Source organism: Micromonospora sp. NPDC049114, assembly GCF_040648635.1.
Taxonomy (GTDB): Bacteria; Actinomycetota; Actinomycetes; order Mycobacteriales; family Micromonosporaceae; genus Micromonospora.
The window spans coordinates 167,836-223,504 of the sequence record NZ_JBEZEA010000009.1; the positions used below are offsets into that span (position 1 = coordinate 167,836).

Genomic DNA, 55,669 nt, shown 5'->3' on the forward strand with positions numbered 1-55,669 from the left:
ATGGCTGACCTCGGTCGCGCGCTCGGCGAAGCTGTCCAGCAGCCAGCCGAGGTCCTGGTGGTCGGTCACGTGCTCTCCCTGTCGGTCATGAGTTGCCGCTGTTGATCGGGGTGCGCCGGCGGGCCGCCACTCCGCGCGCGTACGCGGCCATCGCGCTGGCGACCTGGGCCGGGTCCCGGTATTCGGAGCGTTGTTGTTGGTGCTGCTGCGCCACGGTGACGCCACCGGGCACCAGGTGTCGTTGCGGCTGCCGTTTCGGCAGGCCGGAGGTGGTGGTCGCGGCCACGTCGGGGGTGTGCGCCTGCGCGGCGGTACGCCAGGCGTCGTCGGCGGGGCTGGACCACTGCCGGCCGTCGGAGGAGTCGACGACGTCGGCGTGGAACCAGTGGTTGACCTGGTCGAAGATGAGCAGCTCCTCGGTCGGCGCGTCGCCGGGGTCCACGCTGGGGGTCGGGCGGAACACGGGCGCCGCCGGCAGGGTCCGCGCCGCGGGGGCGTGCCCGGCGGTCGGCTCCGGCCGCGGGCGGTACGGCGGGGGCGCGGACGTGCGGGCGGCCCGCCGCGACAACCGGCCGGGAGCGAGCAGGTACTCCTCCGGCGGCAACGACCGGATCATCGCCGCGGGCAGCGTCGCCTCGGCGAGGGTGCCGCGGCGGGGGCCGCGACGTAGTTGGACGCTGGCTCCCAGCCGGGCGGCGAGTTGACCCACGACGACCAGCCCCATGGCCCGCACGGCGGCGACGTCGATGGCGGGCGGCCGGGCCAGCAGCTCGTTGAGCTGCTGCAACCGTTGTGGGGGCAGACCGACGCCCTCGTCGCTGATCTGGATGATGACCCGGTCGCCGAGGCTGCGGCCGCTCACCCAGGTCTCGCTGCCCGGCGGCGAGTACGCGGTCGCGTTGTCCATGAGTTCGGCGAGCAGGTGCACGACCTCGTCGACGGACTTGGCGGCCACGGCGACGTCACCGTCGACCATGCCGAGCCGGATGCGCGCGTAGTGCTCGATCTGCGACAGGGCCGCCTGGAGCACCTGTTGCAGCGGGACGTCGTGCTGGCGTACCCGGCCGACGCCGACGCCGCCGAGCACGAGCAGGCTGGCGTTGATGCGGCCCATCCGGGTCGCCAGGTTGTCCAGGGTGTAGAGCTGGTCCAGGCGGTCGGGGTCGGTCTCGTCCCGTTCGACCCGGTCGACCTGTGCCAGGACGGCGTCGACCAGTCGCTGTTCGCGCCGGCTCAGGTGGATGAAGATGTCGGCGGTGTTGGCGCGCATGACGGCCTGTTCGGCGGCGGTCCGCACGGCGGCCTGGTGCACGGCACTGAACGCCTGGCCCAGCTCGCCGATCTCGTCGTCGCTGGAGGGTTCGAGGGCCGCGGTGGACTGTTGCCGGGCCAGCTCGTCGGGGTCCACGCTCGCGCTGTCGGGGCGTTGCAACCGGGCCACCACGGCGGGGAGTTGTTCGAACGCGACGGCGTTGGCCGCGTCGCGCAGCCGGCGCAGCCGGCGGGTGATCTGCCGGGCGACGGCCCAGGTCACGAGCGCGGTCAGCAGCAGCGCCAGCAGTACGCCCACCGCCTCGGCCACGGCCCGGCGACGCTGGTCGGCGTGGGCGGCCCGGACGTCGTCGAGCACGGCGGCGTCGACGCGCCCCCGCAGGTCGGCGAGGCGGGCGGCGCGTTGCTGTGTCGTGGTCACCCAGTCGGCGGTCTGCAGGCGCAGTGGCGTTCCCGGCTGGGCGCGGGACACCTCGTCCTGCATCCGTTGCAGGGCCAGCGCCTCCTTGCCGGTGCCGGCCTGCTCCCACCAGATGCTCCACTCGGTCGGGGCGAGGGCCAGGAACGACAGGCTGGACTCGGTGTAGCTGGTGCGGGCGGCGGTGATGTCCTGCTGGGTGGCGGGGGTCAGCTCGCCGGCCGCGACGGCGCGGAGCACGGCGACCTGCTGTTGGCCGATCGCCTCGGCGGTCTTCGAGAGGGCGGCCGAGGCTCGGATCCCGTCGGCGAGCCGGGCGTTGACGACGCCGTGCGAGACGTTCTCCCGGAAGGTGATCAGGTCGGCGATCGCGATGCGGTAGCTGAAGGTCATCGCGGACACCGAGGCGTGCTCGGCCGTGCGGACCTGGGTGCGCAGCGGAGACAGGCCTTCCAACGCCGCGTCGATGCGGCGCAGGAGGGTCGCGTCGGCGTCGGTGGGCACCTTGTCGCGCTGTCGGCGGTACCGCTCGACGGCGGCGTCGGTGGCGCCCAGCTCAACGCCGAAGGTGTCCTGCTGCTCCGCGTCGGGGTGGGTGAGCAGGTCGGCGGCGGCGGCCCGTTCGCGTTGCAGCCGGTACGCCAGGTCGCCGGCCTCGGCGCCGAGGCGTGCCACGACCTCGAGGTCGCTGGCGCGGGTCGTCTGGCGTGCGCTCTCGGTGAGCGCGAGGCCGGCGAACCCGATCACGGCCACCAGTGGCGCCGCCACGATGAGGCGCATCCGACCGGCGATCTTCCAGGCGCGTCGACTCCTCGGGTAGGGTCGGGCCGCGTGGGACCTCGTGCTCGACGCCAAGATTGACTCCCACGACTCGTCGATGACGGTCAATACGCACCTTGCCGAATGCAAGTCCCATTCCGCCGGAACCCGCGCTCGGAGGCCAGACCTGGCGGTGGTACAAACTGGCCGTACCAGCATCTGTACCCAGAGTCAGCGGCCGGTGGCGCGCGGCGGTCGGTCGCGGGTGGCCGCGCTCAGCGCTTGTCGTCGAGGTGCTCGGGCGCGCGGTGCGGCCCGGAGTCGTCCGCGTCCGGTTGGCTGCTGAGCACCTGGCCGATCAGCTCCCGCAGCTCGTCGATGGCGTCCACCACGGCGCCCGGGTCGCGCGCGTCGCGCCGACTCCGCTGGCGCGGTACGGGCGGATCGAGGCGCGTCTGCTCGGGGGTCCGTGGACCCCGCCGGCCGTCGGCCGCCAACTGCTCGGCCGCGACCTGCGGCCACAGCGAGGCCAGCACGCCGCCGGTGTCGAGCACGTCGTCGCAGCGCACCGCGAACTCGTGGCTGCCGAAGCGGCGGCCCGACTCCACCGCGGCGACCGTCTCCCGGCTGAACCGCACCAGGTCCGCCAGGGCCCGTTGGGTCAGTCCCCGTCGGACCCGGCAGCTGCGCAGCTCCCAGCGGAACTGTTGGCTGGCCGCGGAGTGAGCGGCGCTCGGCGGGGGCGTGTGCTCCATGCGCTCACCTTCGTGGCACCCACGAATCAACAGCAGGTGTCAGATCGAGATTGGCCGATGGGCTGAACATTCATAGGGGGCAATTCTTAACCCTGGACACGATGGGTGTGAAGACGTGCGGCGAGATGAATCGCCGCGCAAAGCGCGCGAGCCCACACGCCCGACCCGCCGAGACGTGTCCCGCCGGTCGGACCCGGCCGCGTCGGTCGGGCCCGCAGGTCAGCGCCGCCGGCCTCCTCGTCGTCAGGCGGCGGGTGCCCCGGTGGCGGCGGCCGGAGCTGCCGTCGGGCCGTCGGTAGGCGCGAGAATATCGATTGTCGCGACGAGTGCGTGGTGCGCGCGAAATGACACATTGGGTTTGAATGAGCGGCGGTGTTCGGGTGCCAGTCGGAGGCCGGGAATGGCGGCGGCGAGTCGGGTGAGAGCCACACCGGCCTCCAGTCGCGCCAATGCGGCGCCGATGCAGAAATGCGGGCCGTGGCCGAACGACAGGTGGTCGGCGGCGTCGAGGCGGCGTGGGTCGAACCGGTCCGGGTGGGCGAAGACCGCGGGGTCCCGGTTCGCCGCTCCGATCATCAGCAGACAACGCGCGCCCGCCGGAATCGTGACCCCACCCAGAGTGACCTCGCGGCGCGTCACCCGCAACCAACCGTCGATGGCGGGTGCGAAGCGGAGGGTCTCGGTCACGAAGTCGGGCACGGATCGCGGCTCGGCGACGAGCGCCTGCCATCGCTGCCGGTCGGACAGGGCCTCGTCGAGTGCGTGGGCGAGCAGACCGGCGGTCGTCTCGTGCCCGGCGACCAGAAGGTTGAAGGCGAGGCTCGCCACCTCGGTCACCGTCAGCACCGTGTCGTCGTCGTCGCGGTAGGCCAGCGCCCGGCTGATGAAGTCGGCGCCCTCGGGTCCACTGTCGAGTCGCCGTCGTACCAGATCCTGGCAGTAGTGCCAGAACTCCAGCAGTCCCCGGGCCAGACGTACCTGCTCGTCCGGGTCCGGCTGCCCCCAGATCAGGGCGAGCTGACCGTCCGCCCACCGCCGGATCTGGTCGACGTCGGCGTCGGGCACCCCGAGGATGTCCAGGATGACCAGCAGCGGAAGCTCGGTGGTGAACTCACCGACGAGATCCGCCCGCCGGCCGGCCCGGGCCACGAGTCGGGCCACCAGGTCGTCGACGCGGCGACGGACGATCGCGCCGTACTCGGCCTCGGCCCGGTCCGCGGTGTTGGCGAAGGTGGCCCGCAGGGCGCGGCGGGTGCGGGGGTGCGTCGGCGGGTCGGCGGCGGCCGTCGTGGGTGGCGCGTCGATCCGCATGATGACGCTCATCGCCTCCGGGCAGACCTCGTAGATCGGGGCGAGGGTGAGGGCGTTGCCGAACGTCGCGGCGTCGGCGAGGGCTTGTCGGACGTCCGCGTGCCGGCTGATCAGCCACAGGCCCAGATCCTCGGCGTAGGGCACCCGGTCGGGGTCGTCGAGAATGCGTCGCCAGGCGCTTGCGGGATCGGTGAGATAGACCCCGGAAAACGGATTCAACTGCATCGAACGCCTCCTGACGCGCCGCACTAAAACCAACGACGCTCGCATTCCGCACATCGCCGATGGCGGGCCGACAATGGTGCGCATCTGCCGCGCGTCCTTCACGGTGCGCCGGCTCGATGCACAAGTCAAGATTGGCAGCTATCTATTTGATGGAGTGCTAACTGTTCCTCGCAGAACCGTTCCGGAGCTGGCCGGATGCACCTTGCACCCCGGTGTTTGCCCGCTCCATCCTCGGGCGCGAGCCCGATCGCGACTCAGCCGCCCACACTGGTCGGTGGGATTGCCGGAATGTGCAAATCCTCATTTCCGGCAACGATTCCCCACGGACGAAGGTGACGCCGCGGCGAAAGGCGAACCCGCGGGGCGTTCAGCCGTCGGCTCGCTGAGCCGCCGGCTTGGTCAGGTGTGCCAGCCAACCGCCCAGGCGCCCCAGCGCGCCGGTCGATTCGAGCAGGGAGATTCCACCACCCACCATTGCCACCCCCGCCGTGGCGGCGATCATCCCGACCGGATACTCCCGGGCGTGGAACGCCAGCAGGCCCAGCACGGTGACCGCCGTCCCGCTGAGCGCCAGCAACGCGCCGGCGAGGGCGTCGCGCCGCTCGGCGAACACGAAGACGAGCGTCACGCCCAGCCAGCACAGGCCGGCCACCGCGACCAGGCCGGCGGTCGCCAGGGATCCGTCCCGAGCCAGACGCACGCTGGCGGGAACGCTCAGCACGCCCAGCGCGCCGGCCCGGGACCACGTCACACGGGCCTCCCGCAGCAGCGTGAGGCCGGGGCTGCCCGCGCCGAAGAGGTGCCGGCGGTCGTACAGGACGAGCAGGCCCAACGCCACGGCGAAGCTCCCCAGGATCACCCCGACGAACCGGGCGCCGGCCCGTTCGACGCCGAAGGCGTCGGCGACCACGAACAGACCCGCGGTGCAGATGCTGATCCCCGCCAGCGAGGTCAGGGCGGTCGCCCGGTCCTGGGCGACCAGCGCGGCGCAGGCGATCGCCACGACCGCCACCAGGGTGAGCGGCCCGGCCCACGACGACGGCGTCGACACGGCCAGCGCGACACCGACGACCGCGACGTAGAGCAGGATCCGGGGCAGCGCCGCGGCCAGCGGGGCCCGCTCGTCGAGTCGATTGTGGCCGTACACCACGGCCACCACCAGGATCACGGCGCCGACGGCGACCGGCGGGAGCACGGTGGCCAGCTGGTTCAGGGCCACTGCCGAGCCCGCCGGGCCGAGCCACCCGACCAACCGCAGCCGCCACCGCGCGGTCCCGGCCCGCGGCGGCAGGGGCTGCGGTTCGCGTACGGACGACATGCCGCCAGCCTCGCACCCGGTCGCCAGTCGCGGCGAGAGCTCGCCGCCGGCCGAGGTGCGGCCGGCGGCGAGCGCGGGGGTACGGATCAGGAGTACGGCAGGCGCAGCACCGACTGGTTGCCGATGCCCACCGTGGTGGGGTTGTTGCCGATGGCGGACCAGACCTCCACCCGCACGGTGCCGTTGCTCAACGTGCCCAACGTGCCGGTGGCCGAGGCCAGGCCGGCGTTCTGGGTGTAGTGCTCGTAACCGGGGACCGGGTCGGTGGCGAAGTAGCGCCAGGTCTCCGTCCGGTCCCAGCTGCCGTTTCCGGTCAGGTCGTAGGAGACGCGCACCTGCACCCCGTTGCCGACGGCCGTGCCGGCGTCCAGGAACAGGTCGAACGCGGTCTGCGCCCCGGAGTAGGCGAGGTTGAGGCCGGTCGCCGTGAAGACCTGCGGGTTGGTCGGCGTTCCGTCGTGGTTTCCGTTGGCGGCCGCGACAGTGGTCGTGCCCGCGCTGGCGGCGGCGCCCAGCCCGCCACCGGCGAGCAGGTAGCGCGTGGGCGAGCCCGAGCTCGGCGGCGGCGTGGTCGGCGGGGCGGTGGTCGGCGGCGCGGTCGTCGGCGGCGCCGTGGTGGGCGGTGCGGTGGTCGGCGGGTTCGTGCTCGGCGGCACGCCACCGGAGGCGTTGCCGCCACTCCACGTGTACGCCCCGGTGGTGGCCGTCTTTCCGGCCGCGACGGTGAGCCGGGTGCCGGTGGAGAACGTGACGGTGATCGGGTTCGCCGTCGGGTTCGACGCCACGTAGGTGCGCGTGCCGTTGCGGGAGAACACCGCGCTCAGCGGATGGTTGGCGGTGACCGACGTGTCGACGGTGCCCAGTGCCGCGAGGTTGCGGATCCAGTGGAAGGTGTGCGCCCGGCTCTCGCCCTCCTCGGGGGTGTAGCCCGGGTTGGCGCGCAGGTTCGCCAGGGCCGCGTCGGGGTCGCCGAGGGCCTGGAACTGCCAGAGGATGTCCTGCCACACCGTCGGCGGCCCGCCGTTGTTGCGGACCAGTTCGGCGTAGTTGGTGCGCACGTACGCCGGGTTGTTGCCGAGGTAGAGGTGCCCGCCGGTGACCGGCAGCAGGTTGATGCCCTGGATCATCTCCGGGTCGGCGCTGAACCAGGTGGCGTACGCGCCGCCGTCGCCCCAGACCATGCCGACCGTCGAGTGCCCGAAGGCGGCGGGGAAGTTCTGGTCGCTGGCGTCGAACCAGTACTCCTGGATGGCGGCGGCCTGCGTCGTGTAGAGGAAGACGCCGGCGTCGCGTACGGCGGTGTCGCCGGTGACCTGACCCCACTGGATGAGGGCGTTGGCGAAGTTCATCCCCTCCGAGGACGACTCCTGGTTGTTGCCCGAGCCGAACGAGCCGTGCCCGGACGCCCAGTCGTGGCCGGCGTAGATGTCGAAGTCGCGCAGGTACGGGAAGCGGGTGTCGTCGCGGCGGTAGTTGTTGGCGTCGCGGATCAGCAGGTCCACCATGCCGCCGTAGCGGCTGGTCGCGGCCCAGGAGGGGTCGAACTTGGCCAGGGTCGCGGCGGCGGCGATGAAGTAGCCGTAGTGGAAGTGGTGGTCGTTGAGTTCCTGGTCGGAGCCGTACGACGCCGGGTAGCCGATCAGGGTGCCCCAGTTGGCGTCGTAGTAGAAGAGCCTCTGGGTCTTGCCGCTGGACGCGGTGAACCAGTCGGTGAGGGTGCTGCGGATGGCGTTCAGCGCGCTGTCGCGGGTGGCCGTGTCGTTGACCAGGTCGGCGACCTCGGCGAGCCGGGCGGCGCGGCCGAGGCCCTTGCCGGTCCAGTACGTGTCGTTGCCCCGCTGGTCCATCGGGTTGCTCCGGGCGGCGGCCAGTTGGCTGGTGAGCGTGGCCAGGTCCGTGCCGCTGCCGTCGCCGACGGCCGGCAGTTCGGGAAGGACACCCTGGAACGCCATGGCGGTCCGGAACTGGTTGACCCCGGTGAGGACCTTCATCCGACCGCGCGCCGACGGGTACGTCGGCGTGATCGGCGTCGAGCCGGCCAGCGACTTCCACTGGTGCGGGTAGAGGCTGACCACTGTCTGCGTGGCGGTCCCCTCCCGGGCGTTGGTGGTGAACGCGTACGTCGTGCTCAGGCCGTTGGTCGCCGGGTCGTAGGCGTAGGAGACCCGGGTGCCGGTGACGTGGGCGTGCGCGTACCGGCCGTAGGTGCTGGCCAGGTCGGCGCGTTCGGTGGCGTTGGCCGTGGGAGGCAGCAGGGCCACGGAGAAGTAGCCGCGACCCGCGAGGGTGGAGGAGATGCGGCCGCCGCTGACGGTCCAGGTCGCGCCGCTGGGGGCGTACGCCACGTAGTCGTGGCCGTTGACCCGGAAGCCGATGGTGGCGCCGCTGTTGGACCACACCTCGGCGCCGGACGTGCCGATCACCGCGTCGCCGCCGCTGGCCTGGAAGTACGCGAACGGCAGGCCGTGGCCGATGGTGGCGCGCAGGGTGCGGCTTCCGTCGCTCCAGTACGGGCTGACCGTCCAGTCGGTCCAGCCGTCCACCTTGACCTGGGGCGCGGCGAGCCCGGCGACGCCGACGCGGATGTCCTGCACGTACGGGTAGTGGTACTCGCCGACGCCGGTCGCCGTGCCGCTGATGGCGGGTGTGGAGTTGGCGGAGAAGCCGAGGCCGTCGGTGAACGTGTCGTAGGACGTCGGGTGGGCGTGCAGGGGCTCGCTGAAGGCGCAGTCGGTGCGCTTCCACAGCAGCGAGGACCACCAGTCGTTGGTGGGTACGGCACCGGCGGGCGCGTTGGCGGTGGCGAACTGGCGGGGGTTGCTGGACATCGCGCCGCAGCCGGTGGGGAGCGCGCCGACCGGGGTGGTGGTGTAGCTGCCGGCGCCCACGGGTGCGGCCTCGGCGGCGCGGGTGACGGGGATCGTGAGGCCACCGACGACCAGGGCCAGGGCGGTGGCGGCTGCCAGTGCCCAGCGGCGGTGGGGGACGGGAGGTTTCATGGTGCCTCCATCGCGCGTCCCGGTACGGACCGTGCCGGCCCGGGCGCGTAGCGTCTGAATTGTGGAAAACGTCGATCGAGAGAGCGCTCTCTCAGGCGGCACGGTAATCGACCCCCGAGATCCCCGTCAATGTGTCGGTCCGGTTGCGTGCTGATGTCGCAAACTGATCGCCCGCCGCGCCGGCCCGGCCGTCAGCTCTCCGCCACGCCGATCCCGTCCAGGTCGGCGTGCAGCGCGTCCGGCGCGCGCATGCGCCACGCGTCGGTCACGAGTTCACTCAGACGCTCGACGGTGACCGCCGCCAGGCGCAGCATCACCAGCGGCAGGCCGTCGTAACCGGACGTGGTGAAGAAGACCTCCGGTTCGCCGAGCAGGAGAGCCTGCTTCTCGGCCTCGTCCCCGACGAACAGCACCGCGATGTCGCGCCGGATCACCCGGGGCCTGCCCGGGCTGCGCTCGGGATAGGACCAGACGAAACCCTTGCCGGCCACCCGGAAGTCGAAGCCCTCGCTCTCGATCTCGACCGTGTGGGGCAGGGCCAGGGCCAGACGGCGTACGTCGTCGGCGTCAGCCACCGAGACCCCGCACCGCGCGTGCCATCCGCATGCGCCGAGATTACGCACCGGGACCGACAGGTGGCGGGCGGGCCGCCCACCGGCGGCGTCAGCCGGCGGACAGGTCGACGGCGGCGGCGCCGACGACCGCCCGGTCGCCCTCGCGCTGGACGTAGCCGATCACCGTGGACTGGCCGGGGTCCAGATCCGGCGGCGTGGTCAGCTCCACCTGCCCCTGCTCGGCGTCCAGGGGCACCGAGGTGAAGGCGCGCACCACATTGTCCTGCCGCAGCGTCCGGCCGGCGTTCTCGCCGCGGGCGATCGCGCTGTGCAGGCCGCGTTGCACGAGCGCCACGTTCACCACCGCGCGCTGCGACAGCCGCTGGATCCGGTAGCCCACCACCATCCGCCGCCCGCCGTCAGCGACCTCTGCAACGGACAACGTGAGGGGCGCGGCGGCCGGCGACATCAGGGCGGACGCGACGGCCCTCGCCGCCTGGGCACGGTCGGAGCCGACAAACTCCACGGTGCCGTTGACGATCATCTGTGGGGTGTAGAGACGCCCGGAGCCGAAGCCACGGGCGTACGCCTCCTGCCGCGCCGTGTAGGCCGCGTCCGCGAACTGGTCGGGCCAGCCCAGATCGTCCCAGTAGTCGACGTGGAAGCCGAGGGCGAAGACGGGCTCTCCCCGCGTCCGGGAGTCCTGGTCGATCTCGGTCAGCAGCTCCTCGGCGGGAGGGCAGCTGTTGCAGCCCTGGGAGCTGAACAGCTCCACGACGGCGACGCCGCCGCCCGCCTCCGAGGACTGCCGATCCGGCTGACGGGCGGGGTCCGACCCGTGCGGCGATGGGTTCGTCATGGCGCGTCTCCTCCCAGAGCTGCCGGCGCCTGGGCGATTTCCCGTTCCCGGATCGACAACGCCTGGTCAGCGGGGCCGCGAGGGCGGACGGGTGCGTCCAGGGGCCACACGTGCCTCCCTACCACGAATCGACCGTTGCGCCCGGCGATGCCACTTACGGGTAAAGCCCGCCTGAGTGATGTTCTCCTCCGATAGCGTGCCAATGAGAGGAAAACTCTCATTCGTCACAAGATGCGGCTAAGGAGTCAGTAATGAAGCGCAGCGTAGCGCTAGCGGCGGCCCTCCTGGTGGGTCTGACCAGCGTCGGAACGCTTCCCGGAGCTGCCTGGGCCGACGGCGGCGGCCCGACCGGCAACCACGACGACCGCGGGGGAGGTGACTACCACCACGACAGCGAGGGCGCGGTCTTCGTCCAGACCAACAAGGCCGAGGGCAACACCATCAAGGTGTACGACCGCGACGAGGACGGCCGCCTCAGCAAGGCGGGTGAGTACGAGACCGGCGGGCTGGGCGGCTTCACGATCGGCGCTCCGGTCGACGCGCTGGCGTCACAGGGGTCGTTGACGTACCACCGGGGGCTGCTGTTCGCCGTGAACGCCGGCAGCAACACCCTGACCGTCTTCCGCGTCGACGGCACCCGGCTGCACAAGGAGCAGGTGATCTGGTCCGGGGGGCTGCTCCCGGTCAGCGTCACGGTCCGCGGTGGCCTCGTCTACGTCCTCAACGCCGGTGGCGAGGGCTCGGTGCAGGGTTTCCAGCTGCACAAGGGCCGCCTGTCGCCGATCCACGACTCCAACCGGTCGCTCGGCCTGCACAACGGCAACCCGCCCGCGTTCATGACCGCTCCCGCCCAGGTCGAAATCGACCCGGACGGTGAGTTCGTGTTGGTGTCGACCAAGGCCGCCAACGTCATGTTCAGCTTCGAGATCGGTCGCGACGGCGAACTGTCCCGCCGGCCGGTCATCAGCGACGCCGGGTCCGTGCCGTTCGGCTTCACCTTCGACACGGAGGACTCGGTGCTGGTCACCGAATCCGGCAGCAACGAGGTCGGCCGGTTCGACCTCGACGAGGACGGCGCCCTCGACCAGGTCGGGCCGTCGGTGCCGAACGGCCAGCAGGCGCCCTGCTGGATCCAGCGGGTCGGCGACTACTTCTACGTCGCCAACGCCGGCAGCTCCACCATCAGCGCCTACCGGGTCGATGACGACGGCAAGCTCCAACTCGTCCACGCCGTCGCCGCCGACACCGGAGGTGGGTCGATCGACATGACCACCAGCGACGGCTTCCTGTACGTCCAGAACGCCGCCGCCGGCAACGTGCAGGGCTACGAGGTGAAGGACGACGGCTCGCTGCGCCTCGTCACCACGGTCGAGGGCCTGCCGACGTTCACCGACGGCATCGGCATGGAAGGCATCGCCGCCTCCTGACGGCCGCACACCGCTGGTCCCGGTCGCCCGCGACCGGGACCAGCGCACGTCCCCACCCGGCCCGGGCACACACCGCGCCGCGGTGGTTTCGGCGGAGCCCGCCACGGGGCAGAAAGAGAGTCGCTGACGACAACATCTTCGAAGGGACCACCCCCGTGGAAATCCAGGGCTTCTTCACCGCGATCATCATCGGCCTGGTCATCGGCGCCCTCGGTCGGCTCGTGGTGCCCGGCAAGCAGAACATCTCGATCGTGCTCACCCTGGCGATCGGCGTGCTCGCCGCGATCCTCGGCACGCTCGTTGCCGGCGGGCTCGGCGTGGACGAAACCGCCGGCATCGACTGGATCGAACTGCTCCTGCAGGTGGTGTTCGCCGCGATCGGCGTGGCCGTCACCGCCGCCGCGTACGGCCGTCGGCGCGTCTGACGTCCCCGCGCGGGCCCGCTCCCGATCAGGAGCGGGCCCGCGCGCATCGGGACCGTGACCGGGTGGGCCGGTCACGGGCGCTGTGCTTGGATGGTCCGGTGCAGTTCACCGTGACAGACGCGCCCACGCGGGAGCGGTTCGAGGCGCGCGACGAGACGGGCGCGGTCGCCGGGGTCGTCACCTACCAGCTGACCGGCGCCATCATCGCCTACACCCACACCGAGGTCGATCCGGCGTACGAGGGCCGGGGCGTCGGGTCGACCCTGGCCCGCGCGGTCATGGACGACGCGCGGGCCAGGGGACGCACCGTGGTGCCGATCTGCCCGTTTCTCGCCGAGTGGCTGGTCAAGCACCCGGAGTACGAGGACATCGTGGTGCGGTCCACCCGCAAGGTGAAGTAGCGGCCGGCCACCGCGCGGTGGACGTCGTCGAGCGGGGCGACGACGCCGACCCGGTGCAGGATGTCGACCAGCTCATTTTCCCTGGTTGTCGGTGCGGTGACGGTCGATCGTCTCGGCGATCCGCTTGATCCGGCGGAGTCGGGCATCCCAGGTGGCGCCGACGGCGGTCAGTTGGGCGACCGCACGCGCGAGCTGCGCCTCGTCGACCTGGTAGTGACGCTCCCGGCCGGCCGGCGCGGAGTGGATCAGGCCGACCCGGTCCAGGACGGCCAGGTGCTTCGAGACGGCCTGGCGGGTGACGGGCAGTCGCTCGCTCAGCGACGTGGCGGTGCCGGGCCCGCCGGCGAGCAGCAGGTCGATCATGTTGCGCCGGATCGGGTCGCCGATCGCCGACCACAGGGCGTCGTCGACGGCTGTGGTCATGACGTGGCGACCAGCCGGGCGACGTACGTGCCGAGCGCGGGGACGTAGTGGTTCCATCCGCTGACGTGGTCCTGGTACTGCTTCTCGAGCAGCGCGATCTCCCAGCCCATCTCGCGAAAACCGGTCTCGGTCATGCGGAGGCGGGTCCCGGTCGCGATCGGGACGAGGTCGAAGGTGACCAGCAACGACCGTCCCACCCGGTCGGGCTCGGCGAAGCACCAGCGAAACGAGAACCGCTTCGGCGGGTCGACGTCCACGACGGCGAGGTCGACGGTCGTCGTCTCCCCGGTCTGCGCGTCGCGCCACACCAACTCGCCGGTCGCGCCCGCCACCGGTTCGAACCGGGCGTCGTCCGGCCACCACTCCCGCACGTGCTCGGGTTGGCTGACCACCTCGAAGACCACCTCGGGCGAGGCGTCGATGTCGATGTCCCGTTCGATGACTCCGTACTCCATGCGTACCACCCTTTCGCAACCTTTGGTTGCGTCAGGTTACAACGCCCCGGTCGCCTCGCGCAACCGATGGTTGCGCATTCGGTCCGGGGTGCGGGGCACGACGTGCCGACATGGCGGTGACGGTACGGTCCAGGGTGGGCAACCGCCCCGCCTTCGCCATCGTCCCTCCACATCCCCGTCGGGAGACCTCAACGATGACAGCCGCCACCTTCCGTGCCCTGCACCACGACCGCCCCGCCGGCGACCCGCTCGTGCTGCCGAACGCCTGGGACGCGGGCAGCGCCCGGGTCTTCGCCGACGCCGGCTTCGAAGCGCTCGCCACGCCGAGCGCAGGGATCGCCGCCTCCCTCGGCTACGAGGACGGCTCCACCCCGGCCGCCGAGATGTTCGCCGCGGTGGCGAGGGTCGTGCGGGCCGTCTCCGTTCCGGTGTCCGCGGACGTGGAGGACGGCTACGGGCTCGCTCCCGCCGAGCTGGTCGAGCGGCTGCTGGAGGCGGGCGTCGTCGGCTGCAACCTGGAGGACTCCGAGGGGCACGCCACGCTCAAGGATCCGCAGCGGCACGCGGACTGGCTGGCCGAGGTGCGGGCGGCGGCGGGCGACGCGCTCGTCATCAACGCGCGCGTCGACACGTTCCTGTTCGGCTCGGGTGACCCGGCCGACGCCGTCGCCCGCGCGAAGCTGTACGTGGCGGCGGGCGCCGACTGCGTGTACCCGCTGCGGGCCCCGACCGAGGTCCTTCCGGTGCTGCGCGAGGGCATCACCGGCCCCATCAACATGGCCGCCGCGCCGAACCGGGAGTCCGTGACCGAGCTGGCCCGACACGGCGCCACCCGCATCACGTTCGGCCCGGGTATGCAGCGCTACGCGATGGCCGCGATCGGTGACCTGGCGGCCAACCTGCGCGCCTGAGGCACCGGCCGGCCGGCACGTCCTCCGAGGCGGGCGGCTCCGCCCGGGGGTCAGGCGTCGGCGCGGGCCGCCAGGGCGTCCACGAGGCGGCGGGCGGAGCCGGCCAGGTTCCACCGGCCGGCCAGCTCGAGCAGCCGCTCCGGGTCGGCGGGGGCGGTCGGCAGCGCGGTGGGCAGCTCCGGCAGAGCCACGTCCAGGGCGACCCGGACCACCGTCGGCGCGACGGCCAGGTAGTCGCGGGCGGCGGCCAGCTTGGTGCGCAGGCCCGGCGCGAAGGACGAGTCGGAGTCGTCCAGCGCGGCCAGGATGCCGTCGATGCTGCCGTACCGCTCGATGAGCCGAGCGGCGGTCTTCTCGCCGACGCCCGGCACCCCGGGCAGTCCGTCGCTGGGGTCGCCGCGCAGGGCGGCGAAGTCGGCGTACCGGTCGGCGGGCACCCCGTAGCGGGCGCGGACCGCCGCGTCGTCGCAGTCGTCGAGCTTGGCCACGCCGCGCCCGACGTAGAGCAGCCGCACGGCCCGGGAGTCGTCGATGAGCTGGAACAGGTCCCGGTCGCCGGAGACCACCTCGACCGGGCCCGGCTGGGTCACCGACAACGTGCCGAGCACGTCGTCGGCCTCGTAACCGGTCGCGCCGACGGCGGTGATGCCTACCGCGTCGAGGACCTCCAGGATCATCGGCACCTGCGGGGAGAGCGTGTCGGGGACGACCTCGCCGCCCTGCGGGGCCACCCGGTGCGCCTTGTACGACGGCAACAGCTCGACCCGCCACGCCGGCCGCCAGTCGTAGTCCAGAGCGCACACCATCCGGTCGGCGCCCCGGCCGCGGATGAGCGTGGCGAGCATGTCGAGGAAGCCGCGCACCGCGTTGACGGGCGTGCCGTCCTCGGCGCGCGCGGCGGACTCCGGGATGCCGAAGTAGGCCCGGAAGTAGAGGCTGGGTGCGTCGATCAGCAGGATCGGGGATCGGTGTGCCACGCCCGACAGCCTGGCACAGCCCTGCGACGATCACCGGTACGCCCGGCCGCCCGGCGGGGTCAGCGCCGCTCGTCGTGCCGGTAGACGGTGTCGCGTCGGGCGAGGTGCTGCACGACGTAGCTGGTCACCAGCAGCAGGATCGCTACCAGCACCTCGACCCAGGCGGCGACGCCGTCGGCCACGGTGAGCCCGATGACCAGCAGGACCAGGCCGACGAGCGCGAGGACCCCGGCCCACAGTTGCCGGCGACGGCGGGTCGCCGCCCGGTTCGCGTCGTTCGCTGTCACGTCGGCCCTTTCGGTCGCGGCCTCATGCGGACGTCCCGAACCCCAGGCTATGGCCCCCGCCCCCGTCCTACCCGGGAAACCACGGTGCGGGCGGGTCGTGCACCGGCGCAGACTGCCGGTGTGGCGTTTCTTCCCGGCCTGGTGCTGGCCCGCCGGTACCACGACGAGGTGGTCGCGCCGATCCTGCGCGGTCGTCTCCCCGCCCTGCGGTACGCGGCGGGGCTGCTCGACGGTGGCTCGGAGGTGCTCGGCCTGGACACGGCCCGGTCCACCGACCACGACTGGGGTCCGCGTGTGCAGGTGTTCGTCGGGCCGGCCGACGTCGCCGCGATCCCGCGGATCCGCGCCGTGCTGGACGCCGACCTGCCGACGGAGTTCCTCGGCTGGCCCACCCGTTTCGCCGGCGACGGCCGACTGGGCGTCGTCGACGCGGCCGGAACGCGGCACGGGGTCACGCTCGACGAGGTGGCCGGCTGGTGGCGGCGCCGGCTCGGCTTCGACCCGATCGCCGGGGTCGGCACGGCGGACTGGCTGGCGAGCCCGACCCAGCGGTTGGCGGAGGTGACCGGTGGCGAGGTGTTCCATGACGGCCTCGACGGCGCGCTGACCGCTCGACGGGCGGCGCTGCGGTGGTATCCGCCGGACGTGTGGCGGTACGTCCTGGCCGCCGTGTGGACGCGGATCGCGCAGGCTGAGCACCTGCCCGGCCGGTGCGCCGAGGTCGGCGACGAGTTGGGCAGCCGGGTTGTCACCGGAGGCATCGCCCGTGACGTGCTCCGGCTCGGTCTGCTGCTGCGCCGACGTTGGCCGCCGTACGACAAATGGCTCGGCACGGCCTTCGGCCGGCTGCCGGGCGCGGCCCCGGCGGTCGCGGCGCTGGTCGAGGCGACCGGCCCGGGCGACTGGACCCGGCGCCAGGCCGGTCTGGTCGAGGCGCTGGAGACCATGGCCCGGTGGACCGACGACACCGCTCTGGCGGCCCCGGTACGCGCCCGGGCCGGGCCGTTTCACGACCGGCCGTTCCTGGTGCTGCGGGCCGAGCGCGTCGCCGCCGCCCTACGTGCCGCGGTGACCGACCCGACGCTGCGCGAGCGGCCGCTGCTGGGCGCGGTCGACCAGTACGTGCACAGCGTCGATGTGCTCAGCCACGCGACCCGGGCTCGCCGGGTGGCCGACGGCCTGTGGTCGGGGTGACCGCAGCCGGAGATCGTGGACAGTTTCCGTCAACCGATGACGGAAACTGTCCACGATCTGCTCGGAGGTGCGATTCGGCGTCCGGGTCAGGCCGGGAGGGTCCAGCGCTGGTTGGCGCCGGCGAAGCAGTCCCAGATCTGCAACCGGGCGCCGTCGGCCGAGCTGTTGTCGGTGACGTCCAGGCACTTGTTGGACTGCGGGTTGCGCAGCGTGCCGTTGGACTGCGCCTGCCAGACCTGGGCGCCGCTGCCGTTGCAGTCGTACAGCTGCACCTTGGCGCCGTTGGCGGTGGAGGCGCTGGTGATGTCGGCGCACTTGCCGAGGGCGCGCAGCGTGCCGTCGCTGGCGACGGTCCAGGTCTGCGCGTTGGTGCCGTTGCAGGTCCAGAGCTGGATGGCGGTGCCGTTGGCGGTGCTGGCCGAGGCCACGTCCACGCACTTGCCGCCGAGGCCGGTGATCCGGCCGGTACGACCGGACGGCGGCGGGGTGGTGCCGCCCATGATGGTGTCGTACATGGCGCTGACCAGCGAGGTGGAGCCGGTGGTGTCCTGCGACAGCTCCCAGTTCATGACGCCGCCGGCGTTGGCGAGGGCCCACTGCGTCTTGCGCTTGACGGTCGGGACGCCGTTGTAGCACTGCTGCGCGCCGCCGGCGGTGGTGCAGTCCCGGTTGGCGTTGGCCGGGTCCAGGGCGACGAGCGCCGAGTACGTGTAGTAGCCGGGGCGGCTGTAGAACGGGATGCCGAGGACGGCCTTGCTGGCCGGCAGGCCGCGGGACTTCCACAGGTTGATGCTGTTGATCGACCAGTCGTAGTTGGAGTGCGGGCTGCCGCCGTCGTACGCCATGATGTTGAGCCAGTCGACCTGGCCGAACACGGCCGTCGGCACGCCGTCGAGGTAGTAACCCTCGGAGACGACGGCAGCGGTGAGCAGCTTGCCGCGGCTGTGCATGGCGCTGCCGAGCTGCGACATGAGCTGGCTGTAGTTGTTCGCCGAGGCGCCCGGGTCCGGGTACTCCCAGTCGATGTCGACGCCGTCGAGGTTGTACTGGTTGACGAAGTTGACCAGGTTGTTGACGAAGGCGCCCCGGCTGCCGGAGTTGGCCGCGAGGGCCTCGAAGGCCGAGTCGTTGCCGTCGTTCCAGCCGCCCACGGCGATCGAGACCTTGACGTTGTTGGCGTGCGCCTGCGACACCAGGGAGGAGAGCTTGCTCGGGTTCTCCACCGCGCGCAGGCTGCCGTCGTTGTTGGGCAGCACGAACGCGTAGTTGATGTGGGTGAGCTTGTTGTACTGGATGGTGTTGACGTTGCCAGCCCACGAGGGCATGTAGCCGACGCTCTTGAAGTTGTTCGGCAGCACCACTGCCTGCGCGGCGGTGGGGACGAGGGTGACGGTGGCGGCGGCGGTGGCCAGGGCGAGCAGGCCGGCGCTGAGGGCGCGGCGCAGTGGTGAGGACATCGGGGGCCTTCCCGTGGGCGGGGGACGACGCCCGCCCGCGCAGGGTTGTCGCGGGCGGGAAATACGGTACGCAGGAACGGGTGGGCCTCGAGGCAGCCAAATCTTAAAGAGTGTTAACTGTCGTCGTCAATCAACGCCGGTGGATTTCCTCGCCCGGGCGGATGTGGGCTTCTGGGGATGCCCAAACGACCGTTAAGCTCACGGGGTGGGAACCGATGAGTTGTACCCGCCGGACCGGCTGATCGCCGCCCAGCGCGCCACCGCCGCCGCCGGCCTGGACGCGCTGCTGCTCACGCCCGGCTCCGACCTGCGCTACCTGACCGGGTACGACGCCCACGCGGGGGAGCGGCTGACCTGCCTGGTGCTGCCCGCCGAGGGCGTCCCCACGCTCATCGTGCCCAGACTGGAACGTCCCGCCGCGGAGGCGGCGCCGACCACCGGCGTGCGCATCGTCGACCATCCCGACGGCGTCGACCCGTACCCCCTGGTCGTCGCCGCCCTCGACGGCCCGCCGGCGGCCGTCGGGCTCGCCGACCGGATGTGGGCCGAGCAGGTCCTCGCCCTGCGCGCGGCGCTGCCCGGCGCCGCGCAGCGGCTCGCCGGTGAGGTGCTGCGCGAGCTGCGCGTCCGCAAGTCCCCGGCGGAGGTCGCGGCGCTGGCCGAGGCGGGCGCGGCCATCGACGAGGTGCACCTGCGCATGGGCCGGTGGCTGCGCCCCGGCCGCACCGAGGCCGAGGTGGCGGCCGACATCGCGGCGGCGATCCGCGACGCCGGGCACGTCAGCGTCGACTTCGTCATCGTTGCCGCCGGCCCGAACGCGGCCAGCCCGCACCACGGCACCTCGGATCGGCCGATCGGCGCCGGTGAGCCGGTGGTGGTGGACATCGGCGGCACGATGCCGTCGGGCTACCGCTCGGACTGCACCCGCACCTACGTGGCGGGCGGGCCCGCGCCTGCCGACTTCGTGGACTACTACGCCGTGCTGCACGCCGCCCAGCGCGCCGCGGTGGCGGCGGTGCGTCCCGGGATCACCGGCGCGGCGGCCGACGCGGCCGCCCGGGAGCCGATCGCCGCCGCCGGTTACGGCGACGCGTTCCTGCACCGCACCGGGCACGGCATCGGCCTGGACGGTCACGAGGAGCCCTACCTGGTGGCCGGCAACGACCGGCCCCTGGAGGCCGGCATGGCGTTCTCCATCGAACCGGGCATCTACCTCGCGGGCCGGCACGGCGCCCGCATCGAGGACATCGTCGTCTGCACGACGGACGGCGTGCAGCGGCTCAACACCACCCCCACGGAGCTCATCGCGCTATGACTGTCGACCGGATCCTCCCCACCGACGAGGCCCACGACCTGCTGGACCTCGCCACCGAGCTGGCCGACCGCGAGCTCGCGCCGAAGGCCGCGGGCTTCGAGGAACGCGCCGAATTCCCCCGCGAGGTGCTGCGCACCATCGGCCGCGCCGGCCTGCTCGGCCTGCCCTACGCCGAGGAACACGGCGGCGCGGCGCAGCCGTACGAGGTGTACCTGCAGGTGCTGGAGATCCTGGCCAGCCGGTGGCTGGCGGTCGCCGAGGCGGTAAGCGTGCACACCCTGAGCTGCTACCCGGTCGCCGCGTTCGGCAGCGCCGAGCAGCGCAAGCTCCTGCCGGACATGCTCGGCGGCGAACTGCTCGGCGCGTACTGCCTCTCCGAGCCGCAGGGCGGCTCCGACGCGGCGGCGCTGAGCACCCGGGCGGTCCGCGACGGCGACGCGTACGTCGTCTCCGGCACCAAGGCGTGGATCACGCACGCCCAGGTGGCCGACTTCTACAACGTCTTCTGCCGCACCGGCGGGCCCGGCCCGAAGGGCATCTCGTGCCTGGTCGCCGACGCGGGCACCGCCGGCATCGCGCCGCAGGCCGCCGAGCGGACCATGGGGCTACGGTCCTCGCCGGTGGCGCAGATCGCCTTCGAGGAGGCGCGGGTGCCGGCCGACCGGCTGGTCGGCGGCGAGGGGGCGGGCTTCACCATCGCGATGTCCGCGCTGGACTCGGGTCGGCTGGGCATCGCCGCCTGCGCGGTCGGGCTGGCCCAGGCCGCGCTCGACTACGCCGTCGGCTACGCCCGGGAACGCCAGCAGTTCGGCAGGTCCATCATCGACTTCCAGGGCCTGGGCTTCCTGCTCGCCGACGCGGCCACCCAGATCTCCGCCGCCCGCGCGCTCACCCTGGCGGCGGCCCGGCTGCGCGACGCGGGGCGTCCGTACTCGATCGAGGCGGCGAAGGCGAAGCTCTTCGCCACCGACATGGCGATGCGGGTGACCACCGACGCCGTGCAGGTGCTCGGCGGCGCCGGCTACGTGGCCGACCACCCGGTCGAGCGGTACATGCGCGAGGCCAAGGTGCTCCAGATCGTGGAGGGCACCAACCAGATCCAGCGGTTGGTGATCTCCCGGGCGCTCGCCAGGAGCTGAGACGGCGGGTCAGCGCGGCGTTCGCCGTCGCCGTCGCGCCGATTTCCCGGTAGGTTGCTCGCCGTGGAGGAGATCGACCGCGCCATCGTCGCCGCGCTGACCGCTGACGGCCGTCTGTCGTACACCGACCTGGCCGAGAAGGTGGGGCTGTCGGTGTCCGCCGTGCACCAGCGGGTGCGCCGGCTGGAGCAGCGCGGGGTGCTCAAGGGGTACGCCGCCCGGGTGTCGTTCGAGGCGCTCGACCTGCCGTTGACCGCGTTCGTGGCGATCCGGCCGTTCGACCCGTCGCAGCCGGACGACGCACCGGAGCGACTGGCCCACCTGCCGGAGATCGACTCGTGCTACTCGGTGGCGGGGGAGGACTTCTACCTGCTGCTGGTGCGGGTGGCCAGCCCGGCGGACCTGGAACGGGTGCTGCAGGAGATCCGCACCTCGGCGAACGTGACGACGCGCACGACAGTGGTGCTGTCCACCCCGTACGAGAACCGCCCGCCGAAGATCAGTGCCGGGGCGCCGAGTCGGTCGCGGTCCCGGGCGCCGGAGGAGCCGGCTGGTTCCACCGCAGGATGACCTGCCGGCCGTGCTCGTGACCGAGCGCGCTGACGGTGGCGGTCTCCAGGCGCAGCCGTCCGCCGGCGGACGGTGGCAGGCCGATCCAGCGGGCACCGAGGACCCGCAGGCTGTGCGCGTGGCCGACGAGCGCCACGGTGCCCCGGTCCAGCAGCGGGGTGACCCGAGCGAGCACGCGGTCGACGCGTTCGCCCACCTCGCCGGGTGACTCCCCGCCGGGGCAGCCGTCGGTCCAGATGTTCCAGTGCGGGTCGTCGTCGTGGATGTCGACTGTGGTGCGGCCCTCGTACTCGCCGTAGTTCCACTCGCTGAGGTCCTCGTCGACCGCGTCGACGGTCAGCCCGGCCAGCTGCGCGGTGCGCAGCGCCCGGGAGCGGGGGCTGGCCAGCACGCGCACGAACTGCCGGCCGGCCAGGAACGCGGCGAGGGTGCGGGCCTGTCGCTCGCCGTCGGGGGTCAGCTCCAGATCGGTGTACGAGGTGTGCCGCAGGCTGGCGCTCCAGGTGGTCTCGCCGTGCCGGATCAGCAGGAGCTCTCCCATGCCGCCAGTTAACCATCGCGGTGGGGTGACGACTGCCGCCCTCCCTCAACCTATCTTCCTAGGATGCTCTACGCGGTGTGCCGACCGGCACCACCGGTTTCAGCACCGGGAGAGAGGGCATGCGAGCCTCGACAACCGCCAGACCGAGGAGGCGCGATGAGCTTCACCGAGAAGGCAAAGAACAAGGTTGAGCAGATGGCCGGCGCCGCGAGGGAGCGCGTCGGCGACATGACCGACAACGAGCGGATGCGTGGCGAGGGCGCCAGCCAGCAGAGCGACGCGCGCGCCAAGCAGGCCGGTCAGAACGTCAAGGACGCCGGTCGCAACGTGAAGGACTCCTTCACGAAGTGACCTGAGCGGTCCGCGGGTCCCCGGGTGCGCCGTCGCCCGGGGACCCGTCGTGTGCACGGTTAGGGTCGTGGGGTGACAGTGCTCCGCTCCCTGGTGTTGTTCGTGCTGGCCGCGCTGGCCGAGATCGGTGGCGCCTGGCTGGTCTGGCAGGGTTGGCGGGAGCAGCGCGGCCTGTGGTGGATCGCCGCCGGCGTCGTCGCGTTGGGCTGTTACGGCTTCGTGGCCACGTTCCAGCCGGACGCCAACTTCGGCCGCATCCTGGCCGCGTACGGCGGGGTGTTCGTGGCCGGCTCGCTGGGCTGGGCGATGGTGGTCGACGGCTTCCGCCCGGACCGTTGGGACCTGACCGGCGCGGCGCTGTGCCTGCTCGGCGTAGCAGTCATCATGTACGCCCCCCGCACCCCAACGCTAGGCCCCTAACCCACCCGGCCCCGCCCACCCCGGCCCCGCCCACCCCGGCCCCGCCCCACCACGTCGATCATGGAGTTGTGGCGGGGGATGAAGTGGTCGCGGTGCGCCAAACCCGGCACCACAAGTCCATGATCGACGCGGTGGGGGCGCGGGGCTGTGAGAGGGGCTTGCGTTTGGGATGATCAGCGGCGTGACTGGCGCTCGGCTTCGGCCGTTCTGGTGTGGCTTACTCGTTGCGGTGGCTGTGGTCGGCGGTGCCGGGTGCACGGCCTCGCGGGTGCCGCCGCCGGATCAGCCGGTCTTCGTCGGCTCGTCGACGGCTGCGGCCGTGCCCTCGGCCGGTCCCGCCGCGACGTCGGCCACTCCCGGTCTGCCCGTGGGCAGCCCCGCGGCGACGTCGGCAGGTCCCGCCGTACCGCAGACCGTTCCGACGCCGACGGCGCCGATGCTTCCGGCTGTGCCGGGGGCGACGCGGGTCGGGACCCGGGCGCCGGTGGTCGACCACGGGCCGCGGGTCGGTAACCGGGTCGCGTTGACCTTCGACGCGGACATGACCGACGGGATGCTCGCCAACCTGCGCAGCGGAAAGGTCCGGTCGTACGCCAACCTGCGCATCCTGGACCTGCTGGAGCGGGAGCAGGTGCCGGCGACGTTCTTCCTGACCGGCAAGTGGGTGCAGCGGTACCCGGACGTCACGCGACGGATCGCCGGTAATCCGCGTTTCGAGCTGGCGAACCACACGTACGGGCACGCGGCGTTCACCGCCGACTGTTACGACCTGCCGCGCCAGTCGGTCGACACGTTGGCTGCCGATGTGGCGAAGACGTTCGAGGTGATCGCGCCGTACGGCGGCCGGCAGACCCGGTACTTCCGCTTCCCGGGGCTCTGCCACGACGCGGCGGCGTTGGACGCGTTGGCGCCGCTGGGCGTGACTGTCGTCGACGGGGACGTGGTGAGCGGTGATCCGTTCGCGAAGGCGTGGAAGCCGCTGGTGCGCGCGGTGCTGGACCACGTACGCCCGGGTTCGGTGGTGATCATGCATGTGACCGAGGCGAACGCGGCGATGACCGATGAGGCGTTGCCGCACATCCTGGCCGGGTTGGCCGAGCGGGGGCTGGTGCCGGCGCCGCTGTCGCAGGTGCTGGCCGCCGGTTGAGTCGGCGGCCAGCACCTGCGGTGCGTCAGTCGTCGCGGTGGTCGTTCCACCACTGCTGGCCGCCCTCGGGGAGGGTGTCGATCGGGTCGTAGTAGGCGTAGCGCTTGTTGAGCGCCTCCAGGTCGGCGGACTCGATGGAGGTGCGGTAGTTCTTGGTCCAGTAGGAGATGCCGCGCTCACGGTCGTAGTCGGTGAGCATGTGCACCCAGCGCTTGCCGACGAAGGGCACGTCGCAGACGATCCGTGGGGTGGCGTAGCCGGGCAGGTAGCCCATGATGTCGTGCTGGAGCTGCTGGGCGTGCCAGACCGGGACGCGCCAGTGTTCGGCGTTGGGGATCATGTCGCACATGTAGAAGTAGTACGGCAGGATGCCGGCTTCGCCCTGGAGCGCGAAGCAGAGGTCGAGCAGCTCGGGTGTGGTGGCGTTGACGCCGCGCATGAGGACGCCCTGGTTGCGGACGTCGCGGACGCCGACGTCGAGGGCGGTCTGGGCGGCCTTGGCGACCAGTGGGGTGAGCGACTGGGCGTGGTTGACGTGGGTGTGGATGGCGAGGTTGACGCCGCGTCGGGCGGCGGTGCGGGCGACGCGTTCCAGGCCCTCGACGACGTCGGGTTGCAGCCAGTGCTGGGGCAGGCCCATGAGGGCCTTGGTGGCGAGGCGGACGTCGCGGACCGTCTCCAGTTCCAGCAGGCGCATGAGGTACGACTCGAGGTTGCGCCACGGGACGTTGGCGACGTCTCCGCCGGAGACGACGACGTCGCGGACGCCGGGGTGGGCCTTGAGGTAGGCGATGTGGGCGTCGTAGCGGTCGACGGGCTTGAGGGTGAGCTTGAGCTTGTCGACGGCGGGGGTGGAGTTGCCGACCAGGTCCATGCGGGTGCAGTGGCCGCAGTACTGCGGGCAGGTGGAGAGCAGTTCGGCGAGGACCTTGGTGGGGTAGCGGTGGGTGAGCCCTTCGGCGACCCACATGTCGTGCTCGTGCAGGCTGTCGCGGCTGGCGTAGGGGTGTGACGGCCAGTCGGTGCGTCGGTCGGAGGCGACCGGGATCATGTAGCGGCGGATGGGGTCGGCGAGCAGCGCCTCGGTGGTGAGCGGCGCGAACGGCACCATCGTGTTGATCATTTGTGGCGGCACCAGCATGGACATGGTGGCCAGGGCCTTCTGGTCGGCCTCGAGGTCGGCGTAGAAGGTTTCGTCGATCAGGTCACCGAAGACGGCGCGGAGCTGCTTGATGTTCTTGATGCAGTTGACGCGCTGCCACTGGGCGGATTCCCACTGGTCGCGGGTGACGGTGCGCCAGCCGGGGAAGCGGGTCCAGTCGGGTTCGACCAGGGGGCGGCGGTGGTATTCGTACGGCTGCCCGGCGGTCGGTACGGCGACCGGGGCGTGACGGGGTTGCGGGATGGTTTGGGTCACGGCCCCTCCTCGGTGGTGCGGTGGATCATCGAAACCCGAAGGCTACTGGAAAATATTCGGTACAGAAACTAGTCTGCCGTAAGTTTTCCCGCTACGCGAGCCTTGACCGGGGCTTCGAGCGGCTGGGCAGGGGAGGTCGGCGTGACGTCACCGGTGGGACTGCACCGCGTCGTGGAACCGTCGGGGGTGTTGCCGCAGGCGGCCTGGCGGCTGGACGCGTCCGCCGCGATCGCTGCGAACGAGGTGCGGATCCGGGTGGAGCGGTTGAACCTGGACGCAGCGAGTTTCCGGCAGCTGTCGGAGAAGCACGGCGGCGACGGGGATGCCGTGCGCGCCGAGGTGCTGGAGATCATCTCCACGCGGGGGAAGATGCAGAACCCGGTGACCGGCTCCGGCGGGATGCTGATCGGCACTGTCGAGGAGGCCGGTCGGCGGTCCCCGCTGGGGCTCAAGGCCGGTGAGCGGGTCGCCACGCTGGTGTCGTTGACGTTGACGCCCCTGGTGATCACCGACGGGCTGGCCCGCTGGGACGGGCGCAGTGAGCAGGTGCCGTGTGACGGGTGGGCGATCCTGTTCGCGCGGTCCATCGCGGCGGTGCTGCCCGATGACGAGGATCCGCAGTTGTCCCTGGCCGTGCTGGACGTGTGCGGGGCGCCCGCGCTGACCGCCCGGGTGGTGTCGCGCTACGTGGAGGATCGTCGGCGCGGTGGTGATCCGACGCCGGTGCGGGTCGCGGTGATCGGTGGGGCGGGCAAGAGTGGGTCGCTGTCCCTGGCCGCGGCGCGACGTGCGGGCGCCGCGCGTACCGTCGGGGTGGTTCCGGTGGCGGCGGAGCGGGACGCGCTGACGGCCGCCGGGCTGGCGTCGGTGGTGGCGTTGGCCGACGCCCGTGACCCGGTGGGGTTGTCCACGGCGGTGACCACCGCGCTGGGCGCCCCGGCGGATGTGACTGTGGTCTGCGTGGACGTGCCGGGGTGTGAGCACGGGGCGGTGCTGGCCACCGCGGACGGCGGCACCGTGATCTTCTTCTCGATGGCGACGAGCTTCTCCGCGGCCGCGTTGGGCGCGGAGGGGTTGGCGGCGGACGTGACGATGCTGGTGGGCAACGGGTACGTGCCGGGGCACGCGGAGTTGGCGTTGGGGCTGCTGCGCGCCGAGCCGGGGGTGCGTCGGCTGTTCGCGGCGCGGATCGCGGCAGACTGAGGTCATGACGAACCCCTCGACGTTGTACCGCGGCGGCGTACTGCACTGCCCCGCCGACCCGAGCGCGACCGCGCTGTTGGTGTCCGGTGGGCGGATTGCCTGGTTGGGCACCGACGGTGACGCGCCGCCGGCCGACCGGGTGGTGGACCTGGACGGGGCTCTGGTGACGCCGGCGTTCGTGGACGCGCACGTGCACGCCACGGACACCGGGTTGGCGTTGTCCGGGCTGGAGTTGTCCGGGGTGCGCTCGGCGGGGCAGTTGCTCGACGCGGTGGCGGTGTTCGCGGCGGGGTTGCCGGCGGACGCGGTGGTGCTGGGGCACGGCTGGGACGAGTCCGGCTGGTCGGACACGGCGTTGCCGGACGCGGCGGCCCTGGACCGGGCGGCCGGTGGCCGGCGGGTGTACCTGTCGCAGGCGTCGATCCATTCGGCCCTGGTGTCGTCGGCGTTGCTGGCGGCGTGTCCGCAGGCGGCGCAGGCGTCCGGGTACGACGCGTCGGGCTGGTTGCGGCGCGACGCGCACCATGTGGTGCGGGCGGCGGCGCAGGGGTCGGTGACGCGCTCGCAGCGGGTCGCCGCGCAGCGGGTGGCGCTCGCGCACGCGGCGTCGTTGGGTATCGCGGCGGTGCACGAGTGCGGTGGTCCGGAGATCTCCGACGAGGAGGACTTCACGGGTCTGCTGGGCATCTCCGGGGCGGGGTTGCCGGAGGTGTACGGGTACTGGGGTGAGCTGGGTGGCGCCGCGCGGGCCCGGGAGTTGGGCGCGGTGGGCGCCGGCGGTGATCTGTTCGCGGACGGGGCGTTGGGGTCGCGCACGGCGCACGTGTCGCAGCCGTACGGCGACGGTGAGGGCTGCGGGCACGGGTATCTCAGCGCGGAGCAGGTGCGTGATCACCTGTTGGACTGTGCGGCGCATGGCCTGCAGGGCGGGTTCCACGCGATCGGTGACGCGGCGATCGGCACGGTGCTGGACGGGTTCGCGGCGGCGGCGGCGACGCTGGGTGTGGAGCGGTTGCGCGCGGCCCGGCACCGCGTCGAGCACGCGGAGATCATGAACAAGTCGATGATCGCGCGGTTCGTGGAGTACGGGATCGTGGCGAGCATGCAGCCGGCGTTCGACAGGTTGTGGGGTGGCGCGGGCCGGATGTACGAGGCGCGGTTGGGCCTTGCGCGGTCGTTGGAGTCGAATCCGATGGGTGCGATGCATTCGGTGGGTGTGGCGTTGGCGTTCGGGTCGGATTCGCCGGTGACGCCGCTGGACCCGTGGGGGTCGGTGCGGGCGGCGGTGGCGCACCACAGTCCGGCGCAGCGGATGAGTGTGCGGGCGGCGTTCGCGGCGCACACCCGTGGTGGGTGGCGGGCGGTGCACCTGGACGTCGAGGGTGTGCTGGCGCTGGGTGCGCCGGCGACGTTCGCGGTGTGGTCGACGCCGGTGGGCGTGGAGCGGGGTTTGCCGGTGCTGGTGGCTGAGGACCCGGAGGTGCGGGGTCCGGACGATCCGACGCCGCTGCCGGTGTGCCGGCGGCTGGTGTTGCGCGGTGAGGTCATCTATGAGGAAGGGTCGTCGTGACCGGGAAACTTGACCTTGATCCGGTGTTGGTGGCGCGGGCGCGGGAGTTGGCGCGGCGGGCCGGGCAGCCGGTGGTCGACCTGGCCCGCAGCCACACGACGGTGTCGGTGGAGCGGGCGGTGCTGCGGCTGGCCGGGGTGAGCGGCGCCGACCCGGACGGCATTCCGTGGGTGAACCGGCTCGTGGACGCGGTCGTCGCGGACGTGGGGTTGGGTCACGGGGTGGCGGTGCCGGTGTTCGACGCCCTCGCCCGCGAGGGCACCACGGATGTGACGTTGCTTGCGCAGAAGGCCGCGGCGGGGTCGGTGCGGTTCACGCTGCCCACCGGGCGGTCGGCGACGGCGGCCCGGTCGGCGGCGCGCAAGGCGGTCGGCGCGGGTATCCGGCGGATCGACCGGCGGCGCGCGGAGCGGGACCGGCTGATCAAGCGGCACGGGGACCCGAAGCAGCGGCCGTGGATCTACCTGATCGTGGCGACGGGGGACATCTACGAGGACATTCCGCAGGCGCAGGCGGCCGCCCGGGCCGGCGCGGACGTCATCGCGGTGATCCGGTCGACGGGGCAGTCGCTGTTGGACTACGTGCCCGAGGGCGCGACCCGGGAGGGCTTCGCCGGCACGTACGCCACGCAGGAGAACTTCCGGTTGATGCGCGCGGCGCTGGACGAGTCGTCCAAGGAGTTGGGCCGCTACGTGCGGTTGACGAACTACGCGTCGGGCCTGTGCATGCCGGAGATGGCGACGCTGGCCGGCCTGGAACGGCTCGACATGATGCTCAACGACTCGATGTACGGCATCCTGTTCCGCGACATCAACCCGGTCCGTACGTTCGTCGACCAGCGGTTCTCCCGGCAGGTCCACGCCCGCGCCGGGATCATCATCAACACCGGTGAGGACAACTACCTCACCACCGCCGACGCGGTCGACGAGGCGCACACGGTGACGGTGTCGCAGCTGCTCAACGAGTTCTTCGCGCACGAGGCGGGCCTGGCGGACTGGCAGTTGGGCCTTGGGCACGCGTTCGAGATCAACCCGGAGGTGCCGGAGTCGTTCCGCCTGGAGTTGGCGCACGCGCTGCTGGCCCGGGAGCTGTTCCCGGACGCGCCGCTCAAGTGGATGCCGCCGACGAAGCACATGACCGGTGACGTGTTCCGGGGCAACCTGCTCGACGGGTTCTTCAACCTGGCGGGCGCGCTGACCGGCCAGGGGATCCTGCTGGTGGGGATGATGACCGAGGCGGTGGTGACGCCGTGGCTGTCGGACCGGGACATCGCGCTGCAGAACGTGCGGTACGTCCTCGGGGCCGCCGGCGGGCTGCACGAGGACTTCGTGCCCGCGCCGGACGGGTTCATTCGCCGCCGCGCCAACCAGGTCCTCGGTGAGGCGCTGGACCTGTTGGAGCGCATCGGGGAGCAGACGCTGCTCACGGCGATCGCCGAGGGCACGTTCGGGATCATGAAGCGGCCGGCGGACCGGGGCAAGGGCCTGGACGGGGTCGCCGCGCACGAGGCCGACTACTGCAACCCGGCCACCGACATCCTGGAGGCGGCGGCGTGAGCGAGCGTAGCGAGCGAACCGGCCAGCACAGCAGTCCCGCGCTCACGTCGCCGGCGCGAAGCGGCGGCGGCGTGAGTAGGCAGATCGTGCGTCCGTACGGGGACACCACCGGCGACGGGATGGTGCAGGTGTCGTTCACCCTGCCGGTGGCCCACGACAAGCGGGCCGAGGGCGCGGCGGTGCAGCTGGCCAACAAGATGGGCATCGACCCGGCGATGGTGGTGCACGCCAAGCCGATGGGTGACGGGTTCACGTTCTTCGTCGTGTACGGGCGGGTCAACCACCTCGTCGACGTCGACGCGGTGCAGGTGGTGGAACGGGACTTCCCGCTGCTGTCGGCCAAGGAGGTCAACACCGTCGTCAAGCAGCGGCTGCGCCGCAAGCTGTCGGTGGTCGGGGCGTGCATCGGCACCGACGCGCACACCGTGGGCATCGACGCGATCCTCAACGTCAAGGGCATCGCGGGGGAGAAGGGCCTGGAGTACTACCGGGAGTTGAAGGTCACCAACATGGGCGCGCAGGTCAGCGTGCCGGAGTTGGTGGAGGCCGCCCGGGTGGAGAAGGCCGATGCGGTGCTCGTGTCGCAGGTCGTCACCCAACGCGACGCGCACCTGCACAACACGCGGGAGATGTCGGCGGCGTTCCGGGAGGCCATGCCGGCGGGTAGGCGGCCCCTGTTGATCGTCGGCGGTCCCCGGTTCGACGAGTCGATGACCGACGAGTTGGGCGTGGACCGGATCTTCGGTCGGGGGACCACGCCCGGCGAGGTGGCCAGCTACCTCGTGCACGCCCTGATCACGCAGCGAAAGGCGATGGCATGACCGACGCAAGGCTCGGGTTGACGGTGACGCACCGGCGGTACGTGCCGTACGCGCACGCCCACTACGCGGGCAACCTCGTCGACGGGGCGTACGCCCTCGGGTTGTTCGGCGACGTCGCCACGGAGGTGTGTATCCGCACGGACGGCGACGAGGGCCTGTTCGCCGGGTACTCCGACGTGCGGTTCACCGCGCCGATCCACGCCGGTGACGTGGTGGAGGTGACCGCCCAGGTGTCCCGGGTGGGCAGTCGCAGCCGCACCCTGGAGTTGAGCTGCGCGGTGGTGTGTCGGGGCCGCCCGGACCGTTCCGCGTCCGCCGCCGAGGTCCTGGACCCGCCGATCGTCGCGGTCACGGCGACCGGCACCGTGGTCGTACCCGCCGGGTCATGACCCTGGCGGTCTGCGCGGACGTCGGCTCGACGTACACCAAGGCGGCCGTGGTGGACCTGGCCGCGGGTGTCCTGGTGGGCGCGGCGGCCGCGCCCACCACGGTGGGCAGCGACGTGCTGCACGGCCTGGACGCCGCCGTCGCGGCGGCCACCGCCGGGCTCGGGGCTCGTGACGTGCCGTGGTACGTCTGCTCGTCGGCAGGTGGTGGGTTGCGGCTGGCCGTGCTCGGCTACGAGGCGTTGGTGACCGCGCAGGCGGGCCGGCGGGTCGGGCTGTCGGCCGGCGCGCACGTGGTGCACGTGGCGGCAGGTCGGCTGGGCGCGGCCGACCTGACGGCGTTGCGGGCGGCCCGGCCGGACGTGGTGCTGCTCGTGGGTGGCACCGACGGCGGCGACGCCGACACGATCACCCACAACGCCACCCGCCTGGCCCGGGCCCGCTGGCGGGTGCCGGTCGTCCTGGCCGGCAACGCCGACGTCCGGGGGGAGCTGACCGGGCTGTTGGAGGCCGCCGGCGTGCCGGTGACGGGTGCGGACAATGTGCTGCCGCGCATCGGGGTGCTCGCCCCGGCGTCGGCGCGCGCGGCGATCCGCGCGGTGTTCCTGCGTCACGTCATCGGCGGTAAACGCCTGTCCAGGGGGACCCGGTTCGCGCGGCTGGTGCGCGCGGCCACCCCCGACGCCGTCCTGACCGGCGTGGAGGTGCTCGCCGACACCATCGGCGGGGACCTCGCCGTCGTCGACGTGGGTGGGGCCACCACCGACGTGTACTCGGTTCTCACGCCCGACGAGCGGGCCACCGGGCCGGGCCGGGAGGTCGCGGGCAGTCTGTGGCGGGCCCGCACCGTCGAGGGCGATCTGGGCATGCGGTGGAGCGCCCCCGGTGTGGTGCGCGCCGCCACCGAGGAGCGGCTGCTCGCCGCCGATGAAGCCGACGAGCTGGCCGCCGCCGCCGACCGGCGGGCCGCCGACCCGGCGTTCCTGGCCGCCGACGACGCCGAGCGGGCCGTGGACGCGCGCATCGCCACGCTCGCGGCGACTGTGGCGCTGCGCCGGCACGCCCGGGGCGCCGCCACGGGCGAGCGGGCCGGACGGGACCTGCGCGACGTGCGGCTGCTGGTGGGCTCCGGTGGGGTGCTGCGACACGCGCCCGCTCCCGCGTCGGGGCAGGTCCTGGCGGCGGTCCTGGCCGATCACGCGGGCGGGTGGGCGCTGCCGCGGGCCGCCCGCGCGGTCGTCGACGTCGACTACGTCCTGGCCGCCGGCGGGTTGCTCGCCGAGGAACACCGCGCGGCAGCGGGGGCGCTGCTGCGCCACCACCTGGGCACGCAGTGAGACACGCCGACCCGACACGCCGTGGCGCAACACACGACAGGCCGGGGGTGGGTTGACAGGAGACGGGGTGCAGCACGTACCGTCTTTGAGTCCTACCACGGGAAGCGGCTGTTGTTCGCTTCGTCCCTTCGTCCGCTGGCCGAGCGACATTTTCAGCGTCATCGTCGCGGCGGCCAGGTCCAGCGGGCGGGGGTCGGCGGGGCGGCGCGAACCGGTCGCGGTTACCGGTGTACGGGCAGGGTGAGGTGCACGGCCAGTAGACAACGGCCCGGCGGGGGCAGCCAGTCAACCGCCTGGTCGGTCCGAAGGTCGGCGTGCCCCATCCTCGCCGCACCGGCCGGGGAGGGCCTGGGAGCATCGGGGCGCGGCGAAAGCCGCGCCCCGATTTCATCCCCACCCCCCGCACCCCCACCCATCCCCGCGCCGATCTTGCAGTTGCTGTCGTCGTTGTGGGCGGGAATGCCCCTTGTGTCGGGGCCGAAAGTGCACGATCGCGGAGCGGGGCCCCCGGTGCGGGGCTATGCGGTCGGCGGGGGCGGCGGACGGGTAGCCTTCGCCGGGTGATCGAGGTGAAGCAGCGGTGACGACCCTGGACCGCGACGAGAGCCAGGCCCCCACGGTGATCAGCGCGTCGGTCGCCGTGCGTCGGCCGCTGCCGCTGCGTGTCGCCGCGCCGATGGCGGTCGCCGCCGGGCTGGCCCTGCTGCTGGCCTTCCCGCCGTACGGGGTGTGGCCCCTCGCGCCGGTCGGCGTGGCCCTGCTGGCCGCCGCCGCGCACCGGCGGCGGTTGCGCGCCGGGGCCGGCGTGGGCTTCCTCACCGGGGTGGCGCTGTTCGCGCCGCTGCTGGCCTGGACGAACCTGCACACCGGCTACCTGCCGTGGGTGCTGCTGTCGCTGCTGCAGGCCGGCTACCTGGCGCTGCTCGGCGTCGCCACCGCCTGGGTGTCACCGCTGGCCGACCGTGGCCGCTGGGCGTGGCCGGCGGTGACCGGGCTGCTGTGGGTGGGGCAGGAGGCGCTGCGCGACCGTACGCCGTTCGGCGGGTTCCCGTGGGGGCGTCTCGCGTTCACCCAGGACGACTCGCCGCTGCTGCGCCTGGCCGCCCTCGGCGGAGCGCCGCTGGTCACCTTCGCCGTGGCGGTCGTCGGCGGGCTGCTGGTCACCGCCGGCTGGCGCACCTGGACCACCCTGCGCCCCACCAGCCCCGGCGGCACCGACCCCACCGGCGTCCCCGGCGACACCGACCCGACTGGCACCCCCGGCGGCACCGACACCGACCCGACCCGCGCCCCCGGCGGCACCGACACCACCAGCGGCCCCGGCGACACCGAACCGGCCACCCGGCCCGGCGGCACGCGGCGGTGGACGCCGGTGGCCGTGCCGGCCGTCGCCGCCCTCGCGCTGGCCGGGGCGGGTCTGCTGGTGCCACTGGCCGCCACCGGGTCGGGCACGCCCGTCACCGTCGCGATCGTGCAGGGCAACGTGCCGCGCCTCGGGCTGGACTTCAACGCCCAACGCCAGGCGGTGCTCAACAACCACGTCGACGCCACCCTGGAGCTGGCCACGCGGGTCGCCTCCGGTGCGCAGCGGCAACCCGACCTGGTGGTGTGGCCGGAGAACTCCAGCGACATCGACCCGCTGCGCAACCCCACCGCCGGGGCCCGCATCTCCCAGGCCGCGGACGCGATCCGCGCGCCCATCCTGGTCGGCGCGGTGCTGCTCGGCCCGGGCCCGGGGCAGGTCCGCAACGCGGGCATCCTGTGGCGGCCCGACACCGGCGCGGACATGTCCCAGCTCTACACCAAACGCCACCCGGTGCCGTTCGCCGAGTACGTGCCGCTGCGCGAGATCGCCCGCCAGGTCAGCGACAAGGTGGACCTGATCCGCAACGACTTCGTACCGGGCAGCACCCCGGGCGTGGTACGCGCCGGCCCGGCCGTGCTCGGCGACGTCATCTGCTTCGAGGTCGCGTACGACGAGGTGGTCCGCGACACCGTCACCGGCGGCGCGCAGCTGCTGGTGGTGCAGACCAACAACGCCACCTTCGACGAGGCCGAGGCCCGCCAGCAGCTGGCCATGGTGCGACTGCGGGCGGTGGAGCACGGCCGGCCGGCGTTGATGGCCTCCACGGTCGGGGTGTCCGGGTTCGTCGCCCCCGATGGGCGGGTAAGCGACGCCACCGGGTTCAACACCCGGGAGGTCGTGGTGCGGCAGCTACGGCTCGACAGCGGGCGTACCCTCGCCACCCGCCTCGGCTGGTGGCCGGAGCTGGCCCTCGCCGGGCTGGCCGTGGCCGCCCTGGCCGGCGCGGGCGTGCTGCGCCGACGGCAGCGGGTCGTGCCCGGATAGCAACAGCCGGTACGCCGGCGGGAGCGGAGGAACCGTGATCCAGGCGACCGATACGATCCGGCGTCCGGACGAGGTGCCCGGCGTGGGCCGGGTGCTCGTGGTGATCCCCACCTACAACGAGGCGGACAACGTCGCGGCGATCGTGGGGCGGGTCCGCCGGGCCGCCCCCGCCGTGCAGATCCTCATCGCCGACGACAACAGCCCCGACGGCACCGGCGCGATCGCCGACGCGATCGCCGACGGCGACCCGCACGTGCAGGTGCTGCACCGCGAGGGCAAGCAGGGCCTGGGCGCGGCGTACCTGGCCGGGTTCGGGTGGGCGCGCGAGCGCGGCTACCACGCGGTGGTGGAGATGGACGCCGACGGCTCACACGCCCCGGAGGACCTGCCGGCGCTGCTGGACGCCGCCCGCGACGCCGACGTGGTGATCGGGTCGCGGTGGACCAGCGGCGCGCAGGTGGTGAACTGGCCGCTGCGGCGGCTGCTGCTGTCACGCTGCGGCAACCTGTACGCCCGTCTCGCGCTGGGCATGCCCGTCTCGGACGCCACCGGCGGCTACCGGGTGTACCGGATCAGTGCCCTGGACGCCATCGACCTGGAGTCGGTGTGCTCGCAGGGCTACTCGTTCCAGGTGGAGCTGTCGCGGCTCGCCCACCGGGCCGGGGTGCGGATCGTGGAGGTGCCGATCACGTTCGCCGAGCGGGAACGCGGCGACAGCAAGATGAGCCCGCGCATCGTCGCCGAGGCGCTGTGGCGGATCACCCGCTGGGGTGTGCAGGACCGGCGCCAGGCCGTACGCCGGGGTCTGCACGGCACCCCCACGGGTCAGGTGCGGTGGCCGTGAGCGCGGCCGTGTCATGCTGGATGTGCGGTACGTGTCGGTGTGCCGCGGGATGGCGATGAGGTGAGATGCGCCGAGGACTGAGGTTCGTGCCGGTCGCCCTGCTGCTGGCGGTGGTGCTGGAGTTGACGGTGTTCGTCCTGGTGGGGCGGGCGGTGGGGTTCGGCGCGGCGGTGCTGCTGGTGTTCGCCGCGTCGCTGCTGGGGCTGGTGCTGCTGCGCCGCGAGGGGATGCGCGCCTGGCGCGGGTTCCGCACCGCCGCGCAGGCCGGGCAGCCGCCGGGACGGCAGGTGACCGACGGGCTCGTCGGGTTGGCCGGCGCGCTGCTGCTGGCGGCGCCCGGTCTGGTCAGCGGTCTGGTCGGGTTGTTGCTGATGGTGCCGCCGGTGCGTCGCCTGGCCCGCGCCGGGGTGCAACGCACCGCCGAGCGGCGGGTGTCGTCGATGGTCGCCGGTGACCTGTTCGGGCCGCGTACGGTGCGGGTGCGCCAGGGTGCGCCCCAGCCGACACCGCGTCCGGAGCCGGAGCGGCCGGTGGTCGTCGACGGCGGCCGGGCCATCGAGGGTGAGATCGTCGAGCCGGGCCGCAACTGAACTTAGGCACACACGACGACGCCCCCGGGAGAACCCGGGGGCGTCGTGTCGTGCGGGTGCGGCTCAGGCGCGGCCGCGGCGGGTCCGAACCTCCTGGAGGCGTTCGGCGAGGATGTCCTCGAGCTCGGCGATCGAGCGCCGTTCCAGCAGCATGTCCCAGTGGGTACGCGGCGGCTTGGCCTTCTTCTGCTCCGGCTCGCTGCCGTCGACGAGTCGGGCGACGCTGCCGTCGAACTTGCATTCCCAGGTCGTCGGGACCTCGGCGTCGACGGCGAACGGCACCTCGAACTGGTGGCCCTTGGCACAGAGGTACTCGCGGGTCTGACGCGGCGCGAGCTCCGTGTTGCGGTCGGATTCGTAGCTGACCGCGCCCAGGCGGCTTCCGCGCAGCATACGCTCGCCCATGATCGACTTCCCCTCGTTCGTGGTGCTGGTCTTCTGGGTGTAACGGTGTCTTCCCGTCGCCCCATTCCCGCCCGAGGGCGTGAGGCGTCCACGGGTGAGCCGGACCCAAGGGTAGCCGGCTCAGACGGTGACGCCACGGCGGCGGCCTGTCGGGACCGCCACCGGGGATGTTAACCGCCCGGACGCGGTCAAGGTTGCGCCGGCGGGGCACCCGGGTCGGAAGCGCCCGCACCGCCGGGGGTGGCGGCGCCCAGGCGGGCCAGCGCCAACGCCAGGTCGCTGACCTGGTCGCCGAGCTGCGCCACCCGCCGCTGCGCCACGTCACGGTCGGCCTCGGCGGCGTCGAGCCGTACCGTCAGGGCGGTGAGCCGACCCTCGGCGGTGGCCGCGGCCTGCCGCGCGGCGCTCAGGTCGGCGGCGAGGGCGTCGCGCTGCGCGGCCGTAGCGGTCAGCTCGGCGCGCAGCCGGGCGGCCAGCTCGGCGGCCTCCTGGCGGGCGTCGTCGGCCTCCGCGGCAACGGCCTGGGCGCGGTCGCGGGCCCGTTCGGCCTGTTCCCGGGCCCGGGCCGCGTCGGCGGCCTCGGTGCGGGTCCGCGCGGCGTCGGCGCGGGCCTGGTCGATCTGGCGGCGCACGTCCTGCACCTCGGCCTGCCACCGTCCGGCCCGCTCGGTCGCCTCGGCGGCGGCCCGGGTGGCCCGCTCGGCGTCGGTGCGCGCCGTGTCCCGCTCGACGGTCAGGTCGGCCGCGCGCTGGCGCTCGGTGTCGCGCTCGGCCCGCAGGTCACGCACCTCGGCGCGGGCCTGGTCCCGGTCCCGTTCGGCCTGGGCACGCAGCGCCTCGGCGGCGCTGACGTCGTGCCGCGCCTGATCGCGGGCGGCCTCGGCGTGTTGCGCCCGCTCGTCGGCCGCGGTGGCCTGGGTCGCCGCCTGCTCGGCGCGCTGGCGGGCGTCGTCGGCCTCGGCGCGTGCCGTGCGGGCCTGCTCGCGGGCGCGTGCCGCGTCGGCCGCCGCCGCCTCGGCGTCGTCACGGGCCTCGTCGCGTTCGGTCTGCGCCGCCGCGATCTCGGTGGCGGCCTCCGCGCGGGCCTGCGCGAGCTGGCGCTGCACGCCACCGGGGGACAGTTCGGCGTGCAACGCCTCGGTCAACGTCTCGACGATCTGGTCGAGACGGTCCACCGCCTCCCAGGTGCGGGCCACCTGACCGGGCAGGCCGGGCGCGTTGCGGTGGCGCATGCGGCTGTTGCGCGAGGCGCGCTGGCAGGCGCCGTCGTTGTCGCGGCAGTACCGAAAGGGCCGGCCCGCGCCGACACGCTGCGGCACCGGTCGTCCACAGTGGGCGCACGGGCGGGTTTCGGTGGGGGTGAGCGGGGCGTCCATCGAGCGCGAAGTCTAGTGCCGGCCGCTCAGCTCGCGGCCCGGGCGGTCGTGTCCAGGGTGTAGCGGCGTTGCAGCAGCAGGGCGGCGAGCATCGCCGCCGCGGGCAGCAGCCCGAAGCCGTAGCGGACCGCCACGAGCGCCGCGTCCGGCTGCACCGGCGACTCGCCCGCCGTGGACGCCACGAAACCACCAACGCCCAGGCACAGCGCGTACGCGTAGGGGCCGAGGGCCGCGCCGGTGGCCTCGGTGGCCGTCCACACCCCGGTGTAGGTGCCCGCGCCCGTCGCCGCACCGGCGCCGGTGTCAGCCGCAGCGGCGCGGATCACGTCGGGCAGCATCGAGAACGGCAGCAACTGCATGCCGGCGAACGCCACCCCGAGCACCGCCACCGCGGCCACCAGCACCGGCAGGCCCGCCGGGCGACCCACCGCCAGCACCAGCGACCCGGCCGCGAACGCGCCCTGCGCGCCGAGCAGCGCCCGCTGCTTGCCGACCCGGCGGGCCAGCAGCAGCCAGCCGGGGGTGACCAGCAGCGCCGGGGCGACGAACGCGGCCACCAGCACCGTGGTCAGGCCGGGGGCGCGCAGCTCGTACTCGGCGTAGTAGGGCACCCCGGCCAGGACCAGGTGGGTGGTCGTGGACATGGCCAGGTACGCGGCGACGAGCCAGCGGAACTGCGTGTCGCGCAGGGCGGTGCGCAACGCCCGCCACCCGCCGTGTCCCGCCGTCGTGGTGCTCGCGGCAGCGCCGCGCAACCGGGCGATGCCGGCCACTCCGACGAGCATGGCGGCCAGCATCCCGACGGCCAGGACCACGCCCATGCGCTGGTAGCCACCCCGGGTCGCGGTGTCCCCGCCGGTCAGCAGCGGGGCCAGCAGCCCGGAGGCCAGGATGCCGAGGGTCAGCACGACCATCCGGAACGCCATCAGCCGGGTGCGTTCGTCGTAGCCGATGCGCAGGTCGGCCGGGGTGGCCAGGTAGGGGACCTGGTAGGCGGCGAAGAGCAGGTTGCCGGCGACGAAGAACACCGCCACCCACGCGGCGGCCGCAGCGCCGGTCAGGCCGCCGGGCACGGCGAAGAGCGCGGCGAACGCGACCGGCAGGGCGCAGCCGAGCAGCAGCAGCCGTCGCCGGTCGCCCCGGCGGGCCTGCGCGACGTCGGCGCGGTGCCCCACCCAGGGGTGCAGCAGCACGTCGGCGATCTTGGGCAGCAGCAGCGCGAGGCCGGCCAGCCACGGCCCGACGGCCAGCACGTCGGTGAGGAAGTAGAGCAGCAGCAGGCCGGGCACGGTCACCCAGATGCCCATGCCGAGCGAGCCGGCCGCGAAGCCGGCCAGGGGGCCACGGGGCAGTGTCGCGTCGGTGGCGGCCGCGGGCCGCCGGTCGAGCCCCGTCATCGCCGCATCCTCTCCGCAATCCAACAGTTGCCGGATTGTAGGGGCAGAATGGCGGCCATGACCATGCCCCGACGCCGTCCGGGTCGGCCCCGGCGCGACGAGACCCGACCGACCCGCGAGGTGGTGCTCACCGCCGCCACCGCGCTGTTCGCCGAGCGCGGCTTCGACGCCGTCGGGCTGCGGGAGGTCGCGGCGGCCGCCGGGGTGGACGTCGCGACGGTCGCCCACCACACGGGGCCGAAGGCGGCGCTCTACGAGGCCTGCTTCGCGCGGGTGTTCGCCGTCGAGCGGGAGGTCCTCACCGAGGCCGCCGCGCGGGCCCGCGCGGCCCTGGACTCCGGGCCGGGCGCGGCGCGGCGGGCGCTGCACGACCTGGTGGACGCGTTCGTGGACTTCCTCGAGGACCACCCGGAGACCACCGCGCTGTGGCTGCGGCGCTGGTTGGAGCCGCAGCGGCACGCCGAGCTGGACGAGCGCTACGCCGAGCCGCTGTACCGGCTGGTGGCCGAGCTGCTGACCGCCGCGGCGGCCGCCGGCGCGCTGACCGAGCCGACCCCGCACATCACCGTACGCAGCCTGGTCTGGGCGACGCACGGGCACGTCGTGGCGCTCGCCGCGGGAACGCCGGGCGCGCGGGAACGGCGCGAGTTCCGAGCGTTCGTGCACCGCCTCCTGGACGGGCTCTACGGACCGCCGGGCCCTTGACGGGCCGCCGCTACCCGACGATTATCCATCGGACGTTGGATTAATTGGGGGCAGCGATGCAGGCACCACCCAGGGTTGCGGTGATCGGCGCCGGCGCGGCCGGGCTCGCCGCCGTCAAGGCACTGCGCGACGCGGCAGTCGCGGTGGTCTGCTTCGAGGCCACCGACCAGGTCGGCGGCCTCTGGGTGTACGGGGCGCCCGACTCGCCCGCGTACCGCACGCTGCACCTGAACACCAGCCGCGGCCGCACCGAGTTCGCCGACCACCCGATGCCCGCCGACTGGCCCGACTACCCGGACCACACGCGGGTCGCCGGCTACCTGGCCGACTACGCCGACCGGTTCGGGCTGCACGACGCCATCCGCCTGCGGCACACCGTCGAGCGGGTCACCCGGCAACCCGACGGCACGTGGACGGTCGCCGCCAGCGGGCCGGACGGGCCGGTCGAGGTCACCGTCGAGGCCGTGGTCGTCGCCAACGGCCACAACCGGGTGCCCCGGCTGCCCGACCCGCCGTACCCCGGCGCCAGCACGGCCGAGCAGCTGCACAGCCACGACTACCGGGGCCCCGAGCAGTTGACCGGGAAACGCGTCCTGGTCGTCGGGGGCGGCAACTCGGCGATGGACATCGCGGTGGACGCCTCGTACGCCGCCGAGCGGACCCTGCTGTCGCTGCGCCGGGGCGTCTGGGTGGTGCCCAAGTACCTGCTGGGCCGCCCGTCGGACACCCTCAACGGCGCGCTGGCCCGCCGGCTGCCGTGGCGACTGCGCCAGCGCATCAGCCAGACGATGCTCACCGCCACCGTCGGCAGCCCCGCCCGCTACGGGCTCCCCGCGCCCACGCACGGCTTCCTGCAGGACCACCCGACGCTCTCCGACGGGCTGCTGTCCCGGCTGACCCACGGCGACGTCGAAGCCCGCCCCGGCGTCGCCGCCCTGCACGGCGACCGGGTCGAGTTCACCGACGGCCGTACCGACGAGGTCGACCTGATCGTCTGGTGTACCGGCTACCGGGTGGAGATCGGGTTCCTCGACCCCGAGCTGCTCGGCGGCGGCGCCGACACCCTGGCGCTGTACCGGCACGTGTTCCACCCGGACGCCCCCGGGCTGATGTTCGTCGGGCTGATGCAGTCCACCGGGTCCGCGTTCCCCCTGGTCGAGGCGCAGGCCAAGCTGATCGCCGCGCACCTCGCCGGCCGGTACGTGCTGCCGGAGCCGGAGCGGCAGCGGGCCTTCAGCCGGGCCGAGCTGCGGGCGGCGACGGCCCGCTGGGGCCAACGCCGCCCGGCGATGCGGGTGGACTTCGACGCCTACCTGGCCGAGCTGACCCGGGAACTTGCCTCCGGCGCCCGCCGCGCCCGCCCGGCCGGAGCGGGCCGGTGACGGGCCTGAGCGGCCGGCGAGTCCTCGTCACCGGCGCGAGCGGCACCTTCGGCCGGCACCTCGGCGCCGCGCTGACCGCCGCCGGCGCCCGGGTGGTCGGGCTCGACCTGCGCGCGGGAGGCGACGACGACCTGCCGGTGCTCGGCTGCGACCTGACCGACCCGGCCGCCGTCCCCGCCGCGGTGCACGCGGCCGTCGAACGGCTCGGCGGGCTCGACCTGCTGATCAACAACGCCGGGGTCGGTGGCCCCGCCCCGGCCGAGCTGCCCCCCGACGAGGTGGTCCGCCAGCAGTTGGAGGTCAACCTGCTCGCCGCGTGGCGCACCACCGCCGCCGCGCTGCCCCCGCTGCTCGCCGCCCGCGGCCGGGTGATCTTCGTGGCCAGCCGGATGGCGGTGCTGCCGCTGCCGCTCGCCGCCGCGTACGGGGTCAGCAAACGGGCCCTCGTCGCGTACGCCGACGCGCTGCGCCACGAGGTGGGCACCCATGTCGGGGTGAGCGTGGTCTACCCGAGCATGGTGGCCTCACCGATCCACGACAGCACCGCCGAGGCCGGGCTGTCCCTGCGGGGAGTGTCCCGCCCGGAGCCCGTCGAGGGTGTCGTCGCGGCGATCCTGCGCGCCGCCACCGCCCGGCGGGCGCCCCGGGACGTGGCGACCACCCGACGCGGGCGGCTGGAGATGGCCGTCGGCCGGCACGCGCCCGCGCTTGCCGACCGGCTGGTACGCCGTACCCTCGCCGCCCGGCTCGCCGCCGGTGACCTGGACGCAGCGCCGCTGGCCGCCGGGATGCTGCGCCGCCACCGGGGGCGGTGACCGCCGGATCAGGGTGTGGCGACCGCGGCGCGGGAACGGTCGGTGGCGATGCGCACGGCCAGCGCGGCCAGGGCCGTGCCGGTCACCCAGCGCTGCACCCGCAGCCACATCGGCCGGCGGGCGAAGAACCCGGCGAGGGTACCGGCGCTGAGCACGATCAGCGCGTTGACGCTCAGCGCGACCGTGATCTGGGTCAGGCCCAGCAGGAGGCTCTGCGCGGCCAGGTGCCCCCGCGCCGGGTCGACGAACTGGGGCAGCAGCGACACGTACAGGATGGCGATCTTCGGGTTGAGCAGGTTGGTGACCAGGCCCATGGTGAACAGCCGTCGCGGCGGGTCCGGTGGCAGCGGCGCGGGCGTGAACGGCGACCCGCCGCCCGGGCGCAGCGTGCGCCACGCCAGCCACAGCAGGTAGCCGGCGCCGGCCAGCTTCACCACCGCGTACAGCGTCGGGACCAGGACGAACACGGCGGCCAGGCCGGCGACCGCGGTGGCCAGGTAGACGCCGAACCCGGCCGCCACCCCGAGCAGCGAGATCAGCCCGGCGCGGCGGCCCTGCGCGACCGAGCGGGAGACCAGGTAGACCATGTTCGGGCCGGGCGTGAGCACCAGCCCCAGCGCCACCAGGGCGATACCCACCAGCGCACCAGTGCCGATCATGACGTTGCCCCCGTTCGCCGTCGCCTGAAGCAGAACCTAGACCGACCGACGAGCGCGGCCCAGGACCACCCGACCGATGGTGGCCTGCGAACCGGTCACGCGGGCGCAAACCGCCTCCCGGGAATGACCACCCGCGTGAACGCGCTGACCTGTGGACGTGTGTCGCCGGCCGGAGGCGGCGCGTTACGGTGGCCAGGGGAGGTGCCGCAGGGTGACCGAGGCGTGGGACGCGGCCGTGGAGGCGCAGATCCGGGGAGCCGTGCAACGCGGCGAGTTCGACAACCTGCCCGGCATGGGCAAGCCGATCCCCGGGCGCGGAACCGCGTACGACGAGTCGTGGTGGATCAAGAGTTTCCTGGAGCGCGAGAAGCTGCCCAGCGACCTGCTGCTGCCCACCCCGCTGCAACTGCGTCGGCGCATCGAGCAGGTCCCCGACGAGGTCCGTGGCCTGCCCACCGAGCAGTCCGTGCGGGACTTCGTGGGGCAGCTCAACACGCAGATCGTCGCCTGGCTGCGCAACCCCGAAGGGCCCCGGGTGGCCGTGCGGCCGGTGAACGCCGACGAGGTCGTGCGTCGCTGGCGTGCCGAGCGCGCCCGACCCAAGGCAACGGCCACCGGCACCGACCCGGTGGCCGCCACCGACCCGGCCACCGCGCCGCCCCGCCGGGCCCGCCGGAGCTGGTGGCTGCGCTGGCGCCGTCGGGGCTGAGAACGGATCAGTCCAGCGCCGCGCGCCAGACCCAGGACGTGCGCCGCGCGTGCCCGGGCAGCTCACCGCGACCGGTCAGCCACAGCAGCACGTCGGGCGCGACGCCGGCCGGGGCGTCCGGAAAGAGGCGCCGCAGCACCAGCGCGCACAGTCGCGGCGACGGCTGCCACGACACACCGAGGCCGACGGTGATGTCGTAGGTGTGCAGCAACGTCTCGGCCACCCCCATCGCGGCGAAGCCGGCCGGGTCGCAGGGGCCGAAGTGCCAGGCCCGCGCGTCCGGTGCGGCGGCGTCGACGGCGACGGCGAGCAGCTCCGCGCAGGCGCGCGCCACGTGGAGCACCCGCGCCGGGTCCGCGGTGGGGGAGACCCGCAGGTCGTACGGCAGGTAGCTGTCCTGGGCGAGGCCGGTGACCTGACCGGCGTACGCGAGCAGGTCATGCGCAATGTGCGCCGCGGTGGTCCAGCAGCTCCACGTCAGCGTGCCCGCGGGCACCGACCAGTCCCGGTCGCGGTGCGGCGCCAGCGCCCGCGTCATCTCGTCGGCCGCCTCGCGCAGGTCGGCGCCGGTCACCGCGGACAATCGTGGCCCCGGCGGCCAACCCCGTGAAGGGTCGATGCGTGCAAGAATCCATCCTCGCGATCGGGGGGAGGCGGTCACCATGTTGCCCAACCTGGTGGTAGACACGACCATACTGCCGCCGGCGGACCGGTTCGAGTTCTGGTACGCCCTGGTCGCCCAGGAGACGGTGCCCGTACACATCACCAGCGCACGGCTGGACGACTTCGTCGCGTACGCCCAGGCCATCGACCTCGGCCGCATCAGGTTGACCTCGCTGCGGTACCCCTCGCTGAACGCCAGCCGGCCCGCGGGGCTGGTCCGCCAAGCGGAGGCGGACATCTACCAGCTCACGCTGCCACTGACGGGTCGCAGCACCCTGGTCCAGGACCGCACCGAGACCACGCTCGTCGCCGCCAGCCAGTTCACCCTGCTGGACACCGCGCGCCCGTACATCGCCCGGCACCATACGGACGGCCCCGGTCTCGCCACGACGATCACCGTGCAGATCCCCTACTCGGCGCTGCCGTTGCCGCAGGATCGGCTGCGCCGTCTGCAGGCCACGCCGGTGCCGTCGCACCTCGGCGTCGCCGGGCTGTTGGTCCACCATCTGCGGAGCATCGCGGCGCATCCGGAGCAGTACGAGGCAGCGCAGGCCGAGATGCTGGGCGGCGTGGCGCTGGACCTGCTCGCCGCCACCCTCGCTCAGCACCTCGACACCGAGGACACCCTCTCGCCGGAGACCCGGCACACCGCGTTGCGTGCCCGCGTCGTGGACTTCATCGACCGCCATCTGGGCAGCGCCGAGCTCAACCCGCGGAGCGTCGCCGCCGCCCACCACATCTCGCTGCGATCGCTGCACCGCCTGTTCGAAGCGGAGGCGACGACTGCCGCCGAGCTCATCCGCGCCAAGCGTCTGGAGCGGTGCCGGCGGGATCTCGGCAACCCGCTGCACCTGCGGCACCCGGTCCACGTCATCGCCGCACGCTGGGGATTCACCGACAAGGCCCACTTCAGCCGGCTCTTTCGTGCCCGCTACGGACGTTCACCCCAGGCGTACCGGATGGCCATGCTGCGCCGGGAACAGTGACCCACTCGGCGGCCTTCCTGCGCACCGCCGGTGGGCGGCTAGCGTCGCCGGCGATCGGTCGGGTCGTCCGCCACGAAGTCACGGACAGCGGCGCGGATGCTCTCGCCGTACGGGTCGTCCGGTAACGGTGCCAGGTGTTCGCGGGCTCGGGCCAGGTACTCCCGGGCCGGGCCGGGATTGCCCAGCCGCCGGTGGCAGTCGGCGAGGTTGAGGTACAGCGACGGCAGGAACGCCTGCACCTGGAGCGAGGGCAGGTGCCGCTTGACGCGTTCGTCGGTCAGCGCGGACACCGCGGCCAGGGCCCGTTCGTCCCACCTCAGCTCCGCATCGAGGGTGTCCTGCAGGTCGGCGAGGTGGTGGGCCAGGGTGCAACGGTGCAGGGCGTCACCGGCGGGGCCGATCTCGTCCCACAGCGCGGTGAGCAGCTCACGGGCCTGGACGGGTGCGCCGGTATGGCCGAGCTGCACCGCCTCGATGATGCGGGTCATGGTCGGATCGGGTGTCGGCTGGTCGTTCACGTCGCCGATGCTCGGGCCTCGACCGGGTCGAGGGTCAAGCGGGCGACGCGGTTCAAAGAACTGGACGCGGTCAGGTACGGCTTGTAGCTTGCAGGTGACCGCGACACCGCCCGAGGAGGTGAGACCCATGAACGCTCGTTCGATGTGGGTGCTCCCCCTGCCGTCACGGTTGGGCGACTGACGTAGACGTCGCCGGGAGCGCCTCTCACCACAAGGCACTCCCGAAAGGCCACTTCTGTGCCCTCCTGCGTCACCGCCGAACCCACCACTGGCATCTTCGATGTGATCATCGTCGGCTGCGGGCCGACAGGTGCCATGCTCGCCGCCGAACTGCGCCTGCACGACGTGCGGGTCCTCGTCCTGGAGAAGGAGACCGAACCGCCGTCGGCCGTCCGTATCGTCGGCCTGCACATCCGCAGCCTCGAGCTGATGGCGATGCGCGGCCTGCTTTCCCGGCTGCTCGACCATGGGCGCAAGCGTCCGGCCGCCGGCTTCTTCGCCGCCATCAACAAACCCGCACCCACCGGGCTGGACTCCGCGTACGCCTATCTGCTGGGCATCCGGCAGCCGGTCATCGAACGTCTGCTCGAAGAACACGCGATCGCCCTGGGCGTGCAGGTCCGGCGCGGCCGGGCGGTCACCGGTCTCGCGCAGGACGACGACTGTGTGACAGTCGAGCTGTCCGACGGGCAACAGCTGCGGACGCGCTACCTCGTCGGTTGTGACGGCGCGCGCAGCGCGGTGCGCAAACTCCTGGGCGTCGGTTTCCCCGGCGAGCCCGCGCGAAACGACACGCTGATGGGCGAGATGGAAGTGGGTGTGCCGTCCGAGGAGATCGCCGCCGCGGTGGCCACGATCCGCGAGACCCAGCACCGATTCTGGGTCCGTCCCGTGGGTGTCGGCGTCTACAGTGTCGTGGTCCCCGCTGCGGGCGTCAGCGACCGTGCGCAACCGCCCACGCTTGAGGACTTCAGACACCAACTGCGGGCCGTGGCCGGAACCGATTTCGGCGTGCACTCCCCGCGCTGGATGTCCCGCTTCGGCGACGCCACCCGGCTGGTCGAGCGGTATCGGGTCGGGCGGGTGCTGCTGGCCGGCGACGCCGCCCACATCCACCCTCCCATCGGCGGGCAGGGCCTCAACCTGGGCGTCCAGGACGCGGTCAACCTCGGCTGGAAGCTGGCCGCGCAGGTCCGTGGCTGGGCGCCGGACACACTGCTGGACAGCTATCACGCCGAACGTCATCCGGTCGCCGCGGACGTGCTGGACAACACCCGCGCCCAGACCGAGCTGCTGTCCAGCGAACCGGGCGCGCGGTCCGTACGCCGGCTGCTCACCGAACTCATGGACTTCGACGAGGTGAACCGCCATCTCCTCGACAAGATCACCGGGGTCGCGATCCGCTACGACATCGGCGACGGCCCCGACCTGCTCGGCCGCCGCCTGCGCGACGTCCAGCTGCGGCACGGCAACCTCTACGCCCACCTGCACCGGGGCCGTGGCCTGCTGCTGGACCGCACCGAACGCCTCAGCGTGGGCGCCTGGTCGGACCGGGTCGACCACCTCGCGGACCCGACCGCGGACCTGGACGTTCCGGCACTGCTGATGCGCCCCGACGGTCACGTCGCCTGGATCGGCGACGACCAGCAGGACCTGGACGACCACCTGTCGCGCTGGTTCGGCAGGCCCGCCGACTAGGGTCGCCGACTCTGGCTAAAGACCGGCGTCGCGCCACGCGGCGGCGGGGTCGGGCGCTCGGCGTCAGTCCAGGACTGGCGTCGAGCGCCCGTCGTCCACGGTGTACGTGCCCGCGGAGATCACGCCGAGGGCCGTGGGCGTCAGGGTCAGTGAGACAACGCCGCCGGGCAGCACGCGCGCGCTCTGGTCAGAGGCCGCGAACGTCGCGGGCGCCGATCCGTCCGGGAACAGGCGTTTCCCGGTTCCGACGACGACCGGGTACTGCAGCAACCGGTAGAGGTCGACAAGTCCGGCCTGGTGCAGCGACTGCACGAGCCTCCAACTGCCGTGGACCTGGAGCTCGCCTCCCGGAAGCTCCTTGAGCCGGCGCACGGCGTCGACGATGCCGGTGCGCAAGATCGTGGTCGGACTCCAATGGGCCTCCTCGTCGGTCAGCGTCTCGCTGACGACGTACTTCGGCAGACTGTTCAGTTTGGTGGCGATCAGGTTGCCGGGTTCGGTGACCTTCGGCCAGTACCCGCCGAGCAGGCCGTAGCTCGTGCGGCCGAAGAGGAACGCGTCGGCCGCACGGAACCAGCCCTCGACGACCTCGTTGGTGTGCGTGGATGCATGGGGGACGAGCCAGCCGCCACGGTCGAAGCCGCCCGAGCGGTCCTCGTCGGGAGCTCCCGGCCCCTGCATGACTCCGTCGAGGCTGACGAAGACGTTGACACTGAGAAGCACGGTTCTCCTCCGCATTCCGGTCGGGGGCAGCCGTCGGGGTGACGGCAGACGGAGGCTAGCTGCCCGGCCGCAGGCCGGTCTTGTACAGGAACGACATCGTCGCGTCGTCGCTCGCCCGCGGGCCTCGCGCGGTGCGCCCGACGTAGCGCCGCAGCGCATGTGCCAGGTGAGCCTGGTCGAAGTACCCCAGCGCCTCGACGACCGCGCACCAGTCGAGACCGTCGCGCAGCATGGTGGCCGCGGCACTCGCACGGTCGATCTGGGTCACGGCGGTCCGCGACAGGCCGGTGATCGCGCGGTGCTGCCGCTGGAGGGTCCGCGTTGACCGGTGACCATCGGGCTGTTCACTCTGCAAAGGCGACGGCACCAGCAGCCCTGCGTGGCGCAGGCACCGGACGAACTGCTCGACGTTGTCGTACGTCGGCGCTTCCCAGTCCTCGCCGCCGATGACCACCCGACCCGAGTCCGTCGCCGGGAAGGGCACGTAACCGTCGACGATCGAGGCCGCGGGATGCGGCCGAAGGACGGCGCCGAGCGTGAGTCGGATCCCGAGGAACTCGGCGTCCGGCGGAACCGGCGCGGTCGTCGCCCGTGTCTCCGGTCCGCGCAGACTGGCGAGGACACGCCCCTGCGTCCGCGTAATGATCAGGTGGCTGCACGTGCGTGCCGTCGACGTCATCGTGTCGGCGGCACCGCTGCGCGTACGCCACACACGGTCGACGATGCCCGCGTCCGCATCGGTGTCGCGATGCTCGAATCGCAAGCCCAAGGCCCCTCCATCGCGTCTTGGCGTCGTCGGCTCCTGAGCGTAGAGGAGCGAGCAGCGGACCGGTCGGCGCTTATTTATGGTTTACCGGTAACGATAATCCGTTAATTCACCCCCACAAAAAGGGCATACCGTGCGCGCACCATAATGACAGTTCCTGTGCGTAAAGGTTTAGGATGGTGTAGTCAGCCAGTGCAGCACGGACGGGTGTCCTGTTGGGCGCCCGCCAGCCATTTGCCCATGGACCCGGACCGATTTATCAGCGCGATCGCCCAGCTCGACGGCATGTCCCCGGCACTCGGCCCCACGAGCATGCAGACCCGGTCGACGAAGCCCTCGACTATCAGCTCGTCGTGCAGGTCACCGAGGCCCCGGACCTGGGCAGTTGGCGGTGCGGATTGTGGCTGACGGAGGCGAGGCTAGACGCCCTCTCGGGGAGGTACGGTTGGCGGCTCCGACGCCAGGTAGTCGATGGCGCGACGCAGCGCCTCTCTGTTGTCCCGGAAGTGCCCGAGCGCCGAGTTGCACCCGCCACAAAGCAGACCACGAACGGTGCTGGTGCCGTGACAGTGATCCACCACCAAGCGGAACGCCTGCGCCGAAGGCCTGCCGTCCTTGCGGGGTCGGCCGGCTAGCGTCGCCGGGATCTCATCCCCATGGATGCCGCAGATGGCGCACCGATACCCCTGCTGTGACCTGAGTTCGTCGTAGAAGATCTCGGTGATCCGGTATTTGGACCAGAGATTCATTGCTCGATTGGATCCTGGACGCGCGTCTCTGCTGGCCTGGTTTACCCGACGGGTGTACTCACGGCAAGACTGACAGGAAAGCAGCGAGCAACCGGTCGCACTGAGGAAGGACTCTGTCGGCCGAAGTTGCCTACACCGCCCGCACTTCTTGGACGCATCCACGACCGCCAAGAGTACCGCTTCTTGGTGCTGCCCTCGGGTTCGAACCGCGGAGCGCTGGTTACGAGCAGCCGAGACGGCGATGTTGCTCATCGAGCACGCCGAAAACGCGGTGCTCGCGGTCGACCGCGAGGGTCGCCACCGTGATGGCTACGAGGGGTCAACCGCTGTCGCTGATACGGAAACCGCTGGTCAAAGCTGCTGGTGACCAAGGCCACCGGCTCAAGAACCAGCGTTCGCATGGGACCCTCGAGCGGTGTACCGATCGTCCTCCCTCGGTTGCTCAAGGGCTGCGTAATGACCGTCCGATTGCTGGAAACGGCTCCCTGTCAAAAGGGTCGACCGTATTCGCGCAGTGGTCATCACCGAGGCAGGGCTTGATTCGACGATCCGGTTGAGCGGCAATCGCTGCGGCCACGTCACCTTCATGCTCTGGCGCCGAGCCATTGTGGAGCTGGGACCCTTCGGGCAGATCGGTGCGAACAGACCCCGGACACGGGCAAGGCGGTGGGGGACAGGGTCAGGTCGGGACGTACGCCGAGCGGGCCTGCGCCACCTCGGCGGCCTGGCGCTCGCGCCAGCGGCGCTGGCTGTCCCGGTTGCAGGCGCGGCACGTGCGGCGGTACCGGCCCGTCGACTCGTCGAGTTCGCGTTCGTGCCCGTTGCGGCAGGTCGGCGTCTGCGCTCGCGTGCGGCAGTTGTCGGCGTGGCTGACCTGCCGCAGATGGGTGGGCTCGACGCAGTCCCGCGCGGGGCAGAGGTGGTCGACCTCCAGGTGCGGGTCGTACCCGCCGACGAAGACGGCGTACGCCGCGATGTGCGCCCAGGCGCGGCCCGCGACCTTCTGGTACGCGCCGCGCTGGGAGCCGTAGCCGCGGATGATCAGGCAGCCGTCGGCCTGGCGGACCGACCGCGCCAGCAGATAGTCCCGCAGGCTGTCCTCGGTGAAATGTCGGGACAGACCCTCGACCCCGCTGAGCACACCGTCACCCTAGCTGGGGAGGCGGGCCGCCTGTTCGGGCAGGTCCACGTCGGTGTCGTCGGCGATGTCGGCGCAGGGGACCAGCCGTACCCTCTCGCCCTGTGCCCGCAGGTAGTCCCGCGCGCCCCGGTCTCCGGTGGCCGCCTCGGCCACGCCGGCCCAGTGCTGTCGGCCGAGCAGCACCGGATGCCCGCGCCTACCGTCCGCGTAGGTGGCCACGGCGAGGGAGTCGACGGTGGCGTCGAGGGCGACACGGCGTACCGCCTCGGGGGTGAGGCCGGGCATGTCGACCAGGGTGACCACGACTGCCACGGCCGGGCTGGCCGCCACGGCGGACAGCCCGGCCCGCAGGGATGAGCCCATGCCCGTCGCCCAGTCGTCGTTGAGGACCACGCCGGGCAGTCGCGTCCGGGAGCGCACCTCGTCGGCCTGCGCGCCGAGCACCACCACGACCGGTTGGCAGCCGGCGGCCGTGAGGATCGCCGCCGCGTGGTCCACCAGCAGTCGCCCCCGGTACGGCAGCAGGGCCTTCGGCATGCCGAGTCGACGCCCGGCGCCGGCCGCGAGGAGCAGTCCCGCCGTCACCATGGGCCGAGCGTAGTCAGCCCGGTGGCGAGCGGGATGAGCTTCAGGGGGTGAAACCCACCGGCCGGGACCGCTAGCATGCATCTCGTATCTGCTGTCACGTATTTACGGTGAGGTGCCGGATGACACCGGACGAGACGTCGGCGTGGCAACGACTCTGCCCCCTGCCGATGGCCCAGCTCGACCCGCTGCCGGCCATCGCCCGGCACCTGGATCACCCCGACACCGCGCGCCGGCTCGCGGCGGCCGACGCGGGGCGCACACCACCGGACGACGTCCTCGCCGACCTGCGGGAGATCGGCGTCGCCGCCGTGTACGACCCCGCCAGCGCCACCGCCGTGCACGTCAACGCCCTCAACGCGCAGGCCGCCCGGCACAGCGGAAGCCTCGCCATCACGCTCGGGGTCAACGCGCTGGCCCTGCTGCCGCTCTGCATCGCCGGCACGCCGCAGCAGCGCGACCGGGCCGGCGCGGTGCTGCGCGGCGGAGGCGCGGCCGCCATGCTGCTCACCGAGCTGGAGCACGGCAGCAACCTGGCCCGCACCGGCACCCGCGCCGACGCGGTCGACGGCGGATACCGGCTGACCGGGGAGAAGCACCTCATCAACGGCGGCACCCGGCACGACCTGCTGATCACCCTGGCCCGGCTCGCCGACACCGACCGCTTCGGCCTGTTCCTGGCCGAACGCGACGACACGGTGACGGCCCTGCCCCGGTGGCGGACACTGCCCGCCGTTGCCGCCGACATCTCCGGCGTACGGTTCGCCGGCACCCCGGCCCAACCGATCGGTACGCCGGGCGACGGGCTGACCATCCTGCAACTGACCCTGGCGCTGTCGCGCGGTGGTATCGGCTCACTCGCTTCCGGCGCCGCCAGCGGGGCGCTCGCTGCGGCCGTGGGGTACGCCCGCGAGCGCGACGTCTACGGCGGACCGATCGTGCACCTCGGCGCGATAGCCGAACACCTCGTGCGGGCGGCGGCCCTCGACGTGCTGGTCGCGGCGACCGCCGTGAAGGCCACCTTCCTCATCAACGCGCTCGGGCCGGCCGCCGCGTACGCCGCCGCGGTGGCCAAGTACGCCTGCTGCGAGCTGGCCGAGCAGGCCGTCACCGAGGGCCGCGCGGTGCTGGGGGCGCGGGCCCTCGTCGAGGAGTTCGGGTACGCCGCCCGGGTCCGTGACGTGCTCCTCTACGGCGTGTTCGACGGCACCCGCCACATCCTGCTGGACCAGTTGCAGTGGCGGTTGGAACGCTTCGCCGCCGGCTCCGACCGCTCCGGCGACGGCTATCCGGTGCTGGCCGAGGCGTACTCCGGGACGCCGCAACCGCTGGTGCGGGCCGCGCGGCTGCGACTGCGGCCGTACGCGCCGGGGCCGGCGGCCCGCACCGCGACGCTCGCCGCGCGCACCTGTCGTCCGGCGGTGGCCGCGCTCGGCGCGCTGTGCACCCGCCTGGTCGACCTGGTCGGGCAGGCCCGCCGCGACGGGCGGTGGGCCGCCGACCAGGCCTGGCGGTTCGCCGCTGCCGGCGTCCTCGCCGAGGCCGAGGCGCTGCTCGCCGCCGTCGAGCTGATCGACCCCGAGTGTCGTGCCGTCGCCGGCCTGCCCGGGCGGGCCGCCGCCCGGGACGAGGCGGCGCTGGGCTACGCGCTGGGTTGGCGCGGCGCGGACCTCGCCGCCCGGGTCGAGGTGCTCGCCGCCGACCTGCGTCCCGACCGCCCGGCCGACCCGCCGCACGGTCACCGGGATCTGGTCGTCGCGTTCGCGGGCGAGCTGGCGCCGGCCCGTACCGCCCTGCGCCACTGGCTGACCTCGCCACTGACCGAACCGGCCGGGCCGGCGACGGACGCGCCCGCAGGACCGTCGACACCGGACGAGCCCGACGGCATGACCGGCAGATCCGCCACGGCGGACCGGCTCGGCGCCGGGGTGCGGTGATGGCGGGCCGGGGCGCGTCACCGCAGCGGCGGCTGCGGGTGGCGGTCGACGTCGCCGGCGCGGATCTCGGGCCGGAGCCCGTCATCGCCGGCGCGCTGGCCGCGGCGGCCAGCGTGGACATCGCGCTGGTCGGCCCGCAGGCGCTCATCCGCGACCTGCTGCCCGGCGGTGTCGCGCCGGCGGGCGTACGACTGGTGCACGCCCCGGACGTGGTCGGCATGGGTGAGGATCCGGTGGCCGCGACGTACGCCAAGCGGCGCTCCTCGCTCCTGGTCGCCGCCGGGGAGGTGGCGGCGGGCCGGGCGGACGCCATGGTGACCCCGGGCAACACCGGCGCGGCGGTGCTCGCGGCCGCCGTCCGGCTGGGTCGGGTGCCGGGGGTGAGCAACCCGGCCCTGGCCACCGTGCTGCCGGTGCCGGGCGCCGGTCCGACGGTGCTGCTGGACATCGGCGCTACGGCGGCGGCCGTGCCGGAGTGGCTTGTCGAGTTCGCGGTGCTGGGCGCGGAGTACGCGCGGGGACGGTTGGGGCTGGCCGAGCCGCGGATCGGTCTGCTGTCCAACGGGCACGAGGCGGTCAAGGGCGGGCCGGTCCGGCGCGACGCGCACCTCCTGCTGGCCACGATGCCCGGGTACAGCGGTCAGATCGAGGCGTACGACGTGCTCGGAGGCCGCATCGACGTCGCGGTGACCGACGGGTTCACCGGCGACGTGGCGTTGAAGATGTACGAGCGGACGTTGGACGCCACCGTCGGCCTGGCGCTGGACGCGGTGCGGGCGTTCTCGCCCATCGGGGCGCTGGCGCGTGAGCGGCGGCGGCGGGTGACCCGCGCGGTGCGCGACGGGCTCGCGGCCGAGCCGGGGGGAGCGCTGCTCGGGGTACGCGGTGTGTGCGTGATCTGCCACGGAACGGCCACCGCCGTCGACGTCGAGTCGAGCGTGCGCATCGCGGGTGAGTGCGTCCGCTCGGGGGTGGTCGAGCGGATCGCCGCCGCGTTCGCGGCCTCGTCGCGCCAGCGACTACGCACCCGGCGCAGCCCGGTCGACGGATGAGTATTCGTTCTCGTATCTGGCTTTACACAGACAAGCGTTGATATGGTTCCGGCATTCCTGGCATGAGGGTGGTGCGATGTCACAACAGTTGATCCAGGTCAGCGATCTGCGCCGGTCGTTCGGCGCGACGGCGGCTGTCGACGGGGTGAGCTTCGAGGTGGCCGCGGGTGAGGTGGTCGGCCTGCTCGGGCCCAACGGCGCCGGCAAGACCACCACGATCCACTGTCTCACCACGCTGCTGAAGCCGGACTCCGGCACCGCCCGCGTCGCCGACTTCGACGTCGTCGCCCAGGGCGCCGAGGTGCGCCGCAGCATCGCGGTCACCGGCCAGTTCGCGGCCCTCGACGAGCTGCTGACCGGCCGGGAGAACCTGGTGCTGTTCGGCCGGTTGCTCGGGCTGGGCCGGCAGGCGGCCGCCGCCCGCGCGGACGAGCTGGTCGACCGCTTCGACCTGGGCGAGGTGGCGGGCAAGGCGGTACGCACCTACTCCGGTGGCCTGCGCCGCCGCCTCGACCTGGCCGCGAGCCTGGTGGTCGACCGGCCCGTGCTGATCCTCGACGAGCCGACCACCGGCCTGGACCCGCGCAGCCGGCGGGCGCTGTGGGAGGTCGTCCGGGAGCTGCGTGACGGCGGCACGGCCGTGCTGCTCACCACGCAGTACCTGGAGGAGGCCGACCAGTTGGCTGGGCGGGTCCTGCTCATCGACCACGGCCGGGTCGCCGCCGAGGGCACCCCCGACGAGCTCAAGCGTCAGCTCGGCGGCGCGGTCTGCGAGGTGCGCATCGAGGACCCGCGGGCCCGGGCGGTCGCGGCCTCGCAGCTGCGGGCGGCGTTCGAGGGGCTGACCGAGGACGAGGACGTGCTGCGGCTGGCCGCCGGCTCCGGCACCCTGACCGAGGTGGTGCGGCGGCTGGAGTCGGCGGGTGTGGAGGCCGACGACGTCACCGTGCGGCGGCCCACCCTGGACGAGGTGTTCCTGTCCCTGACCGGGTCCGACGACACCGAGAAGGCGGACGCGGCGGGGGCCGGCCGGTGAGCACCGCGACGGCGGTGCCGGCCGGCGGGCTGCGGCAGTTCGCCGTCCTGGCCGCCCGCAACCTGCGCCAGGCCCGCGCGGGCCGGTCGGTCGGTCTGACAGTCGTGTTCCCGCTGACGTTCTTCGCCGGTTTCATGGTGGTCTTCCAGCGGCTGATGTCCGACTACGGGATCGCCTACGAGCAGTTCCTTCCGCCCGCGATCGTCGTGCAGACCACAGCCCTGGTCGCCATGTCGGCCTGCTACCTGATCGCCGGCGACGCCCGTAGCGGTCTGATCTCCCGGTACCGGACGCTGCCGATGAGCGCGGTAGTGGTGCCGGCGGCCCGGCTCGTGGTGGACGCCGCCCGCGCCGCCGTCGCGGTGGCGGTGATCCTCCTCGCC

56 protein-coding genes (2 of these 56 running past the window's edge) are annotated in these 55,669 nt (G+C 72.9%); 30 read left to right on the forward strand and 26 right to left on the reverse strand.

Annotated features, from left to right (window positions below; translation table 11 throughout):
- The 8 genes from AB0B39_RS24220 to AB0B39_RS24255 all read right to left on the reverse strand — a co-directional run.
- Window positions 1-69, reverse strand: the 5' portion of a protein-coding gene (locus tag AB0B39_RS24220) for a roadblock/LC7 domain-containing protein (protein WP_007460021.1). Its footprint begins 336 nt before the window's first position; only the first 69 of its 405 coding nucleotides appear in the window; the start codon lies at window positions 67-69; the stop codon falls past the left edge of the window.
- A 16-nt stretch (window positions 70-85) separates the two neighbouring features.
- Window positions 86-2,470: a nitrate- and nitrite sensing domain-containing protein gene (locus AB0B39_RS24225; RefSeq protein WP_357575463.1), complete on the reverse strand. Its 2,385-nt coding sequence runs from the start codon at window positions 2,468-2,470 to the stop codon at window positions 86-88.
- Between the two features lie 254 nt (window positions 2,471-2,724).
- Window positions 2,725-3,204, reverse strand: a complete 480-nt coding sequence (locus AB0B39_RS24230; RefSeq protein ID WP_357575464.1) for a helix-turn-helix transcriptional regulator — start codon at window positions 3,202-3,204, stop codon at window positions 2,725-2,727.
- A 243-nt stretch (window positions 3,205-3,447) separates the two neighbouring features.
- The gene (locus AB0B39_RS24235; RefSeq protein WP_357575465.1) at window positions 3,448-4,740 is read right to left on the reverse strand and encodes a cytochrome P450; all 1,293 of its coding nucleotides are present in this window, start codon (window positions 4,738-4,740) and stop codon (window positions 3,448-3,450) included.
- Window positions 4,741-5,107: 367 nt separating this feature from the next.
- Window positions 5,108-6,058, reverse strand: coding sequence for a hypothetical protein (locus tag AB0B39_RS24240; protein WP_357575466.1), 951 nt, complete (start codon window positions 6,056-6,058; stop codon window positions 5,108-5,110).
- Window positions 6,059-6,144: 86 nt separating this feature from the next.
- The gene (locus tag AB0B39_RS24245; RefSeq protein WP_357490319.1) at window positions 6,145-9,057 is read right to left on the reverse strand and encodes a glycosyl hydrolase; all 2,913 of its coding nucleotides are present in this window, start codon (window positions 9,055-9,057) and stop codon (window positions 6,145-6,147) included.
- A gap of 191 nt (window positions 9,058-9,248) precedes the next feature.
- Window positions 9,249-9,632, reverse strand: coding sequence for a hypothetical protein (locus AB0B39_RS24250; RefSeq protein WP_357490321.1), 384 nt, complete (start codon window positions 9,630-9,632; stop codon window positions 9,249-9,251).
- A gap of 88 nt (window positions 9,633-9,720) precedes the next feature.
- The gene (locus AB0B39_RS24255; RefSeq protein WP_357575467.1) at window positions 9,721-10,470 is read right to left on the reverse strand and encodes a DUF1223 domain-containing protein; all 750 of its coding nucleotides are present in this window, start codon (window positions 10,468-10,470) and stop codon (window positions 9,721-9,723) included.
- Window positions 10,471-10,721: 251 nt separating this feature from the next.
- Between AB0B39_RS24255 and AB0B39_RS24260 the strand changes: the two genes are divergently transcribed.
- The 3 genes from AB0B39_RS24260 (at window position 10,722) to AB0B39_RS24270 (ending at window position 12,723) form a co-directional block, all read left to right on the forward strand.
- Window positions 10,722-11,897 (forward strand): beta-propeller fold lactonase family protein, encoded by a 1,176-nt coding sequence (locus AB0B39_RS24260; protein ID WP_357575468.1) that lies wholly within the window; start codon window positions 10,722-10,724, stop codon window positions 11,895-11,897.
- A gap of 155 nt (window positions 11,898-12,052) precedes the next feature.
- A complete protein-coding gene (locus AB0B39_RS24265) occupies window positions 12,053-12,322 on the forward strand; it encodes a GlsB/YeaQ/YmgE family stress response membrane protein (RefSeq protein ID WP_357490326.1) in 270 nt (89 codons plus the stop codon).
- A gap of 98 nt (window positions 12,323-12,420) precedes the next feature.
- The gene (locus tag AB0B39_RS24270; protein WP_234581891.1) at window positions 12,421-12,723 is read left to right on the forward strand and encodes a GNAT family N-acetyltransferase; all 303 of its coding nucleotides are present in this window, start codon (window positions 12,421-12,423) and stop codon (window positions 12,721-12,723) included.
- A gap of 72 nt (window positions 12,724-12,795) precedes the next feature.
- Here the strand turns inward: AB0B39_RS24270 and AB0B39_RS24275 are convergent, their stop codons facing one another.
- Entirely contained in the window at window positions 12,796-13,146 is a 351-nt protein-coding gene (locus tag AB0B39_RS24275) for a metalloregulator ArsR/SmtB family transcription factor (RefSeq protein WP_357575469.1), read from the reverse strand.
- Complete coding sequence (locus AB0B39_RS24280; protein ID WP_357575470.1) at window positions 13,143-13,601, reverse strand: SRPBCC domain-containing protein; 459 nt, start codon at window positions 13,599-13,601, stop codon at window positions 13,143-13,145. The genes AB0B39_RS24275 and AB0B39_RS24280 overlap by 4 nt, the downstream gene beginning before the upstream one ends.
- Window positions 13,602-13,795: 194 nt before the next feature.
- On the opposite strand from AB0B39_RS24280, the gene AB0B39_RS24285 reads away from it, so the two are divergent.
- Entirely contained in the window at window positions 13,796-14,512 is a 717-nt protein-coding gene (locus AB0B39_RS24285; RefSeq protein WP_357575471.1) for an isocitrate lyase/phosphoenolpyruvate mutase family protein, read from the forward strand.
- 50 nt (window positions 14,513-14,562) lie between these two features.
- Here the strand turns inward: AB0B39_RS24285 and AB0B39_RS24290 are convergent, their stop codons facing one another.
- Together AB0B39_RS24290 and AB0B39_RS24295 are read right to left on the reverse strand one after the other, a co-directional pair.
- On the reverse strand, window positions 14,563-15,489 hold the full coding sequence (locus AB0B39_RS24290; protein ID WP_357490332.1) for a 5'-3' exonuclease: 927 nt from the start codon (window positions 15,487-15,489) through the stop codon (window positions 14,563-14,565).
- Window positions 15,490-15,548: 59 nt separating this feature from the next.
- A complete protein-coding gene (locus AB0B39_RS24295; protein WP_355051137.1) occupies window positions 15,549-15,776 on the reverse strand; it encodes a hypothetical protein in 228 nt (75 codons plus the stop codon).
- Between the two features lie 120 nt (window positions 15,777-15,896).
- On the opposite strand from AB0B39_RS24295, the gene AB0B39_RS24300 reads away from it, so the two are divergent.
- On the forward strand, window positions 15,897-16,970 hold the full coding sequence (locus AB0B39_RS24300) for a DUF4037 domain-containing protein (protein ID WP_357575472.1): 1,074 nt from the start codon (window positions 15,897-15,899) through the stop codon (window positions 16,968-16,970).
- An 86-nt stretch (window positions 16,971-17,056) separates the two neighbouring features.
- On the opposite strand, the gene AB0B39_RS24305 is transcribed toward AB0B39_RS24300, so the two are convergent.
- Window positions 17,057-18,427, reverse strand: coding sequence for a glycosyl hydrolase family 18 protein (locus AB0B39_RS24305; RefSeq protein ID WP_357575473.1), 1,371 nt, complete (start codon window positions 18,425-18,427; stop codon window positions 17,057-17,059).
- Window positions 18,428-18,632: 205 nt separating this feature from the next.
- Between AB0B39_RS24305 and AB0B39_RS24310 the strand changes: the two genes are divergently transcribed.
- The 3 genes from AB0B39_RS24310 to AB0B39_RS24320 all read left to right on the forward strand — a co-directional run bounded on the left by AB0B39_RS24310 (window position 18,633) and on the right by AB0B39_RS24320 (window position 21,451).
- Window positions 18,633-19,742: a Xaa-Pro peptidase family protein gene (locus AB0B39_RS24310; protein ID WP_357575474.1), complete on the forward strand. Its 1,110-nt coding sequence runs from the start codon at window positions 18,633-18,635 to the stop codon at window positions 19,740-19,742.
- Complete coding sequence (locus tag AB0B39_RS24315; RefSeq protein ID WP_234581879.1) at window positions 19,739-20,881, forward strand: acyl-CoA dehydrogenase family protein; 1,143 nt, start codon at window positions 19,739-19,741, stop codon at window positions 20,879-20,881. Before AB0B39_RS24310 ends, AB0B39_RS24315 begins: the two co-directional genes overlap by 4 nt.
- Window positions 20,882-20,944: 63 nt before the next feature.
- Window positions 20,945-21,451: an Lrp/AsnC family transcriptional regulator gene (locus AB0B39_RS24320; protein WP_007460055.1), complete on the forward strand. Its 507-nt coding sequence runs from the start codon at window positions 20,945-20,947 to the stop codon at window positions 21,449-21,451.
- On the opposite strand, the gene AB0B39_RS24325 is transcribed toward AB0B39_RS24320, so the two are convergent.
- Entirely contained in the window at window positions 21,381-21,992 is a 612-nt protein-coding gene (locus tag AB0B39_RS24325; protein WP_234581878.1) for a histidine phosphatase family protein, read from the reverse strand. The two genes, AB0B39_RS24320 and AB0B39_RS24325, sit on opposite strands and share 71 nt — an antisense overlap.
- 156 nt (window positions 21,993-22,148) lie before the next feature.
- Here AB0B39_RS24325 and AB0B39_RS24330 point away from each other — a divergent pair, with 156 nt between their 5' ends.
- The 3 genes from AB0B39_RS24330 to AB0B39_RS24340 all read left to right on the forward strand — a co-directional run bounded on the left by AB0B39_RS24330 (window position 22,149) and on the right by AB0B39_RS24340 (window position 23,910).
- Window positions 22,149-22,343: a CsbD family protein gene (locus AB0B39_RS24330; RefSeq protein ID WP_088989634.1), complete on the forward strand. Its 195-nt coding sequence runs from the start codon at window positions 22,149-22,151 to the stop codon at window positions 22,341-22,343.
- Between the two features lie 72 nt (window positions 22,344-22,415).
- A complete protein-coding gene (locus AB0B39_RS24335; RefSeq protein WP_357490339.1) occupies window positions 22,416-22,763 on the forward strand; it encodes a YnfA family protein in 348 nt (115 codons plus the stop codon).
- Window positions 22,764-23,211: 448 nt separating this feature from the next.
- A complete protein-coding gene (locus tag AB0B39_RS24340) occupies window positions 23,212-23,910 on the forward strand; it encodes a polysaccharide deacetylase family protein (RefSeq protein WP_357490341.1) in 699 nt (232 codons plus the stop codon).
- Between the two features lie 25 nt (window positions 23,911-23,935).
- On the opposite strand, the gene AB0B39_RS24345 is transcribed toward AB0B39_RS24340, so the two are convergent.
- Window positions 23,936-25,327, reverse strand: coding sequence for a lysine 2,3-aminomutase (locus AB0B39_RS24345; protein ID WP_357490343.1), 1,392 nt, complete (start codon window positions 25,325-25,327; stop codon window positions 23,936-23,938).
- A gap of 153 nt (window positions 25,328-25,480) precedes the next feature.
- Here AB0B39_RS24345 and AB0B39_RS24350 point away from each other — a divergent pair, with 153 nt between their 5' ends.
- From AB0B39_RS24350 to AB0B39_RS24390, 9 genes are all read left to right on the forward strand, one after another.
- Window positions 25,481-26,530 (forward strand): zinc-binding alcohol dehydrogenase, encoded by a 1,050-nt coding sequence (locus AB0B39_RS24350; protein ID WP_357490620.1) that lies wholly within the window; start codon window positions 25,481-25,483, stop codon window positions 26,528-26,530.
- A 4-nt stretch (window positions 26,531-26,534) separates the two neighbouring features.
- Window positions 26,535-28,100: an amidohydrolase gene (locus AB0B39_RS24355; RefSeq protein ID WP_357575475.1), complete on the forward strand. Its 1,566-nt coding sequence runs from the start codon at window positions 26,535-26,537 to the stop codon at window positions 28,098-28,100.
- Complete coding sequence (locus AB0B39_RS24360; protein ID WP_357490347.1) at window positions 28,097-29,656, forward strand: lysine 5,6-aminomutase subunit alpha; 1,560 nt, start codon at window positions 28,097-28,099, stop codon at window positions 29,654-29,656. Before AB0B39_RS24355 ends, AB0B39_RS24360 begins: the two co-directional genes overlap by 4 nt.
- Window positions 29,657-29,727: 71 nt before the next feature.
- Entirely contained in the window at window positions 29,728-30,477 is a 750-nt protein-coding gene (locus AB0B39_RS24365; protein WP_357490349.1) for an OAM dimerization domain-containing protein, read from the forward strand.
- Window positions 30,474-30,866 carry a hotdog domain-containing protein gene (locus AB0B39_RS24370; RefSeq protein ID WP_234581872.1) on the forward strand — a complete coding sequence of 131 codons (393 nt, stop codon included), beginning with the start codon at window positions 30,474-30,476 and terminating at the stop codon, window positions 30,864-30,866. Before AB0B39_RS24365 ends, AB0B39_RS24370 begins: the two co-directional genes overlap by 4 nt.
- Complete coding sequence (locus AB0B39_RS24375; protein ID WP_357575476.1) at window positions 30,863-32,200, forward strand: glutamate mutase L; 1,338 nt, start codon at window positions 30,863-30,865, stop codon at window positions 32,198-32,200. Before AB0B39_RS24370 ends, AB0B39_RS24375 begins: the two co-directional genes overlap by 4 nt.
- A 580-nt stretch (window positions 32,201-32,780) precedes the next feature.
- Entirely contained in the window at window positions 32,781-34,550 is a 1,770-nt protein-coding gene (gene lnt, locus AB0B39_RS24380; RefSeq protein WP_357575477.1) for an apolipoprotein N-acyltransferase, read from the forward strand.
- A gap of 34 nt (window positions 34,551-34,584) precedes the next feature.
- Window positions 34,585-35,394: a polyprenol monophosphomannose synthase gene (locus tag AB0B39_RS24385; RefSeq protein ID WP_357490353.1), complete on the forward strand. Its 810-nt coding sequence runs from the start codon at window positions 34,585-34,587 to the stop codon at window positions 35,392-35,394.
- A gap of 65 nt (window positions 35,395-35,459) precedes the next feature.
- Window positions 35,460-35,984 (forward strand): FxsA family protein, encoded by a 525-nt coding sequence (locus AB0B39_RS24390; RefSeq protein ID WP_234591582.1) that lies wholly within the window; start codon window positions 35,460-35,462, stop codon window positions 35,982-35,984.
- A 63-nt stretch (window positions 35,985-36,047) separates the two neighbouring features.
- On the opposite strand, the gene AB0B39_RS24395 is transcribed toward AB0B39_RS24390, so the two are convergent.
- The 3 genes from AB0B39_RS24395 to AB0B39_RS24405 all read right to left on the reverse strand — a co-directional run bounded on the left by AB0B39_RS24395 (window position 36,048) and on the right by AB0B39_RS24405 (window position 39,162).
- Complete coding sequence (locus AB0B39_RS24395; RefSeq protein ID WP_046564157.1) at window positions 36,048-36,389, reverse strand: RNA polymerase-binding protein RbpA; 342 nt, start codon at window positions 36,387-36,389, stop codon at window positions 36,048-36,050.
- A 188-nt stretch (window positions 36,390-36,577) separates the two neighbouring features.
- Window positions 36,578-37,765 (reverse strand): hypothetical protein, encoded by a 1,188-nt coding sequence (locus AB0B39_RS24400; protein WP_357490355.1) that lies wholly within the window; start codon window positions 37,763-37,765, stop codon window positions 36,578-36,580.
- A 26-nt stretch (window positions 37,766-37,791) separates the two neighbouring features.
- Entirely contained in the window at window positions 37,792-39,162 is a 1,371-nt protein-coding gene (locus AB0B39_RS24405) for an MFS transporter (RefSeq protein WP_357490357.1), read from the reverse strand.
- Between the two features lie 57 nt (window positions 39,163-39,219).
- Here AB0B39_RS24405 and AB0B39_RS24410 point away from each other — a divergent pair, with 57 nt between their 5' ends.
- Genes AB0B39_RS24410 through AB0B39_RS24420 form a run of 3 tightly spaced genes read left to right on the forward strand, consistent with a single transcriptional unit; the run spans window position 39,220 to window position 42,064 of the window.
- The gene (locus AB0B39_RS24410) at window positions 39,220-39,867 is read left to right on the forward strand and encodes a TetR/AcrR family transcriptional regulator (protein WP_357575478.1); all 648 of its coding nucleotides are present in this window, start codon (window positions 39,220-39,222) and stop codon (window positions 39,865-39,867) included.
- Window positions 39,868-39,923: 56 nt separating this feature from the next.
- Window positions 39,924-41,249, forward strand: a complete 1,326-nt coding sequence (locus AB0B39_RS24415; RefSeq protein ID WP_357575479.1) for an NAD(P)-binding domain-containing protein — start codon at window positions 39,924-39,926, stop codon at window positions 41,247-41,249.
- On the forward strand, window positions 41,246-42,064 hold the full coding sequence (locus AB0B39_RS24420) for an SDR family oxidoreductase (protein WP_234590396.1): 819 nt from the start codon (window positions 41,246-41,248) through the stop codon (window positions 42,062-42,064). The genes AB0B39_RS24415 and AB0B39_RS24420 overlap by 4 nt, the downstream gene beginning before the upstream one ends.
- 8 nt (window positions 42,065-42,072) lie before the next feature.
- Here AB0B39_RS24420 and AB0B39_RS24425 read toward each other — a convergent pair whose 3' ends face one another.
- Window positions 42,073-42,723: a LysE family translocator gene (locus AB0B39_RS24425; RefSeq protein WP_357575480.1), complete on the reverse strand. Its 651-nt coding sequence runs from the start codon at window positions 42,721-42,723 to the stop codon at window positions 42,073-42,075.
- Between the two features lie 211 nt (window positions 42,724-42,934).
- Between AB0B39_RS24425 and AB0B39_RS24430 the strand changes: the two genes are divergently transcribed.
- Entirely contained in the window at window positions 42,935-43,432 is a 498-nt protein-coding gene (locus tag AB0B39_RS24430; RefSeq protein ID WP_357575481.1) for a DUF1992 domain-containing protein, read from the forward strand.
- A gap of 7 nt (window positions 43,433-43,439) precedes the next feature.
- Here AB0B39_RS24430 and AB0B39_RS24435 read toward each other — a convergent pair whose 3' ends face one another.
- Window positions 43,440-44,006, reverse strand: coding sequence for a maleylpyruvate isomerase N-terminal domain-containing protein (locus AB0B39_RS24435; protein ID WP_357575482.1), 567 nt, complete (start codon window positions 44,004-44,006; stop codon window positions 43,440-43,442).
- Window positions 44,007-44,094: 88 nt separating this feature from the next.
- On the opposite strand from AB0B39_RS24435, the gene AB0B39_RS24440 reads away from it, so the two are divergent.
- Complete coding sequence (locus tag AB0B39_RS24440; protein WP_357575483.1) at window positions 44,095-45,081, forward strand: helix-turn-helix domain-containing protein; 987 nt, start codon at window positions 44,095-44,097, stop codon at window positions 45,079-45,081.
- Between the two features lie 38 nt (window positions 45,082-45,119).
- On the opposite strand, the gene AB0B39_RS24445 is transcribed toward AB0B39_RS24440, so the two are convergent.
- Window positions 45,120-45,569 carry a hypothetical protein gene (locus AB0B39_RS24445; RefSeq protein ID WP_357490622.1) on the reverse strand — a complete coding sequence of 150 codons (450 nt, stop codon included), beginning with the start codon at window positions 45,567-45,569 and terminating at the stop codon, window positions 45,120-45,122.
- Window positions 45,570-45,872: 303 nt separating this feature from the next.
- Here AB0B39_RS24445 and rox point away from each other — a divergent pair, with 303 nt between their 5' ends.
- The gene (gene rox / locus AB0B39_RS24450; protein WP_357575502.1) at window positions 45,873-47,297 is read left to right on the forward strand and encodes a rifampin monooxygenase; all 1,425 of its coding nucleotides are present in this window, start codon (window positions 45,873-45,875) and stop codon (window positions 47,295-47,297) included.
- A gap of 63 nt (window positions 47,298-47,360) precedes the next feature.
- Here the strand turns inward: rox and AB0B39_RS24455 are convergent, their stop codons facing one another.
- From AB0B39_RS24455 to AB0B39_RS24475, 5 genes are all read right to left on the reverse strand, one after another.
- A complete protein-coding gene (locus tag AB0B39_RS24455; RefSeq protein WP_357575484.1) occupies window positions 47,361-48,020 on the reverse strand; it encodes a dihydrofolate reductase family protein in 660 nt (219 codons plus the stop codon).
- A gap of 55 nt (window positions 48,021-48,075) precedes the next feature.
- Entirely contained in the window at window positions 48,076-48,783 is a 708-nt protein-coding gene (locus tag AB0B39_RS24460) for an AraC family transcriptional regulator (protein WP_357575485.1), read from the reverse strand.
- Between the two features lie 422 nt (window positions 48,784-49,205).
- Complete coding sequence (locus AB0B39_RS24465; RefSeq protein WP_357575486.1) at window positions 49,206-49,535, reverse strand: endonuclease VII domain-containing protein; 330 nt, start codon at window positions 49,533-49,535, stop codon at window positions 49,206-49,208.
- A gap of 679 nt (window positions 49,536-50,214) precedes the next feature.
- Window positions 50,215-50,676 carry an HNH endonuclease gene (locus AB0B39_RS24470; RefSeq protein WP_357575487.1) on the reverse strand — a complete coding sequence of 154 codons (462 nt, stop codon included), beginning with the start codon at window positions 50,674-50,676 and terminating at the stop codon, window positions 50,215-50,217.
- Window positions 50,677-50,685: 9 nt separating this feature from the next.
- Entirely contained in the window at window positions 50,686-51,264 is a 579-nt protein-coding gene (locus tag AB0B39_RS24475; protein ID WP_357575488.1) for an NTP transferase domain-containing protein, read from the reverse strand.
- Between the two features lie 119 nt (window positions 51,265-51,383).
- On the opposite strand from AB0B39_RS24475, the gene AB0B39_RS24480 reads away from it, so the two are divergent.
- The 4 genes from AB0B39_RS24480 to AB0B39_RS24495 all read left to right on the forward strand — a co-directional run.
- Entirely contained in the window at window positions 51,384-53,198 is a 1,815-nt protein-coding gene (locus tag AB0B39_RS24480) for an acyl-CoA dehydrogenase family protein (RefSeq protein ID WP_357575489.1), read from the forward strand.
- Complete coding sequence (locus AB0B39_RS24485; RefSeq protein WP_357575490.1) at window positions 53,198-54,250, forward strand: phosphate acyltransferase PlsX; 1,053 nt, start codon at window positions 53,198-53,200, stop codon at window positions 54,248-54,250. Before AB0B39_RS24480 ends, AB0B39_RS24485 begins: the two co-directional genes overlap by 1 nt.
- A gap of 76 nt (window positions 54,251-54,326) precedes the next feature.
- The gene (locus AB0B39_RS24490; protein WP_357575491.1) at window positions 54,327-55,286 is read left to right on the forward strand and encodes an ATP-binding cassette domain-containing protein; all 960 of its coding nucleotides are present in this window, start codon (window positions 54,327-54,329) and stop codon (window positions 55,284-55,286) included.
- On the forward strand, window positions 55,283-55,669 hold the 5' end (the start) of the coding sequence (locus AB0B39_RS24495; RefSeq protein WP_357575492.1) for an ABC transporter permease. Its footprint extends 387 nt past the window's final position; the window shows 387 of its 774 coding nt (coding positions 1-387); its start codon is at window positions 55,283-55,285; its stop codon lies off the right edge, out of view. The genes AB0B39_RS24490 and AB0B39_RS24495 overlap by 4 nt, the downstream gene beginning before the upstream one ends.

What these genes read in the sequence shown, in the direction of transcription:
- AB0B39_RS24230 (WP_357575464.1), bottom strand. Translation starts at nt 3,204, where the DNA reads ATGGAGCACACGCCCCCGCCGAGCGCCGCTCACTCCGCGGCCAGCCAA.
- AB0B39_RS24485 (WP_357575490.1), top strand. Translation starts at nt 53,198, where the DNA reads ATGGCGGGCCGGGGCGCGTCACCGCAGCGGCGGCTGCGGGTGGCGGTC.
- AB0B39_RS24225 (WP_357575463.1), bottom strand. Translation starts at nt 2,470, where the DNA reads ATGCGCCTCATCGTGGCGGCGCCACTGGTGGCCGTGATCGGGTTCGCC.
- AB0B39_RS24260 (WP_357575468.1), top strand. Translation starts at nt 10,722, where the DNA reads ATGAAGCGCAGCGTAGCGCTAGCGGCGGCCCTCCTGGTGGGTCTGACC.
- AB0B39_RS24280 (WP_357575470.1), bottom strand. Translation starts at nt 13,601, where the DNA reads ATGGAGTACGGAGTCATCGAACGGGACATCGACATCGACGCCTCGCCC.
- AB0B39_RS24240 (WP_357575466.1), bottom strand. Translation starts at nt 6,058, where the DNA reads ATGTCGTCCGTACGCGAACCGCAGCCCCTGCCGCCGCGGGCCGGGACC.
- AB0B39_RS24400 (WP_357490355.1), bottom strand. Translation starts at nt 37,765, where the DNA reads ATGGACGCCCCGCTCACCCCCACCGAAACCCGCCCGTGCGCCCACTGT.
- AB0B39_RS24390 (WP_234591582.1), top strand. Translation starts at nt 35,460, where the DNA reads ATGCGCCGAGGACTGAGGTTCGTGCCGGTCGCCCTGCTGCTGGCGGTG.
- AB0B39_RS24445 (WP_357490622.1), bottom strand. Translation starts at nt 45,569, where the DNA reads ATGACCCGCATCATCGAGGCGGTGCAGCTCGGCCATACCGGCGCACCC.
- AB0B39_RS24415 (WP_357575479.1), top strand. Translation starts at nt 39,924, where the DNA reads ATGCAGGCACCACCCAGGGTTGCGGTGATCGGCGCCGGCGCGGCCGGG.
- AB0B39_RS24480 (WP_357575489.1), top strand. Translation starts at nt 51,384, where the DNA reads ATGACACCGGACGAGACGTCGGCGTGGCAACGACTCTGCCCCCTGCCG.
- AB0B39_RS24425 (WP_357575480.1), bottom strand. Translation starts at nt 42,723, where the DNA reads ATGATCGGCACTGGTGCGCTGGTGGGTATCGCCCTGGTGGCGCTGGGG.
- AB0B39_RS24330 (WP_088989634.1), top strand. Translation starts at nt 22,149, where the DNA reads ATGAGCTTCACCGAGAAGGCAAAGAACAAGGTTGAGCAGATGGCCGGC.
- AB0B39_RS24315 (WP_234581879.1), top strand. Translation starts at nt 19,739, where the DNA reads ATGACTGTCGACCGGATCCTCCCCACCGACGAGGCCCACGACCTGCTG.
- AB0B39_RS24285 (WP_357575471.1), top strand. Translation starts at nt 13,796, where the DNA reads ATGACAGCCGCCACCTTCCGTGCCCTGCACCACGACCGCCCCGCCGGC.
- AB0B39_RS24475 (WP_357575488.1), bottom strand. Translation starts at nt 51,264, where the DNA reads ATGGTGACGGCGGGACTGCTCCTCGCGGCCGGCGCCGGGCGTCGACTC.
- AB0B39_RS24275 (WP_357575469.1), bottom strand. Translation starts at nt 13,146, where the DNA reads ATGACCACAGCCGTCGACGACGCCCTGTGGTCGGCGATCGGCGACCCG.
- AB0B39_RS24375 (WP_357575476.1), top strand. Translation starts at nt 30,863, where the DNA reads ATGACCCTGGCGGTCTGCGCGGACGTCGGCTCGACGTACACCAAGGCG.
- AB0B39_RS24465 (WP_357575486.1), bottom strand. Translation starts at nt 49,535, where the DNA reads ATGAATCTCTGGTCCAAATACCGGATCACCGAGATCTTCTACGACGAA.
- AB0B39_RS24355 (WP_357575475.1), top strand. Translation starts at nt 26,535, where the DNA reads ATGACGAACCCCTCGACGTTGTACCGCGGCGGCGTACTGCACTGCCCC.
- AB0B39_RS24305 (WP_357575473.1), bottom strand. Translation starts at nt 18,427, where the DNA reads ATGTCCTCACCACTGCGCCGCGCCCTCAGCGCCGGCCTGCTCGCCCTG.
- AB0B39_RS24410 (WP_357575478.1), top strand. Translation starts at nt 39,220, where the DNA reads ATGACCATGCCCCGACGCCGTCCGGGTCGGCCCCGGCGCGACGAGACC.
- AB0B39_RS24490 (WP_357575491.1), top strand. Translation starts at nt 54,327, where the DNA reads ATGTCACAACAGTTGATCCAGGTCAGCGATCTGCGCCGGTCGTTCGGC.
- AB0B39_RS24440 (WP_357575483.1), top strand. Translation starts at nt 44,095, where the DNA reads ATGTTGCCCAACCTGGTGGTAGACACGACCATACTGCCGCCGGCGGAC.
- AB0B39_RS24370 (WP_234581872.1), top strand. Translation starts at nt 30,474, where the DNA reads ATGACCGACGCAAGGCTCGGGTTGACGGTGACGCACCGGCGGTACGTG.
- AB0B39_RS24325 (WP_234581878.1), bottom strand. Translation starts at nt 21,992, where the DNA reads ATGGGAGAGCTCCTGCTGATCCGGCACGGCGAGACCACCTGGAGCGCC.
- AB0B39_RS24395 (WP_046564157.1), bottom strand. Translation starts at nt 36,389, where the DNA reads ATGGGCGAGCGTATGCTGCGCGGAAGCCGCCTGGGCGCGGTCAGCTAC.
- AB0B39_RS24405 (WP_357490357.1), bottom strand. Translation starts at nt 39,162, where the DNA reads ATGACGGGGCTCGACCGGCGGCCCGCGGCCGCCACCGACGCGACACTG.
- AB0B39_RS24255 (WP_357575467.1), bottom strand. Translation starts at nt 10,470, where the DNA reads ATGACGAACCCATCGCCGCACGGGTCGGACCCCGCCCGTCAGCCGGAT.
- AB0B39_RS24235 (WP_357575465.1), bottom strand. Translation starts at nt 4,740, where the DNA reads ATGCAGTTGAATCCGTTTTCCGGGGTCTATCTCACCGATCCCGCAAGC.
- AB0B39_RS24245 (WP_357490319.1), bottom strand. Translation starts at nt 9,057, where the DNA reads ATGAAACCTCCCGTCCCCCACCGCCGCTGGGCACTGGCAGCCGCCACC.